The sequence below is a fragment of the Roseateles chitinivorans genome (assembly GCF_002761755.1).
In the GTDB taxonomy this organism is placed as follows: domain Bacteria; phylum Pseudomonadota; class Gammaproteobacteria; order Burkholderiales; family Burkholderiaceae_C; genus Roseateles; species Roseateles chitinivorans.
The window spans coordinates 1-56,158 of record NZ_PEOG01000033.1 but is presented as its reverse complement, the minus strand read 5'-3'; the positions used below and the strand labels follow the sequence as shown (position 1 = coordinate 56,158).

The 56,158-nt window shown below is 70.1% G+C and carries 50 protein-coding genes, 1 tRNA gene and 1 pseudogene; 16 read left to right on the top strand and 36 right to left on the bottom strand.

Annotated features, from left to right (window positions below; translation table 11 throughout):
* The first annotated feature begins 632 nt into the window (after positions 1-632).
* The gene (locus CS062_RS13675) at positions 633-2,186 is read left to right on the top strand and encodes a methyl-accepting chemotaxis protein (protein ID WP_199174240.1); all 1,554 of its coding nucleotides are present in this window, start codon (positions 633-635) and stop codon (positions 2,184-2,186) included.
* Between the two features lie 136 nt (positions 2,187-2,322).
* On the opposite strand, the gene CS062_RS13670 is transcribed toward CS062_RS13675, so the two are convergent.
* Positions 2,323-2,397 (bottom strand) — tRNA-Arg (locus CS062_RS13670).
* Between the two features lie 285 nt (positions 2,398-2,682).
* On the opposite strand from CS062_RS13670, the gene CS062_RS13665 reads away from it, so the two are divergent.
* Positions 2,683-3,282, top strand: coding sequence for a c-type cytochrome (locus CS062_RS13665; RefSeq protein ID WP_099862172.1), 600 nt, complete (start codon positions 2,683-2,685; stop codon positions 3,280-3,282).
* A gap of 63 nt (positions 3,283-3,345) precedes the next feature.
* Here the strand turns inward: CS062_RS13665 and CS062_RS13660 are convergent, their stop codons facing one another.
* The 10 genes from CS062_RS13660 to CS062_RS13615 form a co-directional block, all read right to left on the bottom strand.
* A complete protein-coding gene (locus CS062_RS13660) occupies positions 3,346-3,885 on the bottom strand; it encodes a DUF2946 family protein (RefSeq protein WP_099862171.1) in 540 nt (179 codons plus the stop codon).
* 30 nt (positions 3,886-3,915) lie between these two features.
* On the bottom strand, positions 3,916-4,932 hold the full coding sequence (locus tag CS062_RS13655; protein ID WP_099862170.1) for a YheT family hydrolase: 1,017 nt from the start codon (positions 4,930-4,932) through the stop codon (positions 3,916-3,918).
* Positions 4,933-4,945: 13 nt separating this feature from the next.
* Positions 4,946-5,407, bottom strand: a complete 462-nt coding sequence (locus tag CS062_RS13650; RefSeq protein WP_091729141.1) for a YybH family protein — start codon at positions 5,405-5,407, stop codon at positions 4,946-4,948.
* Between the two features lie 67 nt (positions 5,408-5,474).
* The gene (locus CS062_RS13645) at positions 5,475-5,690 is read right to left on the bottom strand and encodes a zinc-finger domain-containing protein (protein WP_099862169.1); all 216 of its coding nucleotides are present in this window, start codon (positions 5,688-5,690) and stop codon (positions 5,475-5,477) included.
* Between the two features lie 54 nt (positions 5,691-5,744).
* Positions 5,745-6,668 carry a branched-chain amino acid transaminase gene (locus CS062_RS13640; RefSeq protein WP_099862168.1) on the bottom strand — a complete coding sequence of 308 codons (924 nt, stop codon included), beginning with the start codon at positions 6,666-6,668 and terminating at the stop codon, positions 5,745-5,747.
* 51 nt (positions 6,669-6,719) lie between these two features.
* On the bottom strand, positions 6,720-7,133 hold the full coding sequence (locus CS062_RS13635; RefSeq protein ID WP_099862167.1) for a hypothetical protein: 414 nt from the start codon (positions 7,131-7,133) through the stop codon (positions 6,720-6,722).
* Positions 7,134-7,200: 67 nt separating this feature from the next.
* Complete coding sequence (locus CS062_RS13630) at positions 7,201-7,593, bottom strand: antibiotic biosynthesis monooxygenase family protein (protein WP_099862166.1); 393 nt, start codon at positions 7,591-7,593, stop codon at positions 7,201-7,203.
* A gap of 127 nt (positions 7,594-7,720) precedes the next feature.
* The gene (radA, locus tag CS062_RS13625) at positions 7,721-9,079 is read right to left on the bottom strand and encodes a DNA repair protein RadA (protein ID WP_099862165.1); all 1,359 of its coding nucleotides are present in this window, start codon (positions 9,077-9,079) and stop codon (positions 7,721-7,723) included.
* 80 nt (positions 9,080-9,159) lie between these two features.
* On the bottom strand, positions 9,160-10,017 hold the full coding sequence (locus CS062_RS13620; RefSeq protein ID WP_099862164.1) for a hypothetical protein: 858 nt from the start codon (positions 10,015-10,017) through the stop codon (positions 9,160-9,162).
* A gap of 76 nt (positions 10,018-10,093) precedes the next feature.
* Entirely contained in the window at positions 10,094-11,569 is a 1,476-nt protein-coding gene (locus CS062_RS13615) for a sodium:solute symporter (RefSeq protein WP_099862163.1), read from the bottom strand.
* 149 nt (positions 11,570-11,718) lie between these two features.
* On the opposite strand from CS062_RS13615, the gene CS062_RS13610 reads away from it, so the two are divergent.
* On the top strand, positions 11,719-12,351 hold the full coding sequence (locus CS062_RS13610; protein ID WP_099862162.1) for a LysE family transporter: 633 nt from the start codon (positions 11,719-11,721) through the stop codon (positions 12,349-12,351).
* A 156-nt stretch (positions 12,352-12,507) separates the two neighbouring features.
* Positions 12,508-13,392: a DMT family transporter gene (locus CS062_RS13605; RefSeq protein WP_158238786.1), complete on the top strand. Its 885-nt coding sequence runs from the start codon at positions 12,508-12,510 to the stop codon at positions 13,390-13,392.
* A 31-nt stretch (positions 13,393-13,423) separates the two neighbouring features.
* Here the strand turns inward: CS062_RS13605 and CS062_RS26925 are convergent, their stop codons facing one another.
* The 5 genes and pseudogenes from CS062_RS26925 to alr all read right to left on the bottom strand — a co-directional run bounded on the left by CS062_RS26925 (position 13,424) and on the right by alr (position 17,650).
* Positions 13,424-14,281, bottom strand: coding sequence for a PEP-CTERM sorting domain-containing protein (locus CS062_RS26925; protein ID WP_233218052.1), 858 nt, complete (start codon positions 14,279-14,281; stop codon positions 13,424-13,426).
* Between the two features lie 64 nt (positions 14,282-14,345).
* Positions 14,346-14,477 (bottom strand): annotated as a pseudogene (locus CS062_RS27430) (PEPxxWA-CTERM sorting domain-containing protein); the annotation flags it as partial.
* 841 nt (positions 14,478-15,318) lie between these two features.
* Positions 15,319-16,086 (bottom strand): hypothetical protein, encoded by a 768-nt coding sequence (locus tag CS062_RS13590; protein ID WP_099862160.1) that lies wholly within the window; start codon positions 16,084-16,086, stop codon positions 15,319-15,321.
* A gap of 21 nt (positions 16,087-16,107) precedes the next feature.
* Positions 16,108-16,515: an alternative ribosome rescue aminoacyl-tRNA hydrolase ArfB gene (gene arfB, locus CS062_RS13585; protein WP_099862159.1), complete on the bottom strand. Its 408-nt coding sequence runs from the start codon at positions 16,513-16,515 to the stop codon at positions 16,108-16,110.
* A 31-nt stretch (positions 16,516-16,546) separates the two neighbouring features.
* Positions 16,547-17,650: an alanine racemase gene (gene alr / locus CS062_RS13580; RefSeq protein ID WP_099862158.1), complete on the bottom strand. Its 1,104-nt coding sequence runs from the start codon at positions 17,648-17,650 to the stop codon at positions 16,547-16,549.
* A 219-nt stretch (positions 17,651-17,869) separates the two neighbouring features.
* Between alr and lplT the strand changes: the two genes are divergently transcribed.
* Positions 17,870-19,147, top strand: a complete 1,278-nt coding sequence (gene lplT / locus CS062_RS13575; RefSeq protein ID WP_091729106.1) for a lysophospholipid transporter LplT — start codon at positions 17,870-17,872, stop codon at positions 19,145-19,147.
* A 162-nt stretch (positions 19,148-19,309) separates the two neighbouring features.
* Here the strand turns inward: lplT and CS062_RS13570 are convergent, their stop codons facing one another.
* Entirely contained in the window at positions 19,310-20,251 is a 942-nt protein-coding gene (locus CS062_RS13570) for a hypothetical protein (RefSeq protein ID WP_099862157.1), read from the bottom strand.
* Between the two features lie 233 nt (positions 20,252-20,484).
* Here CS062_RS13570 and CS062_RS13565 point away from each other — a divergent pair, with 233 nt between their 5' ends.
* Positions 20,485-21,345, top strand: a complete 861-nt coding sequence (locus CS062_RS13565; RefSeq protein ID WP_099862156.1) for a DMT family transporter — start codon at positions 20,485-20,487, stop codon at positions 21,343-21,345.
* A 58-nt stretch (positions 21,346-21,403) separates the two neighbouring features.
* The gene (locus tag CS062_RS13560; RefSeq protein WP_099862155.1) at positions 21,404-21,901 is read left to right on the top strand and encodes a glutathione peroxidase; all 498 of its coding nucleotides are present in this window, start codon (positions 21,404-21,406) and stop codon (positions 21,899-21,901) included.
* A gap of 31 nt (positions 21,902-21,932) precedes the next feature.
* Here CS062_RS13560 and CS062_RS13555 read toward each other — a convergent pair whose 3' ends face one another.
* The gene (locus CS062_RS13555; RefSeq protein ID WP_099862154.1) at positions 21,933-22,598 is read right to left on the bottom strand and encodes a Crp/Fnr family transcriptional regulator; all 666 of its coding nucleotides are present in this window, start codon (positions 22,596-22,598) and stop codon (positions 21,933-21,935) included.
* Positions 22,599-22,693: 95 nt separating this feature from the next.
* Between CS062_RS13555 and CS062_RS13550 the strand changes: the two genes are divergently transcribed.
* The gene (locus tag CS062_RS13550) at positions 22,694-23,812 is read left to right on the top strand and encodes a DUF2332 domain-containing protein (protein ID WP_158238785.1); all 1,119 of its coding nucleotides are present in this window, start codon (positions 22,694-22,696) and stop codon (positions 23,810-23,812) included.
* Positions 23,813-23,935: 123 nt separating this feature from the next.
* On the opposite strand, the gene CS062_RS13545 is transcribed toward CS062_RS13550, so the two are convergent.
* Positions 23,936-24,250, bottom strand: a complete 315-nt coding sequence (locus CS062_RS13545; protein WP_233218050.1) for a putative quinol monooxygenase — start codon at positions 24,248-24,250, stop codon at positions 23,936-23,938.
* A gap of 170 nt (positions 24,251-24,420) precedes the next feature.
* Between CS062_RS13545 and CS062_RS13540 the strand changes: the two genes are divergently transcribed.
* Positions 24,421-25,743, top strand: coding sequence for a glutamate carboxypeptidase (locus CS062_RS13540; protein ID WP_233218049.1), 1,323 nt, complete (start codon positions 24,421-24,423; stop codon positions 25,741-25,743).
* 108 nt (positions 25,744-25,851) lie between these two features.
* Here CS062_RS13540 and CS062_RS13535 read toward each other — a convergent pair whose 3' ends face one another.
* Positions 25,852-26,253 (bottom strand): PaaI family thioesterase, encoded by a 402-nt coding sequence (locus tag CS062_RS13535; RefSeq protein WP_099862151.1) that lies wholly within the window; start codon positions 26,251-26,253, stop codon positions 25,852-25,854.
* A 141-nt stretch (positions 26,254-26,394) separates the two neighbouring features.
* Between CS062_RS13535 and CS062_RS13530 the strand changes: the two genes are divergently transcribed.
* From CS062_RS13530 to CS062_RS26205, 4 genes are all read left to right on the top strand, one after another.
* A complete protein-coding gene (locus tag CS062_RS13530; RefSeq protein WP_099862150.1) occupies positions 26,395-27,588 on the top strand; it encodes an amino acid aminotransferase in 1,194 nt (397 codons plus the stop codon).
* Between the two features lie 184 nt (positions 27,589-27,772).
* Positions 27,773-29,077 (top strand): D-amino acid dehydrogenase, encoded by a 1,305-nt coding sequence (locus CS062_RS13525; RefSeq protein WP_368372855.1) that lies wholly within the window; start codon positions 27,773-27,775, stop codon positions 29,075-29,077.
* A gap of 9 nt (positions 29,078-29,086) precedes the next feature.
* Positions 29,087-30,418, top strand: coding sequence for a serine hydrolase (locus CS062_RS26210; protein ID WP_158238784.1), 1,332 nt, complete (start codon positions 29,087-29,089; stop codon positions 30,416-30,418).
* Positions 30,419-30,540: 122 nt separating this feature from the next.
* Entirely contained in the window at positions 30,541-31,449 is a 909-nt protein-coding gene (locus CS062_RS26205) for a S66 peptidase family protein (protein WP_099862147.1), read from the top strand.
* Between the two features lie 130 nt (positions 31,450-31,579).
* Here the strand turns inward: CS062_RS26205 and CS062_RS13510 are convergent, their stop codons facing one another.
* Positions 31,580-34,489: a TonB-dependent receptor domain-containing protein gene (locus CS062_RS13510; protein WP_233218047.1), complete on the bottom strand. Its 2,910-nt coding sequence runs from the start codon at positions 34,487-34,489 to the stop codon at positions 31,580-31,582.
* 225 nt (positions 34,490-34,714) lie between these two features.
* Here CS062_RS13510 and dacB point away from each other — a divergent pair, with 225 nt between their 5' ends.
* Positions 34,715-36,148 (top strand): D-alanyl-D-alanine carboxypeptidase/D-alanyl-D-alanine endopeptidase, encoded by a 1,434-nt coding sequence (gene dacB, locus CS062_RS13505; protein WP_158238783.1) that lies wholly within the window; start codon positions 34,715-34,717, stop codon positions 36,146-36,148.
* Between the two features lie 55 nt (positions 36,149-36,203).
* Here the strand turns inward: dacB and CS062_RS13500 are convergent, their stop codons facing one another.
* The 4 genes from CS062_RS13500 to CS062_RS13485 all read right to left on the bottom strand — a co-directional run bounded on the left by CS062_RS13500 (position 36,204) and on the right by CS062_RS13485 (position 40,496).
* Positions 36,204-37,277, bottom strand: coding sequence for a S66 peptidase family protein (locus tag CS062_RS13500; RefSeq protein ID WP_099862144.1), 1,074 nt, complete (start codon positions 37,275-37,277; stop codon positions 36,204-36,206).
* A 110-nt stretch (positions 37,278-37,387) separates the two neighbouring features.
* Entirely contained in the window at positions 37,388-37,996 is a 609-nt protein-coding gene (locus CS062_RS13495) for a M15 family metallopeptidase (RefSeq protein ID WP_099862143.1), read from the bottom strand.
* The gene (locus CS062_RS13490) at positions 37,996-38,895 is read right to left on the bottom strand and encodes a LysR family transcriptional regulator (protein ID WP_099862142.1); all 900 of its coding nucleotides are present in this window, start codon (positions 38,893-38,895) and stop codon (positions 37,996-37,998) included. The genes CS062_RS13495 and CS062_RS13490 overlap by 1 nt, the downstream gene beginning before the upstream one ends.
* 2 nt (positions 38,896-38,897) lie before the next feature.
* The gene (locus CS062_RS13485) at positions 38,898-40,496 is read right to left on the bottom strand and encodes an ABC transporter substrate-binding protein (protein WP_099862141.1); all 1,599 of its coding nucleotides are present in this window, start codon (positions 40,494-40,496) and stop codon (positions 38,898-38,900) included.
* A 268-nt stretch (positions 40,497-40,764) separates the two neighbouring features.
* Here CS062_RS13485 and CS062_RS13480 point away from each other — a divergent pair, with 268 nt between their 5' ends.
* Both CS062_RS13480 and CS062_RS13475 read left to right on the top strand, forming a co-directional pair.
* Positions 40,765-41,055, top strand: a complete 291-nt coding sequence (locus CS062_RS13480) for a type II toxin-antitoxin system RelB/DinJ family antitoxin (protein ID WP_099862140.1) — start codon at positions 40,765-40,767, stop codon at positions 41,053-41,055.
* Positions 41,015-41,338, top strand: a complete 324-nt coding sequence (locus CS062_RS13475; RefSeq protein ID WP_099862139.1) for a type II toxin-antitoxin system YafQ family toxin — start codon at positions 41,015-41,017, stop codon at positions 41,336-41,338. The genes CS062_RS13480 and CS062_RS13475 overlap by 41 nt, the downstream gene beginning before the upstream one ends.
* Positions 41,339-41,350: 12 nt before the next feature.
* Here CS062_RS13475 and CS062_RS13470 read toward each other — a convergent pair whose 3' ends face one another.
* The 11 genes from CS062_RS13470 to CS062_RS13420 all read right to left on the bottom strand — a co-directional run.
* Entirely contained in the window at positions 41,351-42,328 is a 978-nt protein-coding gene (locus CS062_RS13470; protein ID WP_143742345.1) for a dipeptide ABC transporter ATP-binding protein, read from the bottom strand.
* Between the two features lie 35 nt (positions 42,329-42,363).
* Positions 42,364-43,308, bottom strand: coding sequence for an ABC transporter ATP-binding protein (locus CS062_RS13465; protein WP_099862137.1), 945 nt, complete (start codon positions 43,306-43,308; stop codon positions 42,364-42,366).
* A complete protein-coding gene (locus CS062_RS13460; protein WP_099862136.1) occupies positions 43,308-44,192 on the bottom strand; it encodes an ABC transporter permease subunit in 885 nt (294 codons plus the stop codon). The genes CS062_RS13465 and CS062_RS13460 overlap by 1 nt, the downstream gene beginning before the upstream one ends.
* 85 nt (positions 44,193-44,277) lie before the next feature.
* Positions 44,278-45,288, bottom strand: a complete 1,011-nt coding sequence (locus CS062_RS13455; RefSeq protein WP_099862135.1) for an ABC transporter permease subunit — start codon at positions 45,286-45,288, stop codon at positions 44,278-44,280.
* A 1-nt stretch (position 45,289) separates the two neighbouring features.
* Positions 45,290-46,132, bottom strand: a complete 843-nt coding sequence (locus tag CS062_RS13450) for an N-acetylmuramoyl-L-alanine amidase (protein ID WP_099862134.1) — start codon at positions 46,130-46,132, stop codon at positions 45,290-45,292.
* Entirely contained in the window at positions 46,129-47,127 is a 999-nt protein-coding gene (locus tag CS062_RS13445; protein WP_099862133.1) for a BadF/BadG/BcrA/BcrD ATPase family protein, read from the bottom strand. Before CS062_RS13445 ends, CS062_RS13450 begins: the two co-directional genes overlap by 4 nt.
* Positions 47,128-47,380: 253 nt before the next feature.
* Positions 47,381-50,812, bottom strand: coding sequence for a TonB-dependent receptor (locus CS062_RS13440; protein ID WP_099862132.1), 3,432 nt, complete (start codon positions 50,810-50,812; stop codon positions 47,381-47,383).
* Between the two features lie 533 nt (positions 50,813-51,345).
* A complete protein-coding gene (locus CS062_RS13435) occupies positions 51,346-52,872 on the bottom strand; it encodes a glycoside hydrolase family 10-like protein (protein ID WP_099862131.1) in 1,527 nt (508 codons plus the stop codon).
* A gap of 32 nt (positions 52,873-52,904) precedes the next feature.
* A complete protein-coding gene (locus CS062_RS13430) occupies positions 52,905-54,071 on the bottom strand; it encodes an acyltransferase family protein (RefSeq protein ID WP_233218046.1) in 1,167 nt (388 codons plus the stop codon).
* Positions 54,068-55,366: an MFS transporter gene (locus CS062_RS13425; RefSeq protein WP_099862130.1), complete on the bottom strand. Its 1,299-nt coding sequence runs from the start codon at positions 55,364-55,366 to the stop codon at positions 54,068-54,070. The genes CS062_RS13430 and CS062_RS13425 overlap by 4 nt, the downstream gene beginning before the upstream one ends.
* A gap of 77 nt (positions 55,367-55,443) precedes the next feature.
* Positions 55,444-56,158 (bottom strand): N-acetylmuramic acid 6-phosphate etherase (locus CS062_RS13420; protein ID WP_099862129.1); only part of this gene is annotated, 715 nt, incomplete at its 5' end.

Genomic DNA, 56,158 nt, shown 5'->3' with positions numbered 1-56,158 from the left:
GATGCAGAACTGGCGCGACGAGATCCTGTTCCCGACGCCCGGCTTCCGCGACCGCATCGTGCAGATCAGCCAGAAGCCCGACGAGGGCGGGCTCAACCTGACGATGGCGTCCAGCACGATCGCGACCCTGGCAGACGCGGGCGGCCTGGCGGCGCAACGCCTGATCGCGCGTTTCCATCCGCTGGGGGCGGAAGGCGGCGCGGGCTGGGACGACCATCGCCGCGCGCGACTCACGACCTTCCTCGGCGTGATGCAGCCGGCGACGCTGGAGGTGGTGGCGGCGGCTGGCGTGCCGGCGGACTGGCTGGTGCTGCTGGAAGACGATTCGCGCTATCGGCGCTCGTCGGCCATGCGGGCGGAGGCGGCCCGCTTCCTCACCGGTCTGCAGGCGCTGGGCGCCGCCGTGCCGCTGAAGCAGTCGGGACTGCCGCGCACGCTGGACGTCGGAGCGCTCAAGCCGGTGCCGCAGGTGCGCCTCGTGCCACGCGTCTGAGTGACAGCCGCCCCGGCCCACCGGAGCGAAGGGTCGGGCCGCCTTAACGCCGGCCGGAGATCGGTGTACGGTTGCAGGTGCCACATCGTGCCGCGTCGAGGTCCGATCTCCCTTCGGGCCGGCGTCCGAGGAGAACCACATGATGTCCAACACGAACGCCCGGGGGTCCATCGGTCGTCGTCTGGGAATGGTCCAGACCGGCGTCCTGGTGATTGCGCTGATCGGATCGGCGCTGGGGTATTGGGGCCTGAGCCGCGTCGCGGAGCAGACGGCCTCGATGTACACCGATGCGCTCGTCACCGAGCGCGCCGCGTCGGACTGGTACCGCAACGTGTTCAACGGCACGACACGCACCACGGCGATCGCCGTCAGCGCCGACCCGGCCCTGGCGACCTTCTTCACCCAGGCGGCCGCCGAGGCGACCAAGGTCTCGACCGAGCTGCAGCAGCGGCTCGACAAGCTGCTGACGACCCCCGAGGAACGCGCCAGCTTCGACAAGGTGGCCGAGCTGCGCAAGACCTACCTCACGGTGAGGGACGCCATCACCGCGGCGAAGAAGCAGGGCGACATGGCGCAGGCGAGGCAGATCTTCGACGAGCAGTTCCAGAAGGCGTCGAGCGCCTACCTGGAGGGCATCCGCGTCGTGGCGCAGCAGCAGCGCGACCAGCTCGACGAGGCGATCAAGGCGCTGGCCGCGACCAACGAGCGCGCCCGGATCGCGCTGGTGGTGTTCGGGCTGGTGGCGCTCGCGGCGGGCGGCGCGCTCGCGGTGTGGCTGACGCGGTCGATCACCCGGCCGCTGGGCCAGGCGGCGGAAGTGGCCGACGCGATCGCGCGCTTCGACCTGACCGGGCGCATCCAGACCGCCGGCAGCGACGAGACCGCGCAGCTGCTGCGCGCGCTGGACGCGATGCAGGGATCGTTGCTGCGGCTGATCGGCGAGGTGCGCGGCTCGACCGACAGCATCGGCACGGCGAGCGCCGAGATCGCCAGCGGCAACATGGACCTGTCGGCACGCACCGAGCAGACCGCGTCGAACCTGCAGCAGGCGGCGGCCTCGCTGACGCAGCTGACGGGAACCGTGCGTCACACCGCGGATGCGGCCCTGACGGCCAACCAGCTGGCGAGTTCGGCCGCGGAGACGGCGCAACGCGGCGGGTCGGTGATGGGGCAGGTGGTGGCGACGATGGGCGAGATCAGCGACAGCTCGCGGCGCATCGCCGACATCATCGGGGTGATCGACGGGATCGCGTTCCAGACCAACATCCTGGCGCTGAACGCGGCGGTGGAGGCGGCGCGCGCCGGCGAGCAGGGCCGCGGATTCGCGGTGGTGGCCGGCGAGGTGCGCTCGCTCGCGCAGCGCAGCGCGGAGGCGGCCAAGGAGATCAAGTCGCTGATCGCCACGAGCGTGGATCGCGTGGAGTCGGGCGCGCGCCTGGTGACCGACGCGGGGACGACGATGACCGACATCGTGACCAGCGTGCAGCGGGTGACCGACATCATTGCCGAGATCCGCGCGGCCTCGCAGGAGCAGAGCGACGGCATCAACCAGGTGAACGCCGCGGTGGGCCACCTGGATCAGATGACGCAGCAGAACGCGGCGCTGGTGGAGGAGGCCGCCTCGGCGGCGGAAAGCCTCAAGGACCAGTCGCGGCGCCTGTCGGCCGCGATCTCGGTGTTCAGGCTGGCGTGACCGGGCGGGCGCCGAGGGGTGTCGAGCGCGGCGGGACTGCGCTCGACCTGCGCGAGGGAGGACGGCGCAGTCGTCGGGACGGACAGCAATGAAGAAGCCGGTTGCCACGCGTGTGACAACCGGCTTCTCGGTGTTCTGGTGCGACCGGCAAGAATCGAACTTGCGACTAGGCCTTCGGAGGGCCCAATGATATCCACTTCACCACGGTCGCCATGGGAAGCGCGCATTCTAGCCTTGTTCTGGCCCGACTCGCCCCAAGCCGCTTCAACTCGTCGAAACGGAACGATCGCGAACCTGCCGCGCGATCCTCGCGCAACACCTGGCCCGCCCTCGTACCGACCTTGACGAAAGCCCCAGGGTGGGGCGCCGGGGGGCTGGCTATACTGCGCCGATTTGCTGTTCCCCCGTCCGGTTTCCCGAGGGCCGATCAAGCCGCGAAACCCCTGCGAAACACGGACGCGCTTCTGCCGTAGTCGATTCGATTCACGAGGAATTCATGAGCGGAACCCAGGACCACGCCAACGCCCAGGACACGCACGCCGACGGTCACGACGCCCACGAAGGGCCCATCAAGACACCCAAGCAGTTGATCGTCGCGGTCTTCTTCGCGTTCGTGATCCCGATCGTGATCATCGTGATGCTGGCGAACTATGTCTCCAGCGAGGTCAAGCCTGGTGCCGGCGGCACCGGACTCGAGGAGCAGGCGGTCGCCGCCCGCATCCAGCCGGTCGGCTCGATCGAACTCAAGGACCTTGCCAATCCCGCCGCGATGAAGTCCGGCGAGCAGGTCTTCCAGGCGCAGTGCGCCGCCTGCCACGCCACCGGCGCCGCCGGCGCGCCCAAGCTCGGCGACCACGACGCCTGGGGCCCGCGCGTGAAGAGCGGGTTCGACACCCTGGTGCACTCCGCCTTGAAGGGCAAGGGCAACATGGGCCCGCAAGGCGGCGGCGACTTCAGCGACTTCGAGATCTCCCGCGCGGTCGTCTACATGGCCAACCAGGGCGGCGCCAAGTTCGACGAACCCAAGTTGCCCGCTGCGGCCGCTTCCGGCGCCGATGCAGGCGCTTCGGCACCGGCGAACGCGGCCTCGCAATAAGAGCTCCGCACGGCAACAAGAAAGCCGACCCGCGGGTCGGCTTTTTCACGGCCGGCGTCGGCTTCACCCGTGGGTGACAGCCCCCTTCGGGTCCAGGGGCGACAGCACCACCCCATGACGGGCGACGAGCTCGGCGTGCGTCGCGTTCGTCATCGCCCATCGGCCGGATTCGATCGCGTCGGCCGCCGGTCCCATGTCCTGCGTGTGGACCAGGCCCAGGCCGAGGTCGGTCTCGAGGAACAGCCGATCGGCCTCGTCCAGCACCGCGCCGGTGACCTGCGCCTCGCGGCCGGTGTGGCTCAGCACCCGGCCGTCGGGCTGCAGGCGCCAGATCCAGGGCGCCGCCTCCAGTTGCACGTAGACCCGCTGCGGCCCGTTCTGGAAGAACCACGCGCCCGCGTCGTCGACACCGTAGTTGCGGTCGATGAAGCCGATCAGCTTGTCATGCACGATGCGGCTGCCCTTGACGGCCGGGAACGGGCCCGCCGCCTGGATGCGCTCGTCACGCATGTACCAGTCGCCGCGCGCATCCAATGCCAGCCAGCCGTAGCAGTGCGGCACGTTGGGCCACTTCTTCAGCGCGGCCTCGACGATCGCATCCATGGACGCTCCTTCGGTCGTTGTGCGGGCGGCTCAGAGCCGCATCGCCAGCCAGTCGGTGACCCGCTCGGGCATCGTGCGCACATGGCCCGGCGGGCGGCCTGACGGGAATCCGACATGGCCCCCCTCCCGCGGTTGCCACAGCGTCACATGCGCGCCGACATGGCTCTGCGCCGGCAGGCTGTGGGCCGGCACGAACGGGTCATTGCGCGCGTTCAGCACCAGCGCCGGCACGCGGATGCGCGCCAGGTGCGGCTTGGCCGAGGCGCGCAGCCAGTAATCGTCGACATCGCGGAAGCCGTGCAGCGGGCCGGTGAAGAGGTTGTCGAACTCGTAGAGGTTGCGCACCCGCCGCATCCGCTCGGCGTCGAACAGCCCCGGGTGCTGCTTCAGCTTGCTCATCGCCTTGGGCATCATCGTGCGCAGGAACATGCGGGTGTAGACCAGCTTGTTGAAGCCCTTGCCGATCGCATGGCCGGCGGCGGTCAGGTCCAGCGGCGAGCAGATCGAGCTGACCGCCTTGACGGTGTCCGCAGCCGTCTCGCCCGCTTCCTGCGCCCAGCGCAGCAACGCGTTGCCGCCCAGCGAGACGCCGGCCGCCACCATCGGCCCGCGGTGGGCCGCGCGGAACTGGGCCAGCATCCAGCCGATCTCGACGTAGTCCCCCGAGTGGTAGGCCCGTGGCGCGAGGTTGATCTCCCCCGAGCACCCTCGGAAGTAGGGCATCGCGAAGGCCCAGCCGCGCCGTTGTGCGACGGCGGCGAAGGCCTGCACGTACTGGCTGTCGACCGAGCCCTCCAGCCCGTGGAAGAGCACCAGCAAGGGCCGTTCCGGCCCGGCGGCACTCGGCCCAGCCGCGCCGGCGGGAGGCGGATCGGCCGGACCCGTGGGGTCGATCAGCCACTCGACGTCGATGAAGTCGCCATCCGGCGTGTGCCACCGCTCGCGTCGGAAGCGCGGGGCCATTCCGTCGTAGCGCCGCGCGAACAGCACGGGCCAGATCGTCTGGGCGTGGCCTCCGGGCAACCAGGGAGGCGCCTGGTACTGCATCAGCGGACCTCTCTCAATGCAGGGTGGTCGGCGCGCCCACGGACACGATCGACAGTTCCTGCTTCACGTCCTGCGAGGTGCCGGGGCTGGCGTGGTGCGCCACCAGGCGCCAGCCCAGCGCCGTCTTCAGGTAGACATTCGTCGCGACGACCCAGGCGCTCTGCGTGCCGTCCTCGTCGGTGATCTCGACCCGCTCCAGCACCTGGTGGATCGCCGTGTCGCCGTTGACCAGCCGACGCTGGCACTCGGGATGCACCGGGATCGCGCCGCGGGCGAAGATCTGCTCGAAGCTCGCCCGGATCGCCGCCGCGCCGACGACGCGCGGTCCGCCGGGATGCACGCAGCAGACCTCGTCCTCATCGCCCCAGACGGCCATCAGCCGTTCCAGGTCGCCGGCCTGCAAGGCCTCGTAGAACTGCGCTTCGGTGTCCTCGGGAGAGGCCAGCAGCAGGGCGGTCTGAGGCTTGCGCACCATGGATCTCGTTCCTTGTTCAAGGGAGCGGGCAACGACCGGTTCCCCAAGCGGGGAACGGTCGGGGGGATCAGTGGCCGGAGGGCAGGTGCTCGCCGGCCTTGAGCTTGTACAGCGTGCCGCAATAGGCGCAGGTGCCTTCGCCGCCGTGGCTCAGGTCGATGTAGACGCGCGGGTGGTTGCTCCACAGCGGCATCTTGGGATTCGGGCAGAAGACGACGCCCGGACCTTGCAGGTCCTGCGCGGTGACTTCGACGGTGGCCTTGGGCGTGGTGGTGGTGCTCATGATCTTGTTCTTGCAGGCTGGCGATGGCGGGTGCGTCCGGACCGGGGATCCCGATCAGACCAGCGTCAGCCAGTGGGCGTACTTGGGATTGCGGCCGTTGACGATGTCGAAGAAGGCCGCCTGGATCTTCTCGGTGATCGGGCCGCGGCTGCCGATGCCGATCTCGATGCGGTCGAGCTCGCGGATCGGCGTCACTTCCGCGGCGGTGCCGGTGAAGAAGGCCTCGTCGCAGATGTAGACCTCGTCGCGGGTGATGCGCTTCTCCACGAGCTTCAGGCCCAGGTCCTGGCAGATCGCGAAGATGGTGTTGCGGGTGATGCCGTTGAGCGCGCCGGCCGACAGGTCCGGCGTGTAGACGACGCCGTTCTTGATGATGAAGAGGTTCTCGCCGGCGCCCTCGGACACGAAGCCGGACGCGTCCAGCAGCAGCGCCTCGTCGTAGCCGTCCTCGGTCGCTTCCATGTTGGCCAGGATCGAGTTGGTGTAGTTGGACACCGTCTTGGCCTGCGTCATCGTGATGTTGACGTGGTGGCGGGTGTAGCTGCTGGTCTTGACGCGGATGCCACGCTTGAGGCCTTCCTCGCCCAGGTAGGCCCCCCAGGCCCAGGCCGCGACCATCAGGTGGATCTTGTTGCCCTTGGGGCTGACGCCCAGCTTCTGGCTGCCGATCCAGGTCAGCGGACGCAGGTAGCAGCTGGCCAGGTTGTTCTCACGGACGACCGCCTTCTGCGCTTCCTCGACCTGCTCGATCGAGAACGGGAGCTTCATGCGCAGGATCTTGGCGCTGTTGAACAGGCGTTCGGTGTGCTCGCGCAGCCGGAAGATCGCGGTGCCCTTGTCGGTCTGGTAAGCCCGCACGCCCTCGAAGGCGCCGCAGCCGTAGTGCAGCGTGTGCGTCAGCACATGGATCTTGGCGTCGCGCCAGTCCACCAGCTCGCCGTCCATCCAGATCTTGCCGTCGCGATCGTCCAGAGACATGGGTCTTCCTTTTCGGCCGCGAATCGGCCGGGTGCTGCAAAGTCGTGGATTTTATGCGGCCGGGGTGTCGGACGGGTCTGCCGTGTGCGCCTGGGCGTCCGCGGCGCGGATCAGCGTCCAGTGGGTGACCAGGCTCCGGTCCAGCACCACATCCACCGCGTCGCCGCCGGCGTCGGTCCAGCGGTAGGTGTTCGGGTCGACCTTGACGCCCAGTGAGCCGCACATGCGGATCAGGTCCAGCAGCTTCATGCCGGCATGCAACTTCGAATGGAGCATCACGGCGCTGGCGACATGGCCCAGCGGCGCATTCTGGGCGGTGCGCATGACGCGCATCAGCTGCGAGAACTGCAGCAGCAGGAAGAAGACGACGCAGGACAGGCCCAGGATCGCGCCCTTCCAGCCGAAGAAGACGCTGCCCGCGACGATGGCGGCGAGGGCGAGGAGGATGCCGGCGAGGCGGTTCATGGGAGGGAACTCCGAAGGGGGAAGAAGGTGGGAGGCGGGGGGGAGGGCGAGGCGGCGGCGGGGCGTCTCAGCGTTCGGCGACGGGCACCGGGTCGGCCGGGCCGGCGGATTCGTCCCAGCGGTAATGGCGTTCGACCCTGGCGATGCGCAGCTCGTAATGGCGGTACCAGTCCCGCCGGCCCTGGTCGCGGGCGGCGGTGTGCTCGCTGACCGCGCGCCAGGCGCGGATGTCCTCCAGGCTGCGCCAGTAGGAGACGGTGATGCCCAGGCCATCGGCGCCGCGGCTGCTCTCCACGCCCAGGTAGCCGGGCTGGGCGGCGGCCAGCGCCGCCATGCGTTCGGCCATCGCGCCGTAGCCGTCGTCCGGCGTGGCCTCGGTGCGCTGACTGCAGAAGATCACCGCGTAGTACGGCGGCTGGATCGAGGGCGAGGCAGGCGGCGGGAGTTCGGTGGCGCTCATGGCGGTGGTCCGTGGCGGTGGACGTCGGGCGGAGCGCGCATTGTCGTCGTCCCGTCGCGTCGGCGCCTGCGGCGATTGCGGATGCCGACGCCGGTCCGGCGGGACCGGCGTGGCGTGGCGCGGGCCGTCACATCCCCCGCAGGATCTCGATCGCGTCCTCGATGCGCGCGACCGCGTGCACGGTTAACCCGTCGATCGGCTTCTTGGGGGCGTTGGCCTGCGGCACGACGGCGATCGAGAAGCCCAGCTTGGCCGCCTCCTTCAGCCGCTCCTGGCCGCGCGGCGCGGGGCGCACTTCGCCAGCGAGGCCGACCTCGCCGAAGGCGATGAAGCCCTTGGGCAGCGGCTTTCCGCGCAGCGAGCTCTGGATCGCCAGCAGCACCGCCAGGTCGGCCGCGGGTTCGCTGATGCGCACGCCGCCGACGGCGTTGACGAAGACATCCTGGTCCATCGTCGCCACGCCGGCATGGCGGTGCAGCACGGCCAGCAGCATTGCCAGCCGGTCGCGCTCCAGGCCCACCGAGAGCCGCCGCGGATTGGGTCCGCCGCCGTCCACCAGCGCCTGCAGTTCCACCAGCATCGGCCGGGTGCCTTCCAGCGTGACCAGCACGCAGGAGCCCGGCACCGGGTCGCCATGGGTCGACAGGAAGATGGCGCTCGGGTTGGTCACGCCCTTCAAGCCCTTCTCGGTCATCGCGAAGACGCCGATCTCGTTGACCGCGCCGAAGCGGTTCTTGATCGCGCGCACCAGGCGATAGCTGCTGTGGGTGTCGCCTTCGAAGTACAGGACGGTGTCGACGATGTGCTCCAGCACACGGGGGCCGGCCAGCGCGCCCTCCTTGGTGACATGGCCGACCAGCACCATCGCGCAGCCGCTGGCCTTGGCGGTGCGCGTCAGCTGCGCGGCGCATTCGCGCACCTGCGCCACCGAGCCCGGCGCCGAGGCGAGTTGCTCGGAATAGAGCGTCTGGATCGAATCGATGACGCAGAAGTCGGGGCGCTCGGCCTCCAGGGTCGCGAGGATCTTCTCCAGGCCGATCTCGGCCAGCACCCGGACCTGCGAGCCGTCCAGCCCCAGCCGGCGGGCGCGCATGGCGACCTGCGCGCCGGACTCCTCGCCGGTGACGTACAGCACCTTCATCTGGCGGGACAGCGCCTCGACCGCCTGCAGCAGCAGCGTGGACTTGCCGATGCCCGGGTCGCCGCCGATCAGGACGACGCCGCCGGTGACGATGCCGCCCCCGAGCACCCGGTCGAGTTCCTCGAGCGAGGTCGGCGTGCGGTCGAAGTCGCGGGCCTCGATCTCGGACAGGGTGGCCACCGGCTGGCTGCGGGCGAGCGCCTGGTAGCGGTTCTTGCCGCCGGTGGGCTCGGCGGCGGTCTCGACCAGGGTGTTCCAGGCGCTGCAGGACGGGCAACGGCCCAGCCACTTGGCGCTGGTGGCCCCGCATTCGGAGCAGACGTAATGGGATTTCGGAGCAGCCATGGGGCGTGATTGTCGCCGCCGCTCCGAGGCGCCCTGGTCGACCGTCGTCCGCTCCTGGCAGGAGGGAGTGGGCCGGGCCGTCACCCGACCCGGATCAGCTGCCAGGCGTGGAGCAGCGAACGCGCGTCCGGGATCCAGTGGTCGATGCCGGCACCCACCAGCACGCCCACGACCAGCAGCGCCAGGGCCGGGCCCCAGGTGCGGCGCAGCGCGCATCGCCACCAGCCCTCCTCGCTCATGCGCCGCCAGGCCATGCCGCCGGCGACGCTGGCCAGCGCGACCTCGACGGCCACGGCCAGCAGCACCTCCACGCCGAAGAGCCCGAAGACGCAGACCCCCAGCGCGGTGGCGATGCCCAGGATCAGCATCAGCGGGATCGCGACGACGAGGCCGTCGTCGAGGTCGCCCAGGGCGTCCCCGGCCGAGCCCACTGCGTTCCCGGCGGCCTCGGAGACTGGGGACAAGTCCGAGGGACAAGCTGTGGACAAGGGTGTTGGCAAGTCGGTGGAAAAGGCTGTGGGCGCTTCTATGGAGAAGTCGCCGGAGGCCCCGCCGCCAGCGAAATCGCCGCCTTGTCCGGAATGGAAGGGCGCCGAGGTGGCGCGACGGGCCAGGCCGTCGGTCGCGCGGACGCCGGCGTCGAGCACATCTGGCGTGCCGTCGATCGGCGACTCGCCGCGCAGCAGCGCGGCGGCCCACAGCCGCAGCAGGCCCAGATAAAGCAGATAGCTGCCCGACAGCAGCAGTGCGTAGCGCGCGGCCAGCGACTCGACGCCCAGCACCCGCAGGGCCGCGCCGCCCAGCATCAGCGCGACCAGCATCAATGCCGCGATGAGGAAGACGTGCATCCGCAGCCAGAAGCGCTCGCGCAGGTGGTCCTGCAGCCGTTCGACGTGGCGCCAGCGCGACTGCGGTCGGTGGCCCGTCGAGGCCTTCATTGCGTCGTCCGGGGACCGGGGCGGGAACTGGGGGGCGCGCGGCGTGGGCATGAGGCCGCAGGATAGCGGGCGATGTTTAGCCGGCGACTGCGGATCTCCCGACGCCCCCCATCGAAGGACGCGATCCTGCCCACAATCCCCCGAAGGTCAGCGCGGCGTTGACCAGCAGCAACTCCAGGCCCATCCGGTAGTCGCCGAAGAGGGCGGCCTGATGGGCGTCGACGATCCAGCAGAGCGCCGGGGCCGCCAGGGCGATCCAGGGCAGGACGCCGGCGCGCAGGGTGCGCGATGTCAGGATGCCGAAGGCGAACAGGCCCAGCAGCGGACCGTAGGTGTAGCCGGCCAGCTTCAGGATCAGGTTGACCATGCTGGGGTCGTCCAGCCAGCGGAAGCCCAGCGTCAGCAGCAGGAAGACGGCGGCGTAGCCCAGGTGGACGGCCTTGCGGGTTCGGCGCTTGCGAGCCTCGTCCCAGTCGCGTCGTTCCTGCAGGCCGAGCAGGTCGATGCAGGTGCTGGAGGTCAGCGCGGTGATGGCGCCGTCGGCGCTGGGGAACAGCGCGGAGATCAGCGCGACGACGAAGATCAGCTGCACCCAGGCCGGCAGGTGGTCCATCACGACCGCGGGGAACAGGCGGTCGCCCTGGGCGGCGATGCCCTGCTGGCGCGCGTACAGGCTCAGCAGGCCGCCGAGGAACAGGAACAGCAGCACGACGCCGGTCATGATGGTCGCCATCACCATCATGTTCTTCTGGGCGTCGGCCAGCCGCTTGACGGAGATGTTCTTCTGCATCATTTCCTGGTCCAGGCCGGTCATCGCCACCGCGATCGCCGCGCCGGCCAGCAGCTGCTTGGCCCAGTGGGCGGCGCTCATCGGGTCGGAGACGAAGACCTCGGCCAGCCCGGCGGCACGCATCGCCCGCCAGCCGCCGGCCAGGTCCAGGCCCAGCGCGTGGAGCAGGAAAACCACGCAGATCACCAGGCCGGCGAGCATGCCGGTGGTCTGCAGCGTGTCGGTCCAGACGATGGTCTTGACGCCGCCTTCCAGGGTGTAGAGCAGGATCATCACGAGCACCAGCACGGCGCTGAGCCAGAACGGCATGCCGAACTGGGCCAGCACCAGGTCCTGCAGGATGCGCACGACCAGGTAGAGCCGGGCGGTGGCGCCGAGCGTGCGCGACAGGATGAAGAAGCCCGCGCCAGTGCGATGCGCCGCCACGCCCAGCCGGCTGCCGAGGTAGCGGTAGATCGAGCTCAGCTGGAGCCGGTAGTACAGCGGCAGCAGCACGAAGGCGACCACCGCGTAGCCGGCGAACTGACCCAGCATGATCTGGAAGTAGCCGAACGCACCGGTGCCGACCGAGCCGGGCACGCTGATGAAGGTCACCCCGGAGAGCGAGGTGCCGATCATGCCGAAGGCGACCAGGCCCCAATGGCTGCTGCGGTTGCCGATGAAGAAGCTGTCGTTGTCGGCCCGGCGCGAGGTCCACCACGCCACCGCCAGCAGCAGTGAGAAGTAGGCGGCGATGACGGCGAGCAGGACGGCGGCGGACATGGCGCGGGATTATTGGAGCGTCGCCACCGCGGCCGCATTCCGAATCGGACGGGGGACATAACCGCCCCGCGACCTCCTCGCGTTAACCCTGACCTTCGTCCGCAAGGGGGTGGCGTGCTACAACCTCGGCTCCTTCGAAGGAGTCGATCATGGAGTTGTCAGTCTGGCTGGGGTTCTTCGCGGCCTCCTGGGCCATCAGCCTGTCCCCGGGCGCCGGTGCCATCGCGGCGATGAGCGCCGGACTGAATCACGGCTTCCAGCGCGGCTACTTCATGACCATCGGGCTGATCCTGGGCATCCTGACCCAGATCGTGGTGGTCGGCGCCGGTCTCGGTGCGCTGATCGCGGCCTCCGAGCAGGCCTTCGCCGTGGTGAAGTGGGCGGGCGTGGCCTACCTCGTGTACCTGGGCATCCAGCAATGGCGTTCGCCGGCCCGGCCGCTGGTGGCCGAGCAGGCCGAGGCCAAGCAGGTCTCGCGCCGCGACCTGGTTCTGCGCGGCTGGGCGATCAACGCCGTGAACCCCAAGGGCACGGTCTTCCTGCTGGCCGTGGTGCCGCAATTCCTGAACCTGCACCACAGCCTGACGCAGCAGTACACGGTGATCGGCGCGACGCTGGCCTTCACCGACGCCGTCGTGATGGCCGGCTACACGCTGCTGGCGGCACGGGTGCTGCGGGCGCTGCGCTCGGAGTCGCACCTGAAGGCGATGAACCGGATCTTCGGCTCGCTGTTCGTCGGCGCCGGCGCGCTGCTGGCGACCTTCAAGAAGGCTGCCGACTGAGGGTCGACCGGCCCCGGTTTCCGACGTTCCCCCAGGCGGCCCGAGAAAGGGCCGCCTCCCACCGAAGGCCGCCCCCAAAGGGCGGCCTTGTCGTTTTCCCCGGCCCGCTGAATGCGTCCTCGCGCGGGCGGCCGGTACAGATCGCTGCCGCACATCATGTCCACCGTTTCCGATCGCTGGTTGTTCTGGGGCCCGACGCTGATCTGGGCCAGCACCTGGCACGTGATCCTCTACCAGCTGGGCTCGGGCGTGCCGATCCTGAATTCGGTCGCCTGGCGCTTCGGGCTGGCGGCGCTGATGCTGGCCGGGTTCGCGCGCTGGCAGAAGTGGTCGCTGAAGCTGCCGCTGTCGGCGCACGGGCTGATGCTGGCGACCGGCATCGTGCAGTACAGCGGCAACTACTTCTCCGTCTATGAGGCGGAGCGCCACATCCCCAGCGGACTGGTCGCGGTGCTGTTCTGCCTGATGGTGTTCGGCAATGCCCTGTCCGGGCGGATCTTCTTCGGCCAGCGGGTGACGGGGCGCTTCCTCGCGGCCTCGGCGGGTGCGGTCGCGGGCGTGGTGATGATCTTCTGGCCGGAGATCGCCTCGACCGGCGCCCGCCCGACGGCGGCCTACGGCCTGGCGATCGGCCTGGCGGCGGTGCTGGCCGCCTGCATCGGCAACGTGCTGACGCTGACCTTGACCCGGCGCGGACTGCCGCTGGTGCCGGTGCTCGCCTGGAGCATGGGGTACGGCGCGGTCTTCCTGCTGGCGGCCTCGGTGGCGACGGGCCAGGGCCTGAATTTCGCCTGGACCGCGTCCTACCTGCTGAGCCTGCTCTACCTGGCGGTGTTCGGCTCGGTGATCGCCTTCGTCCTGTACTTCAAGCTGGCGCAGCGCCAGGGCACGGCACGCGCGGCGCTGACCGGGGTGGTGATCCCGGTGATCGCGCTGGGGATCTCCGCGATCTTCGAAGGCTGGCGGCCGACACTGCTGGCGCTGGTCGGCATGGTGCTGTGCCTGGGCAGCATCTACGCGGCGACGCGGCCGCAGCGCTGAATTCGACCGCCGTCGGGCCCGCTGGAGGACCTCAGGACTTGAGCGCGGCGCCAGCCCCGCGCCGGCGCGCCACCGCGCCGATCGCGGCGACGCCGGCCAGTATCAGCGCGTAGGTCGACGGTTCCGGCACGGCGGCGGCGACCTCCGTGATCGACACGAGGCGGCCCACGCCATCGACCCGGACACCGCTGGACAGTCCGTTCCGCGACAAGGTCGAGTCGAACCACTGCAGCTGGACGCACTGCTGGCACCGGGTGCCCTGCTGGAGCATGTCCAGGAAGTAGGCGAGCGGCTCACGATCGTCGTAGCGGTCGGCCGAGGCCGCGGAAAAGGGGCTCCGCCCGCTCAGCGCGACGAAATTCTGGAACCCCGCACCGGAGGCGTCCTGCCAGATCTCGGTGCTGAGCAAGCTCCATCCTTCGGAAGCGCCAAGCACCTGCTGGTTGTCGGTCCAGGAGCGGACATTGCGACTTCGCGTTGCCGAGGTGTAGACCGTGTGCGTGACCCCCGCGGCGCCGTCGAAAGTGTTTGGCGAGGCGGAGGGCAGCGCGGGGATCTGGGCTGCCGCGGCGTCGTTCGTCGCCCAGTCGGCATAACGCTCCGTCGCCCAACGTGAGTCGTAGCTGCGGCCGGAGTTCGGGTCGGTCGATACATGGTGGACGGTGGAGAAGCCCGGTCGCCCGGGTGTCGCGCCGATCTCGAAGGTGAGGCTCATCGAAAAGGACTGGCCCTGGAGAGGCAGGTCCTGCATGAAGCCGGCGCAGTCGACGGACTCCGGCGGGCAATCCACCCTCTGGGTGCCAGAACGCAGCGTGCCCTCGAAGTCGACCTTGTAGGTCGCGGCCATCGCCGCCGTCTGGCCCAAGCCGGCGCAGAGCGCGAAGGCCATCCAATGCTTCTTCATGAGTTCGTTCCTGTCGTCTTGATCGATGTCGGCGCGCAGAAGGTGGTTGTCAGTTCGACGTGCGCCGCCGCCGGGCGGCCCAGCCGATCGCGGCGAGGCCCGTCAGCATCAGCGCATAGGTCGACGGCTCGGGCACCGCCGAGGCGTCGAGCTGACGCAGGCTGAAGGCGCCCACGGTCCCGTGGTAGAGGTAGTCGTCGTAGGGGCCATAGAGCCCCGCCACGTCGCGCACCGTCGCGAGCACGGTCTGCGTGCAGCCTTGGCACCAGAAGTCCTGGTTCATGCGCGAGATGAACTGGCTCACCGAGATCGGCTGGCTCAGGTTCTGGTGCGTCAGCGCGGCCGGCATGTCCTGCATGAGCTGGAACATCAACCCGAGGTCGTGGCCCTCCGCCGTCCGCCAGGTGAGGTATTCGGAGATCCCCCACATGTCGGAGCGGCGCTCCGTGCCGGGGGTGTCCAGGTAGCTGGCGATCTCGCGGGTGAAGAAGCTGCTGACGAACGGGGCAGCCACAGCGCCCGGCGTGGCCAGGCCCGCCTGCGTCAGGATCGCGGCCGGGAGATCGGATCCGTGCAGGCTCGGCGAGAGCGTGGAATCGCCCATGAACTGGTTGAACACCTCATACCGCATCGGGCGTCCGTCCCAGTCGGTCGCGGCGTCCGTCACATAGCTGTAGCTCCGTCCGAATGCCGGGCCGCCGATCTCGAACACGACCGACCGGGTGAAGCTGATCGGCGCTACCGGTGACAGCGCCTGCCCGCCATCGCAGACGATCGTGCCGAGATCCTGGCAGCCGAGCGACGACTGCATCCGCGTCAGCGTGCCGGTGTACGTGAGCTCGAAGCGCTCCGCCTGCGCGGGCGCGGCGATCAAGGCGGCCAGCGCCGCCGCGGCGAGCATCCGCCCGCCCATCTTCTTGTGCATGAGGTCCCTCCCGAACCGGGGGGATTCTCTTCGTGTCAGATTTGCAAAGCCGCCGATCACCCCCCGCATCTGGAGGGGCTGTTCGCGCGTCGTTTTGTTACTTCACCCAGCCGATCTCCGCCGCCGTGGCCGGCCCGACGACCGTCTCGCCGAGGTTCGCGGGAATCCGCGCCTCACCCTCCCGTACCGGGATGCGACCGGCCATCAGTTCCGCGGCGGACTGCGGATAGCGCGGCTCCTGCCGCGGCGCCGCGTAGCCGTCCGGGAACACCGGTGCCAGCGTCGAGCGGTCGTACTTGTCGGTCGCGCCGAAGGTGTGCAGCGCCTCATGCGCGATCACCACTTCGTTCTGCGCCTGCTGGCCGCGGGCGGCGAAGAGATGCACCAGGCCCAGCCGCCCCTTCTCCAGCCCGATCGAGTGCGGCAGCGCGCCGGCGTAGTCCGGCGGGTGATACATCAGGAACAGCTTCACGTCAGGCACCGGCGAGCTCGCCGGCGTCTGGCGCCACGCCCACCAGCGCATTTGCAGGCTCCAGGCGATCGCCGACAGCGGATTGGCGCTGGTCGGTGCCGGCGGCGGGGCGATCCGCACGCGCTTGCCCAGCACCACCCGCACCGGCTGCGACAGCGGCAGGCCGTAGCGGCGCGCCTCGTCCTGGAAGTAGGGCGCCAGCCGCGCGAAGGCCGACTCGTCCAAGCGGCCCAGGTAGGCCTCGGTCTCGGCGTCGCCGTCGGCGCTGATCGGATACAGCGTCACCACCTGCGGCCGCTTCCATGACTGCGCCTGCCAGCGGCCGACCAGTGTCGTGCCCGCCACCGTCACCAGGATCCCCAGCAGGACCAGGATGCGGAGTGCCTTGAACATGTCTTCTCCCTCGTGATCGGCTCAGTCGACGCGCACCTTGCCGCGCCCGGCCTTGATGTCGCCGCGCTGGGACTTGGCCTCCAGCCGGCGCTTCTGCGAGCCGTGGGTCGGCCGCGTCGGTCGTCGCATCTTGGGCGTGTGCGCCACGCTCTGCGCCAGGGCGATCAGCCGCGCGATCGCGTCGGCCCGGTTCTGCTCCTGGCTGCGGGACTCCTGCGCCTTGATGACGACGACGCCCTCGGCGGTGATGCGCTGGTCGCTCAGCGCCAGCAGCCGTTCCTTGATCACCGCCGGCAGCGTCGAGCGCCGGATGTCGAAGCGCAGGTGGACCGCGCTGCTGACCTTGTTGACGTTCTGCCCGCCCGGGCCACTGGCGCGGATCGCGGAGATCTCCAGCTCCCAGTCGGCCGGCGTCCAGTCCAGGTGCATGGCGCCGACGCGGCCGGACGCTGGCCGGGCTTCAGCCCAGCGTCTCCACATGCACCGGCACGCGCCGGGCCAGCGCGCACATCAGCTCGTAGCCGATGGTGCCGGCGGCGCGCGCCACCTCGTCGATCGGCAGCACCGCGCCCTGCGGGCCCTGGCCCCACAGCGTGACCTCGCTGCCGATGCCCTCGGCCGGCAGGTCCGTCAGGTCGACCGCCAGCATGTCCATCGACACGCGCCCGATCGTCGTGCTGCGCTGGCCGCCGACCAGCACCGGCGTGCCGTGCGGCGCGTGGCGCGGGTAGCCGTCGGCGTAGCCGCAGGCCACGGTGCCGATGCGCATCGCGCGCTGCGCCACGAAGCTGCTGCCGTAGCCGACGCTGTCACCCTCGCGCAGATGCTGCACCGCCAGCACCTTGGCGCGCAGCGTCATCGTGGGCTTCAGGTCCCAGTGCGCGATGTCGTGCTCGGGAAAGTCCGGCGCGCTGCCGTAGGTCATGATCCCCGAGCGCACCCAGTCGGCGCGCACCGCCGGGTCCTGGCTGTGGCGCAGGATCGCGGCGCTGTTGCTCAGGGAGCGGGCGCCCGGCAGATCGGCCGTCGCCTCCTTGAAGACCGCCGTCTGGTGCGCGATGCCGCGCGGGCCGTCGGCGTCCGAGAAATGCGTCATCAGCGAGATCTCGTCGACCTGCGGCAGCGCATTCAGTCGCGTCCAGGCGCCGCGGAAGGCGCTCGGCGTGAAGCCCAGCCGGTTCATGCCGCTGTTGAGCTTGAGGAACACCCGGTGCGGCTCGTGCGTCTTGTGCATCGCCAGCCAGTCCACCTGCTGCTCATGGTGGACGGCATGCCAGAGCTTGAGCCGCGAACACAGTTCCAGGTCGCGCGTCTCGAAGCAGCCTTCCAGCAACAGGATCGGGCCGCGCCAGCCGAGATCGCGCACCCGCTGGGCCTCGTCCAGGTCCAGCAGCGCGAAGCCGTCGGCGGCGCGCAGCGCGTCGAACACGCGCTCGATCCCGTGGCCGTAGGCGTTGGCCTTGACGACGGCGAAGACCTGCGCATCCGGCGCGCAGGCTCGGGCACGGGCAATGTTGTGGGCCAGCGCGGGCTGGTGGACGATGGCTTCGATCGGACGCGGCATGGGTCGGCATTGTGCCGCGCATGAACGGTTTCACGCTCCGGGGCGGTGCGAGGGGGGAGACGCCGGAAGGGTCGGAAAAGCGGTGCGAAATAGCACAGAGCCGCTGTCCCGGGAAGGTCTGTTACGAAAACGAGCGCGTGCTATAAACCCGCCGCAGCGCTGCCTTTCCCCACCCCGTGGACCCAGCGTGATCACCGCAGTTCCAGGTATGCCGGGTCGATGAAAAAAGGCTTCTACACCATCATGTCAGCGCAGTTCTTCAGCTCGCTGGCTGATAACGCGCTGTTCGTCGCCGCCGTGGAACTGCTCCGCACCAGTGGGGCCGCCGAATGGCAACGCGCCGCGCTGGTGCCGATGTTCGCGCTGTTCTACGTGGTGCTCGCGCCCTTCGTCGGTGCCTTCGCCGACGCGGTCCCCAAGGGCAAGGTCATGTTCATCTCCAACACCATCAAGGTGCTGGGCTGCCTGAGCATGCTGGTGGGCGTCCATCCGCTGATCGCCTACGCGATCGTGGGCCTGGGTGCCGCCGCCTATTCGCCGGCCAAGTACGGCATCCTGACCGAGCTCCTGCCGCCGTCCCAGCTGGTCAAGGCCAATGGCTGGATCGAGGGCCTGACCATCGCCTCCATCATCCTGGGCGCCGTCTTCGGCGGGCAACTGATCGGCGCCAAGGCCTCGGCAGTGCTGCTGGCGATCGACGTCCCCTTCATCGACACCGGCATCGACACGCCGCCGGAGGCCGCCATCGCCTTCATGGTGGTGCTGTACTTCATCGCGGCGCTCTTCAACCTGCGCATCCCCCGCACGGAGGCCCCCCTCCAGCCGATCGCCCACAGCGCGACCGACCTGGTGCGCGAATTCGCCGCCTGCAACTCGCGGCTGTGGCAGGACAAGCTGGGCCAGATCTCGCTGGGCATGACGACGCTGTTCTGGGGCGTGTCGGGCAACATGCGCTACATCGTCTTCGCCTGGGCCGCCGCGGCGCTGGGCTACGGCACGACGCAGGCGTCGGCGCTGGCCGGCGTGGTGGCGATCGGCACGGCCGTCGGCGCAGTGGTCGCCTCGGTGGCGGTGCGGCTGGACAAGGCCACCAGCGTCATCCCGCTGGGCATCGGCATGGGCCTCCTGATGCTGGTGCTGAACTTCATCGACAACCTCTACCTGGCCATCCCGTTCCTGATCCTGCTGGGCGGCATCGGCGGCTACCTGGTGGTGCCGATGAACGCGCTGCTGCAGCACCGCGGGCACAACCTGATGGGCGCCGGACGTTCGATCGCCGTGCAGAACTTCAATGAGCAGGCCTGCATCCTCGGCCTGGGCGCGCTGTACACGATGCTGACCCGCTTCGGCACCTCGGCCTTCGGCTCGATCACGATCTTCGGCCTGCTGGTCGCCGGGATCATGTGGGTGGTCGGGCGCTGGCATGCGCACAACAAGCGCGAGCACACCGAAGAGCTCGAGCGTCTGCTCGCCATCGCCCGCAGCGACAAGCATTGAGGCCGGACGGGCCGCTCTCCCCGAGCGGCTCTGGAAATCTTCTTACTGCCGCCGCCCCTGGCCTCACCCCCCCGCTCTCCCGCAAGCGGGCGAGGGGGAAGAAGGCATCGAACGGGGGCGCCCTCCCGCTTGCCGGAGAGGGCGGAGGCGAGGGCCGTGGCCTCAGCGCCGCGCGCGGCCGCGGCCGCTGGGCGGCGTCTCGACGACCAGGCCGCCGGTGGTCAGCACCTGCTCGATGTGCTCGGACCAGGCGCGGCCGATCTTCAGGCAGCCGCTGTGGTTGAGGTGGATCTCGTTGTGCCAGTCGCCGCTGATGCCGCTGGCGCCAGGCGCGGCCGCGGCCAGCGGCACGGCGGTCGAATCGAACACGAACAGTCCCGGGAACTGCTCCTTGTCCGCCATCAGCGTCTTCAGCAGCTGCGCCAGGTGCATCACCATCAGGCGGCTGACGGCCGCCCAGTCGGCGGCCGGGATCGCATAGGCCTTCAGCGCCGGATAGAGCCACGGTCCGTGGCCCGCGTCTTCAGCGCCGGCCGGCCGTGGCATCGGCACCGCGTAGCAATGCATGAAGACCGGCTTGCCGGCGGACGGCCCCTGGTCGCGCAGCGTCAGCAGATGACGGAGGTTGGCCTTCAGGTAGTCCGCGTAGGTCGCCCAGCCCGGCTCCGAGAAGTAGCGGCCGACGCCCGCGGACGGCGGCCCCCATTCGGTCTGGCGGCGCAGCAGGCGCAGGTGCAGCGGCACCTCGGCGCCGTCGATCTGGGTGGGGGTCTGCGCGGCCTTGATCAGGTCGTTGCCGCCGACGGACAGCAGGATGCCGTCCCAGACCGGCGCGTCCGGCGCCGTCAGCAGGCGCACGAAGTCGGGGGCGGATTGCAGCTCGACCACCTTGGACAGGCTTTCGCGCTGGCCGGCGCAATTGATCGCGACGGCGGGTTTGGTCAGCACCAGTTCCTGGAGCAGGTTCGCATGCGCGCTGAGCTTGGCCTGGGCGGTGGAGAACCAGGAGTCCCCTTGGGCCAGCAGGCGCCAGTGGTAGCCCTGCAGGTCGGGCCCGGCGGTGGACTGCAGATCCTCGGGGGCGAAACAGGCCAGGTGATCCAAGAGAAGCTCTCCCTAGTTTGGTGGACGGGTCACACGCGACAGGGTAGGCCGCGTGCATGACAGGCGCACGGCGCCCCGATTGGAGGGCAGGGTCAGTCCTTGCGCCATGCTACAAACCCTGGGCATTGTTGGCCGCGCCGCGAGCCGGTTCCAAGTCCCGCCGCCGGGACTGTTGCGCAAGCCCCACCCCTGTCCCTTCCCTCTGTCCCCTGGGCTCCCCGCCCCGTTCCTGCATGCCGATCCTCGCCCTGATGCTCAACGCCACCATCTGGGGGCTGTCCTGGTGGCCGTTCCGCCAATTCGAGGGAGCGGGCATGCACCCGCTGTGGACCACGGTGATCATGTACGCGCTGTCCTGGGCCGTCGTGCTGCTGAGCCAGCGCGGGGCGGTGTCCGAGTGGCTGCGCTCCCCCGGCCTGTGGGTGGTGACGCTGGCGGCCGGGATGACCAACACCGCCTTCAACTGGGGCGTGTCGACCGGCGACGTGGTGCGGGTCGTGCTGCTCTTCTACCTGATGCCGCTGTGGGCGGTGCTGCTGGCGCGGGTGGTCCTGCATGAGCCGCTGACGGCGATGGCCGGTCTGCGGATCGCCCTGGCGCTGGGCGGGGCGCTGGCCGTGCTGGCGCCCGCGGACGGCGGCTGGCCGGTGCCGTCGAGCCTGGCGGATGTGCTGGGGCTGGTCGGCGGCATGACCTTCGCGTTCAACAACGTGATGCTGCGGCGCGAGGCCGCCCGCAGCCCGGGGGCACGGGCGCTGGCGATGTTCACCGGCGGCGTGCTGGTGGCGGGACTGTCGGCCATCGCCATGGCCGGCCACGGCCTGGCGCCCTGGCCTTCGCTGCCCGGCGCCGTCTGGCTGCTGCCGCTGGCGGGCATGGCGCTGCTGTTCTTCGTGTCCAACCTGTCGCTGCAGTACGGCGCGGCGCGGCTGCCCGCGAACGTCACGGCGGTCGTCATGCTGACCGAGGTGCCGGTGGCGGCGATCTCGGCGCTGCTGCTGGGCGGCGGCACGCTGGACGGCAAGACGGCGCTGGGCGGCGCGGCGATCCTGGGGGCGGCGATGCTGGCTGCCCTGGAGCGCCACCGCGCCTGATCCCTGACGCCGCGCTAGGATGCACCCCGGCCCACCCGGCCCAACGAGGAGGTCCCCCATGAGCGCCAATGGCAAGACTGCCTTCGACTTCGACGCCGTCAGCATCGCTGGCGAGCCGGTCGCGTTATCGCAGTACCGCGGCCGCGTGCTGCTGATCGTCAACACCGCCAGCGAGTGCGGCTTCACGCCGCAGTTCAAGGGCCTCGAGGACCTGTGGCGCGACTACCAGGCCCGCGGGCTGGTGATCGTCGGGTTCCCGAGCAACGAGTTCGGCGGCCAGGACCCCGGCAGCAACGAGGAGATCGCCTCGTTCTGCCAACTGAACTACGGCGTGAGCTTCCCGATGATGGCCAAGGTCAAGGTCAACGGCGGGGACGCGCATCCGCTGTGGCAATGGCTCAAGGGCGAGAAGCCCGGGATCCTGGGCACGCAGGGCATCAAGTGGAACTTCACCAAGTTCCTCGTCGGGCGCGACGGCCAGGTGCTCAAGCGCTTCGCGCCGAACGACGCGCCGGCGGCGATCCGCGGCGAGATCGAGGCGGCACTGGCCGACTGATCGGCCGTCCCTGTCCGCTCGCGGTGGCGGGTCAGACCCGGAGGGCGATCCGGCCGTAGCGCAGGCGCAGACCGCCCTCGGCCTGTCCAGCGCGTAGCAGCTGGTTGACCGTCTGGCGCGACAGGTGGGCCAACCGCGCCAGCTCCGCCTGCGTCGCCTTCAATTCGCGCCATCCTTCGGCGTCCGGTGGACCGGCGCGCTCGGTGGCGAGCTGCCGCAGCGCCACCGCGAAACGCTCCGGCGCGCTCAGGTGCCGGGCGGCTTCCAGCAGACGCAGGTTCCCCTCGAAACGCTCGGCGAATTCCCGCATCAGCGCCCGGGCGAAGCCGGGCCAGTCGTCCATCAGCACCCGGTAGGCCGGCGCGCCGATGACCCACACGCGACTGTCGGCGACCGCCGCCGCCTCGTAGCGCGACGGCTTGCCGGTGACGAAGGCCGCCAGGCCGAACAGCCGGGGCGCACGCACATGCTCCAGCACCGACATCCGGCCGTCGAGCGCGGCGAAACGCGCTTCGATCTCGCCAGCCTCGACCATGTAGCACGCGTTCGGCGCCTGGCCCTGGGCGAACAGCACCTGACCGGCAGCGAGGCGGCGGCAGGGCAGCAGGGCGTCGAGCCGCGAGGCCAGGGCGACTGGCGGCGTCAGGCCCGGGAAGTTGGCGCACAGGGCCTGAACGGCGGTGGTGTCAGCGGTCATCGGGCGGTGAGGGCCGGCGGGCCGCGAGTCGGAGACCGCGGATTTGTCGGATGGCCGACATTCTGGCCGCTCACGACGACCTAGAGTCACCGGTCATGGAAGACGCACTCGGGCGCATCGCCCACCACTTCACCCGCTTCGCCGAGGTCGACGGCCAGGACGACCCGCTCTACTGCGCGCTCGCGGCCACGATCGCCGAGGACCGCGCGCTGATGGCGCTGCTGCTGGAAGCGCCGGCGACGCAGCGCAAGCCGGTGCTGTTCTTCGCGGCGCTGCACGACCGGGTCCTGGCCGGCTCAACGGAGGGCGGCTCGCATCCGCTGGCCGCCTATTACGCGAGCGTCGGCGGGACGCGGGCGCCGGACGCCGAATTGCCTGGCGCGCTGCGCGACTTCGTGCGGCGCGAGGAGTCGACGCTGCGCGCGCTGATCCGCGAGCGCACGACCCAGACCAACGAGACCGGCCGCTGTGCGGTGCTGCGTCCCGCGCTGCAGGCGCTGGCGACACGGCTGGGCGGCACGGAGCAAGCACCGGTCGAGCTGGCGCTGTTCGACTTCGGCTGCAGCGCCGGCCTGAACCTGGGCGTCGACCGCTATGCCTATGACGATGGCGTCGCGTTCACGCCGGGGCTGGACGACGCAGCACCGCTGATTTCCACGGTGTGGCGAGGGGAGCGGCCGTCGGCGCTGCTCGGCGCACCGCGTTGGCAGGCGGCGCAGCGGATGGGCGTGGACCTGCAGCCGATCGATCCGGCGGACGAAGGCGCCGCGCGCTGGCTGCGCGCCTGCCTGTGGCCCGGCGATGGCGCACGGCGCGAACGGCTGGACCGGGCGCTCGGCGATGCGCGACGCCATCCGGTGCCGCTGCGGCGCACCGAGGACGGCCTGGGCGAGCTCGAGCGCTGGATGGACACGCTGCCGGCGGGCGTCACGCCGGTGATCGTCAATGTCTGGGTGCTGTTCTATTTCGATCCGCCGGCGCTGCGCGCCTACACCGAGCGCATCCGGCAGCTGGTCCGCGAGCGCGGGCTGGCCTGGATCAGCGGGGAGCTCGCCAAGCGCTCACCGCTGGCCTCGCCACCGAGCGCTCCGCCGGGTGAGCCCGCCGATACCGGCACGCTGTGGACGCTGCAATGGCGCCAGGGCGACGAGGTGCGGACCGAGGCGCTGGCGTGGTCTCACGCGCACGGTCGGTGGATCGAGTGGCTGGCCTGACACCCTCGCCCGCGCAGCGGGGGAGGGTGGGGGTGAGGGCTCGTCGAAGGGCACTGTGCGCCACCACGAGCCCTCGCCCCAACCCCTCTCCGCTTCGCGGGCGAGGGGCTATCGAGGGCGCTTTCAGGCCACCGCGGTCAGCTTGACCAGGCGCAGCGGCGCGCCCAGCAGCTCATGGGCGCGGGCCTCGAACGCACGGAAGTGCGGGGTCGCCCGGTGCGCTTCGAGGGCCGCCTCGTCGTCGAAGGCCTCGTGCATCTGGAAGGTGCCGGGCTCATCGGCCAGTTCGAAGAGGCGGTAGTCGCGGCAGCCCGGCTCCTGGCGCGTCGGCGCGACCAGCCCGGCGAGGGCCGCGCGCAGGTCGTCGCGGCGGCCGGGCGGGGCGATCAGCACCGCGATCATCGTCAGCGGGCGAGGGGAAGGGGTGGAGGCATTCATCGGACAGTCCTTGGATCGGCACGGGAAGGTCCGGATGCTAGGCAGTGCGCTGTCGTGAGGACAGCCACTCGCACACGAAACACTTTCAACCCGGACGGCGAACCGGTCTGCCGATAGGATCGGCGCTTCCTTCGCTCCCGAGGGGGGCGACGACGACAAGTACACCACCCATGGAGACCTCGACGATGCTGGCTTCCTTCCCCGTCTGGCGCCGCGCGGCGCTCGCCCTGGCCGCGACGGCCGCCTTCGGCGTCCAGGCGCAGACCGTGCCCGAGCTGCAGGCCTTGGCCGCCAAGGAGCAGCCCCAGTTGATGAAGACGCTGCAGCAGCTGGTCGAGATCGAGTCCGGCAGCTCCGACCGCCAGGGCCTGGACCGCATCGCCGGCCTGATCGCCCAGCGGCTGCGCGAACTCGGCGGGCAGGTGCAGCTGATCGATCCGGACACGACCATCGCGTCGCCGACCTCCGATGCCGGCGACGGCCCGGCCAAGGTCGGCCAGATCGTGCGTGCGTCGTTCAAGGGCGGCAGCGCCAACGGCAAGCGGGTGATGCTGATCGCGCACATGGACACCGTCTACCAGCGCGGCGGCTTGAAGCAGCAGCCCTTCCGGATCGACGGCAACCACGCCTACGGCCTGGGCATCGCCGACGACAAGCAGGGCGTCGCGACCATCCTCCATGTGCTGGCGATGCTCAAGGCGGTCGGCTTCAAGGACTACGCCGAGATCACCGTGCTCATCAACGGCGACGAGGAGATCGGCTCGCCGGGATCGAACGCGCTGATCACCCGGCTGGGCGGCGAGCATGATGCGGTGCTGTCCTTCGAGGGCGGCGGCGGGCCGACGACGCCGGACACGGTGCGGCTGGCCACCAGCGGCATCGCATCGGTGGACCTGAAGGTCAAGGGCCGCTCCTCGCATGCGGGCGCGGCACCGGAGAAGGGCGTCAACGCGCTGTACGAGATGGCCCACCAGATCATGCAGACCCGCGACCTGTCCGATCCGAAGAACGGGAAGCACCTGAACTGGACGATGGCCAAGGCCGGCTCGGTCCGCAACGCGATCCCCGACCGTGCCGAGGCCAATGGCGACGCGCGGGCGGACCGCGTCGCCGATTTCGACGGCATGGAGGCGGAGCTGCGCAAGCGCATCCAGAACAAGTTGCTGCCGGAGTCCGAGGTCACGCTGAGCTTCGACCGCCGCCGGCCGCCGCTGCAGGCGACCGAGGCTTCGCGCGCCTTGGCGGCCAAGGCCAAGGCGCTGGCCGATGAGCAGAAGCTGGAGCTGGTCGTGCGTGACCGCCCGACCGGCGGCGGCACCGACGCCGCCTACGCCGCGCTGGCCACGAAGGCGCCGGTGATCGAGGGCCTGGGCGTGCGCGGCTACGGCGCGCACAGCAGCGACAGCGAGTTTGTCGTCATCGACGCGATCGCGCCCAAGCTGGTGCTCGTCACGCGGCTGCTGATGGCGATCGGAAGCGGCAAGGCGCCCTGAAGCGACCGGCTCGGTGACTCAGGGACGGCATGGCGTGGGGTTTCGGCGCTTGCCGCCGGGGCCCCATGCCATGGCGGCCCAGCGCGCCCACGATGGCAGGCCGCGCCCTCAGGCCTTCGGATACAGGACCATCTGCGTGCAGCGGAACAGCGCGATCGTCTTGCCGTCGTGGGTGACGGTCGCATCCCAGACCTGCGTCGTGCGGCCCATGTGGACGGCCACGGCGGTGCATTCGATGACGCCGTCGCGGGCGGTGCCCAGGTGGTTGGACTTGAGCTCCACGGTGGTGAAGTTGCTCGCGCCCTCCGGCAGCGAAGCGATGCAGCCATAGCCGCAGCAGGTGTCGGCCAGCGTGACGACGCTGCCGGCGTGCAGGTAGCCGTTGGGGGCCATGACCTGCTGGCGCACCGGCAGCCGAGCCTGGACGCGGCCCTTCTCGACCTCGAGGATCTCGATGCCCAGGCGGCCCGGCAGGCAGGCGGCGCCACGCGTGTTGAAGTCGGTGATCATGTGATTCTCTGGGGCAGGTGATGCGAAGCCGGCATTGTCGTCGGGGCTGTACCGGTGCTCCGGCCGCGGGGCTGTTGCGGTCCCGGCCGGTCGGGCTGGGGATAATGGCCGCCGCCGTTTGTCCAACCTGGAGTTCCCAGCATGTTCCAGCACGTCGACGCCTACGCGGGCGATCCCATCCTCAGCCTGAACGAGGCCTTCCAGAAGGACCCGCGCACGCAGAAGATCAACCTGTCCATCGGCATCTACTTCGACGACGACGGCCGCATCCCGATGCTCGACTCGGTGCGCCGGGCCGAGCTGGCCGTGGTGGAGCAGGCCGGCGCCCGGCCCTACCTGCCGATGGAAGGCGCCGCCAACTTCCGCACCGAGGTGCAGAAGCTGCTGTTCGGCGCCGACAGCGAGCCGCTCAGGAGCAACCGGGTGGCGACGATCCAGGGCGTGGGCTCGTCGGGCGGGCTGAAGGTCGGCGCGGATTTCATCAAGCGCTACTTCCCCGACAGCGCCCTCTACCTGAGCGACCCGACCTGGGACAACCACCGCGCCGTCTTCGAGGGCTCCGGGCTGGAGTGCCGCAGCTACCCGTACTACGACGCCAGGACCGGCGGCCTGCGCTTCGACGCGATGCTGCAGGCGCTGTCGGAGGCGCCGGCGCGCAGCATCGTGCTGCTGCACGCGTGCTGCCACAACCCGACCGGCGTGGACCTGTCGCAGTCGCAATGGGACGCGCTGATCCCGGTGCTGAAGGAGCGCGAGCTGATCGCCTTCCTGGACCTGGCCTACCAGGGCTACGGCGACGGACTGGAGCAGGACACCTTCGCGATCCGCGCGCTGGCGGCCGAGGGCCTGAGCTTCTTCGTCGCCAACAGCTTCTCCAAGAACATGAGCCTCTACGGCGAGCGCTGCGGCGCGCTGTCGGTGGTGTGTCCCGACGCGGCGCAGGCGGCCAACGTGCTGGGCCAGCTGAAGTTCACCATCCGCCGCAACTACTCCAATCCGCCGATGCATGGCGGCCAAGTCGTCGCCAAGGTGCTGGGCGATCCGGCGCTGCGCGCGCTGTGGGAGGGCGAGGTCGAGGAAATGCGCGAGCGGATCCTGGCGATGCGCAATGCGCTGTTCGAGGTCATCACGGCCAAGATCCCCGGCCGCAACTTCGATTACTTCCTGACGCAGCGCGGCATGTTCAGCTACACCGGCCTGACGCCGGAGCAGGTGGACCGCCTGCGCGAGGAATTCGGCGTCTACATCCTGCGCTCGGGCCGGATGTGCATCGCGGGCCTGAACACCCGCAACGTCGAAGCCACCGCGAATGCGATGGCCGCCGTGCTGGCCTGACCGGCCTCCCTGTCTCCTCCCTTCGCCGCATTCCCCTCTCCTGTCAGACCGCCCCGCCGCGGCCTCATTCCTCTCCCTCCGGGGAGAGGGAGGGTGAGGGGGCCCGCCGCAGCGCGGACACCTCGCTGGCACCGCATTTGCGCGCATTCAACAGGGTTATGGGTAGCGGCGCCGCTTTCATTGGCTGAGGGCGTACCGAATCCGTACCCTCCCGGACCATTCAAGAATGAATTCGTCCGGGATGAAGCAACTCGTGGTGATCGGTGGAGGCGTCGTCGGCGTCACCACCGCCTGGGCCCTGGCGGAGGCGGGGCACCGGGTGACGCTCGTGGAGCGCGAGGCCGCGCTCGCGACCGGCGCCAGCCGGGCGAACGGCGGGCAGCTCAGCTATCGCTACGTGTCGCCGCTGGCCGATGCGGGCGTGCCGCTGAAGGCGCTGCGCTGGCTGCTGGATCCGGATGGCCCGCTGCGGTTCAAGCCCGATGGCACGGCGGCGCAATGGCGCTGGCTGGCCGCCTTCCTCGCCCATTGCCGGGGACCGATCAACCAGCGCACCACCGAGCGCCTGCTCGAACTGGGCGCCTTCAGCCAGCAATGCTTCGGTGAACTGCAACGCCAGGCGGCGCTCGACGCCATCGAGCTGCGCACGCCCGGCAAGCTGGTCGTCTATCGCAAGGCCCAGGAATTCGCACGCGTGGCGGCGCGCACGCAGGGCGGTCCGGAACGCGCGCTGACCCGCGAGGAATGCCTCGCCATCGAACCCGCGCTCGGGGATGGCAGTGCCGACTGGCTCGCGGGCGGCATCTTCACCTCGGGCGAGGCGGTGGCCGATTGCCATGCGCTCAGCGTCCAGCTGGGCGAGCGCCTGGCGCGGCATCCGAATTTCCAGGGCCGGCTGCAGGCGCACGCGACCGGCTTCGTCGTCGAGGGCGAGCGGGTCGTCGCGCTGCGCACCGATCAGGGCGAACTGCCGGCCGGCGGGGTCGTGCTGGCGGCCGGGCTGCAGAGCGCGGCGCTGGCGGAACTTGTCGGCCTGCGCCTGCCGCTGTATCCGCTCAAGGGCTACAGCCTGTCCGCGCCGATCAACGGCGTGCATCGCCCGCCGACGGTCAGCGTGACCGACTTCGAGCGCAAGACGCTCTACGCCCGCATCGGCCATCAGCTGCGCGTGGCGGCGATGGTCGACCTGGTCGGCGAGGACACCCGCATCGATCCCAAGCGCCTGGCGGCGTTGCAGCGCAATGTGCGCGAGACCTTCCCGAAGGCGGCCGACTACGACCGCGCAGTGCCCTGGGCCGGCCTGCGTCCGGCCACCCCGTCCGGCGCGCCGATGCTCGGCGAGACCCCGCTGCGCGGGCTGTGGCTGAATGTCGGCCATGGCGCCCTGGGCTTCACCTTTTCCTTCGGCTCGGCCCGCATCGTGGCCGACCTGGTGTCCGGCAAGCCCAGCCCGATCGCGCTGGACGGCCTGCAGCTGCGCGCTGCCTGAGGGCTCGCGGTGACGGACGGACGCACCGCGCCATCGCCCACCGCGTCGTCGCCCGCCGCGCTGGCGGACGGTCGCGCGCCGCTTCGTCCAGGCGGCCGTGCCGAACGGCCGTTGACCCACGCCGCGCTGGCCGAGGCCTTGCGCGAGGCGGTGCTGGCGCAGGACTTCGGCGCGACGCCGGACCCGCAGGACCAGGGGCGGCCGATCCGGCACTTCCCCAGCATCGACCTGGCCGTCGTGGCCTTTCCCGATCGGCGTCCGCCGGTGTGGGCGAACGTCGCGTTCTCGCGCGAGCATCCGCAGGGCCTGATCGCCGAGCTGCCGGCCGACGGTGGACCGGTCCGCAACCTGCGCTTCCTGGCCGACCAGCGGGATGCCGAAGGGCACTCCATCGCATGGCGTCCGGCCGCGGACTGGTCCGCGATGGACTGGGTGCCGCTCGCGGGGGAGGTGGGCGCGGGCGGCGGTCGCGTGGTGGCGCCTTATCCGGCGTCGCTGCTGAAGCTGATGCTGCTGGTCGGCGTCGGCCGGCTGGTCGACCAGGGGCGCGCCGGCTGGTGGCAGGCGCTGGCCTACGGCGGCCGGGAGCGCGCGGTGGCCGACTGGGCCTACGACATGGTCACCTGGAGCAGCAACGAGGCCACCTCGGCGCTGGTGACGCTGATGCATGCGGCCGGCGCGATCCGTCGCGACGGTGGGCGCGAGGTGCGCAACGAACTGCATGGGCTGTTCGGGTCGCTCGGGCTGACGACGCTGCGCTTCGCCAACACGACGGCCGAGGGCGGCTGGGGCAATGCATCGGGGTCTGGCGTCGGGCAGATCCAGATGACTGCCTGGGACACGGTGCGGCTGCTCTGGTGGCTGGACCCGGTGGCGCCGCGCGCGCCCTGGCTGGCCGCCGACGCGCCGAGGCTGTCGCCCGAGAGCCGCAACCAGGCGATGCATGCGCTGCAGGACCAGGCGCTGCATCAGGTGCTGTCGAGCGGCGCGCTGGCGGGTGTGCCGGGCTGGGTGCCCGGCCTGCCCGCGCGGCTGCCGGCACGCTGGCTGCAGCCGGACGGCGCGCTGCAGGCCGGCGAGGTGTCGCTGCCCGGCGACCTGCGCCGGCAGGCCGCGGGCGGCGAGGTCTGGTTCGCGCACAAGACCGGCAACACCGAGAACTACAGCGCCGATGCGGGCATCGTGCGCGGCATCCTGCCGCGACGCCGGCACTACCTGATCGCGCTGCTGTCCAACCTCGGATCGCGCTACGCTCCGCATCCGGCCTGCTCGACGATCTGGCGGCTCCCGGCGCTGGGCGCCGCGATCGACGCGCGACTGGCGGGCTGGCTGGAGGCCTGACGCTCGGCGACGCTCGACGACGCCCGGTGCCGCGCGTGTCGCCACCACCAGGGCCGCCGACGCGCGCAGCTTTCGCCGCTTTGCTGGCTTTCACCGCTTTCACCGCCGTTTGGCGTTATCCGATGGCTGACGACACCTTCCTGCTGCCCCCGTTGCCCGAGCGCGCCTGCCTCGGCGTGATCGCGCCCGCCGGCCCGCCGCGCGAGGGGACGCTCGAACTCGTGGTGCCGCTGATCGAGCGGCTCGGCTTTCGCGCAAAGGTCTTTCCGGGTTGCGCGGGGCCGGCCTTCCTCGGACACCTGGCGGCGGACGACGGCCGCCGGCTGGCCGACCTGCAGGACGCCCTGGCCGATCCGCAGGTGGACGCGGTGATCGGACTGCGTGGCGGCTATGGCTGCATGCGGCTGCTGGACCGCATCGATCGCGCGGCGCTGCGGCGCCACCCCAAGCCGCTGATCGGCTACAGCGACCTGACGGCGCTGCATGCGCTGCGCCAGCAACTCGGCATGGCCGGCTGGCATGCGCCGATGCCGGCCTCCGATTGGCACAAGGGCGAGGCGGCCTGGGCGGACGCGCAGGCGCTGGCCGACCGGCTGCGGGCCGGTCTGCGCGCTGGCGATGTGCTCGGGCCGGCCCTGGCGCCGCATGCGTTGAACCGCGGCGCCGCGCCGGTGCGCGGGGTGCTCTCGGGCGGGAACCTGGCGGTGCTGGTCGCGCTGCTCGGCACGCCGTTCATGCCCGACCTGCGGGGATCGATCCTGTTCCTGGAGGATGTCGCCGAGGACCCTTACAAGATCGACCGCCTGCTGTGCCAGCTGCGGCTGGGCGGCGCGCTCGAGGACCTGGCCGGCGTGCTGCTGGGCAGCTTCACCGATGCGGACGCGCCCGATGAGGTGCTAACCGACTACTTCGGCGATCTCGGAGTGCCGGTGCTGGCCGGCTGGCCCAGCGGGCATGCGACGCCGAATCTGCCGCTGCCGATCGGACTGGCGGTGACGATGGATCCCGTGGGGCGGACGCTCAGCGTGTAGACGGCCGATCGCGCCTGAACCCCCTCTGCCGCTTGTGGCGGAGAGGGCGGTCAGGGGAGCGACCGCGGCGCACGATCGAAAGCGCTTGACCCGGTTGCTCTCCCAGGTCGTGGGAGAGGGGCCAGGGGCATCAGAAGAACTTGTAGTCCAGGCCCAGCGTGAACGAGCGGCCACGCGGGTCGGCGACGCGCGGTTCCCACGAGCTGCCCGAGCCGGTGTTGCTGTCGTAGCTGTTCGCGAACGGCGGGTCCTGGTCGAGGATGTTCTTGATGCCGGCCGTGATCGTCAGGTTCTTGATGCCGGTATAGGCCACGCTCACGTGGTGCAGGTAGTACGGCTTGACCCACGGATCGAAGGCGGGCGCCGTCGCATTGCCGTTGGCGACGCCCGGCGGCACGTAGCCGTAGTAGCCGGTCGAGTACTGCTGGCGCAGCGACCAGGCCCAGTCGCCGTACGCGTAGGTGATGTAGGCGCTGTGCTTCCAGCGCAGGCCCAGCTCGCTCGAGCGCGTGAAGCGGCCGACCTCGCTCGGCCCGAAGGGCACGTTGTCCAGCAGCTTGGACTTCTTCTCCAGCAGGTAGGTCCCGTCCAGGCCGGCCGTCAGGCGTCCGCCGTTCAGGGGCGTGCTGCCGCGCATCGACAGCTCCAGCCCGCGCGTGCGCGTCTCGCCGGTGTTGATCCAGCGCGTGTCGACGATCTTCAGCGCGCCGCTGCCGTCACGCAGGAAGGCCTCGGGGAACAACTGGTAGTTGTTCAGGATCTGCGACAGCGTCAGGCTCTGGATCTGGCCGTCCCGCTTGATGTCCCACAGGTCGACGCTCATGTTGAAGGCCGGCGACGGCTGCCACACGAAGCCGATGTTGGACATCTTCGACTCCTCCGGCCGCAGGTCGGACTTGCCGCCGAAGAGGGTGTTGAAGGTGATCGCCTGGCAGCCCGGTGCGTTGCTCACCACATTGCCGGGGCAGGTCGCCGGATCCGGCACCCCGGCGCCGGTGTAGGGCGACTCGGTCACGCCGTTGAACAGCTGGTTGAAGGTGGGCACCCGGAAGCCGGTGCTGTACGACGCGCGGAACACCAGGCTCTCCAGCGGCTGGTAGCGGACCGAGGCCTTCGGGTTGGTCGTGCTGCCGAAGCCGGTGTACTTGTCGTAGCGCACCGACAGGTTCAGGTCGAGGTTCTTGACGACCGGGATGATGGTCTCGCCGAAGATCGCGCCCACCTTGCGCTTCACGCCGCTCAGCGCGTTGATGTTGTCGAACGGCGCGTTGTAGACCCAGGTGTTGATGTCGTTGGTGTTGACCGAGGTGTTGCCGTCGAAGCGGTACTTCTCGATGCGGTAGTCCACGCCCAGCGCCGCCATCACGTCGCCCGCCGGCAGCTTGAAGACCGGACCCGACACGGTGGCATCGAACTCGTCCGTCGTGTACTTGCCGCCGTACAGCCGGGTGCCGGCGGCCGAGATCGCATTGAGCGCCGCCAGCGCCGCCGGAGTCTGCGACTCGCCCGCCAGCAGGAAGGGATTCAGCACGCCGGTGTTGATCAGGTTGGCCAGGCCGACGTAGTTGTGATAACCGCTCTCCAGCGTCGACGTGCTCTTGCTGTAGGCGTGCGAGGCGCCGGCCTTGTAGTCCCAGTCCTTGAGGAAGGGCAGCGGGCCGTCCAGGCTGACGAGGTAGCGGCCGGTGTCGGTGTCGGTGCCGATCGCGCGCTCGCCGCATTCCATGCAGCGCCAGCGGAAGGTCATCGGCAGGCCCTGGTTGGCGGCCAGCGACGGGAACTGCGCCACCAGCGCGTCGAACACCCGCTGGTAGCCGGCACCGCTGGACGGATAGGCCAGGTCGGCGAACGGGTTGCGCGTGGTCGTGCCGTTGGGCAGGCCCAGCGTCGAGGTCGACGCGGCGCTGCTGATCTGGTTGGGAGAGAAGTACTTGGTCGACTCCGACTTGCCCAGCAGCACCTCGCCGGTCAGCATGTGCTCGCCCAGCTTGAGCTGGCCGCGGGTGACCAGGTTGGTGTTCCTGACCGGCTGCTGGATGACCGCGGCGCGTCCGGTGTCCCAGGCGCAGCCGAACTGGTTGGCCGGCGACGCCGAGGCGGAGTTCCACAGCTTCTCCGCATAGGGCCCCATGCCCGGCTGGGAGGCGCAACCGGCCTGGCCGGGCAGGTCGAGGATGTTGACGCTGTTGATCGCGGCGCCGTTGTACAGCGGGCCGGTGTTGGCGTTGGAGCCGGGGCGGCTCAGCACGTTGCGGATCGTCGTGCCGGTCGTCGTGGGCAGGAACAGCGTCGCGAACGGCGTGCCGCGCGTGTCCGGCGACAGGCCGCGTTCGGGCTGGAAGCTGTTGACGAAGTCGCGCTGCGAGCCATCCAGGCGCTTGTTGTCGGTCACCGACAGCACCGCCAGCAGGTTGAAGCCGTCCTTGTCGATGTTGCCGGCGCCGCCGGTCAGCGATGCGCGGTAGATGTTGCCGCCGCCGTGCTCGGTCACGTCGGTGAAGGCGCTGGCCTGCAGCCCCTGGTAGTCCTTGCGCAGGATGAAGTTGATGACGCCGCCCACGGCATCGGTGCCGTAGGTCGAGGAGGCGCCGTCCTTGAGCACCTCGACGCGCTCGATCGCGGCCATCGGGATCTGGTTCAGGTCGACGACGCCGCCATTGAGACCGTGAGCGGCGATGCGACGTCCGTTCAGCAGGATCAGCGTCGCGTTGGCGCCCTGCAGGCGCAGGTTGGCGGAGGTCGCGCCGTTGTTGCCGCGCGCCTGGCCCGACACCACGTCGGCATTGGAGGCCAGGTTGTCCAGGCCGTTGCCGTTGGCCGAGAGCGTGGCGATCAGCTGCTCGGCCGACACGATGCCCTGGCGGTCCAGGTCCTTGCGGGAGATCGTCTGCACCGGCAGCGCGCCTTCGTCCTGGATGCGCTTGATGCTCGAGCCGGTGATCTCCACCCGCTCGATCTTCTGGACGTCCTGCGACCAGGCGGCCGCATGGGCGCCAAGCCCCACCACCATGAGACAGCGGGCGAGTTGATTCAGTTTCACGACCTTCTCCTTGTTAACCGGACTCGGCGTCCTGGAACGCCGCCAACGACGGAGGCGCGACCGCTGGCGATCGACCTGTTGCGAGCTGTGAACGATCTTCAAGCACGAGACGATTTCGAGGTCTTAGGAACCTCACCCATTTGTTGCATCCGTCCCGATGAATGCTTGTCGCGCGCGTATAACCTGTGGGAATGCAAAGGGGCCGGGACTATACAGTCGCCCCTCATGCGATCGATCACCGCTCTCGCCCTCCTGGCCGCCGCGCTGGCCACGACCGGCTGCGCCACCTTCATCGACACGCCGCCCGCGCCGGTCCAGACCGCCTTGCGCGAAGCCGGCGTGCCGGCCACGTCGCTGGCGGTGGTGGCCTATCCGCTGGAGGCGCCCGGCACCGGCCTGCGGTTGAATGCGGACCGGCCGATGGCGCCGGCCTCGACGATGAAGACGATCACCGCGGTGGTCGCGCTGGACCGGTTGGGTCCCAACAGCCGTGGACAGACGCAGCTGCTGGCGGCGGGCGAGGTCCGCGACGGCCGCCTGGACGGGCCGCTGGTGCTCAAGGGCGGGGCCGACGCGGACCTGGACTGGCCCGCGCTGTGGGCGATGCTGCGGGAGGTGCGTGAGCGCCACGGCGTGCGCGACCTGGCGGGCGGCATCGTCGTCGATCGCGGCCTGTTCAACCCGGCGCGGCTGGACATCGACGCGCCGCGCTTCGACGAGCAGGCCGAATTTCCCTACAACGTCATTCCCGACGCGCTGCATCTCAACGGCAGCCTGCTGCAGTACGACCTTGCCGCCGATGACCGGGGGCTGAGCGTGCGTCCCTTCCCGCAGTTCGGCGGGCTGGCGATCGACACGAGCGCGGTGACGCTCAACGACAGGCCCTGCAAGGACTGGGACGACGGCTGGATGCCGTCCCGCTTCGAGCCCTTGCCGGGCGGCGGGGCGCGGCTGGTGCTGGCGGGCGAGTTCCCGCGCGGCTGCCAGGTCACCCAGTCGCTGAACGTCCTGGACCGGCAGTGGGAGACGGCGCAGGCCTTGCGGCAGCTGTGGGGCGCGCTCGGCGGGACCTTGTCGGGCGAGATCCGCGAAGGCGCGACGCCCGAGAGCGCCCGCGTGCTGGCCCAGCACCGCGATCGTCCGCTGGCGGAGCTGCTGCGACCGGTGATGAAAGCCTCGGACAACGCGCTGGCGCGCCTGCTGTTCCTGCGACTGGGCGCTGCCGCGGCGCAGCCGGGCGAGGACACGCGGCAGGCCGCCGCGCGCGTCGTGCGCGACTGGTTCGCGGCGCAGCAGATCGACACGACGGGCATGACGCTGGAGAACGGCTCGGGCCTCTCGCGCGCGGAACGGGCGACCGCCGCGCAGCTGGCGGCGATGCTGCGCGCTTCGGCGCGCGGACCGCACGGACCGGAGTTGCTGGCGACGCTGCCGGTGGCCGGTGTGGACGGCACGCTGGCCCGGCGCCTGAAGGGCACGGCGGCCGAGGGCCGGGCCCGCATGAAGACCGGCACGCTGCGCGACGTCGTGGCGCTGGCGGGCTACGTGCCCGACTCGACCGGCCGGACCTGGATCGTGGTGGCGATCGTCAACGACGATCAGGCGATGAAGGCGCGTCCGGCGATCGATGCGCTGGTCGACTGGGTCGCGCGCCGCTGACCGCGGCCCTCGTGCTCCCTCGCCCGCTTGCAGGAGAGGGCAGGGGTGAGGGTCTTCAGACCACCGCCGGCGACAGCAGCCGCACCGTCCCCGCGCGGGCGTCCATCTCGGCCGGCTGGCCGACCGGCACGGTGAACTTGCGCTTGATGTGGCCGATCATCGCGCCGCGGTACACCGGGATGTTGAGCGGCAGGAAGTAGTCGTCGAAGACCTCGTCCAGCGTCAGCGTGCCGTAGCTGCCGTCGCCGGGGCCGCAGTTGGTGAACTTGCCCAGCACCACGCCCGCCAGCTGGTCGAGGGCGCCGCACAGCCGCAGCGTCGACAGCATGCGGTCGACGCGGTAGATGTACTCGTTGATCTCCTCGAGGAAGAGGATCGCGCCCCGCGTGTCGGGGAAATACGGCGAGCCGGCCAGCGAGCTCAGCACCGCCAGGTTGCCGCCGACCAGGGGCCCGCGCGCCAGGCCGGGGCGCAAGGTGCTGATGCGGTCCTCCCGCTGGACGACGTGGGCGCCGCGCTCCCCCTGCGGGTTCTGCAGCAGGTCGGCCTGCGCATCCATCGCCACGGCGCGGAAGTGCTGGAGGGAAAACTCGTTCCACTCCGAGCCCGCGACCGGGCAATGGAAGGTGATCAGGCCCGTCTGCTTGTGGATCGCGTTGACCAGGCTGGTCAGGTCCGAGAAGCCGCCGAAGAACTTCGGCTTGCGGCGGATCAGCGCGTAGTTCAGCTTGTCGACGATGCGGTTGCAACCCGATCCACCGGTCAGCGCCAGGATCCCGGCCACCTCGTCGTCCGCGAAGGCCTCGTTGATGTCGGCCGCCCGCTGCACGTCGGTGCCGCCGAACTGGCCGTATCGGCCGCGCACATTGGCCCCGAGCTTGACCTTGAAGCCCAGCGCTTCGAGCGACTCGACGGCGATCTCCAGCGGCTCGCGCTCATAGGTCGCGTTGGCCGGGCTGACCAGCGCGAGGGTGTCGCCCGGGCGCAGGCGGCGTGCGCGCAGCAAGTCGGGCGCGGCATTCGGTCGCGCGGCGCGGGCAGGCGCGGCGGTCTGCGCGTGTGCCGGCGACAGCGCGCCGAGCGCCGTGGCGGCTGCGCCGGTGAGGAGCTGGCGGCGGGAGGTGGTCATCAGGTTCTCCGGAAGAAGCGGTCCGACGGCGTCGTGGCCGGGGCGCGCCGGGCGGTGCGGGTCAGGGACTCAGCCGTCTGTCGCTGGGGGCAAGCGACGCCGGCCGCCGTTCACAGCACCAGCGGCAGCTCGCGGCGCACCCGCTCACGGTCGCCGAAGTCGAAGTGCCACCATTCGGTGTTGATCGTCTGGAAGCCGGCATGGCGCATCGCGGCGCGCAGCCAGCCGCGATGGCGCAACTGGTCCGCGGTGAGGCCGCCCGCAGCGAGTTGCTCGGCCTCGAATTCGGGGTGGGACGCCGGCGTCATCTCGTCGAAGCCGGTCCCCATGTCGAGTTCGCGGCCCTGGTCGTCCAGCAGGGTCACGTCGACGGCCATGCCGAACGAATGGATCGAACGCCGTGCCGGGTGCGCCAGATACTGGGTGAGCGGCGTGCCTGCCAGTTCCGCCCACAGCGCCTCCTGCACCCGCTGCGGCCGCAGCGCATCCAGCACCACCAGCGTCAGGCCCGGGCAGTGGCGGCCCAGCCAGGCGGCGGCCTCGGCGACCGCGTCGGCGGCCTCGCGGCGCAGGAACGCGCAGTCCAGGCCGCCGTAGACGTTGCGGCCGACGAAGTTGTCCGGCGTCGCGTAGCGCAGGTCCACCGCGATGCCGGGGATCGTCAGCAGCGAGCGGAACTCGGCATGCGAGGCGATCTCTTCGCAGGGGATTTCATTCATCAGGCGAGGCTGTCCAGGTTGGCGCGGGCCGCATCCCGCAGGTAGGTGACCAGCCGGCGCGCGGCCTGGGCCAGCGGCGCGCTGGCGGAGGTCAGCAGGTACAGGTGGATGGCCATCGGCGGCGCCAGCGGGCGCACCTTGACCCGGGTGGGGTCGGCCGACGCGGCGGTGAACGGATCGACGACGGTCATGCCCACGCCCGCTTCCACCAGCGCGCGGGCGAGCTGGTAGGTCTGGACGGTGATGCGGCTGTCGAGGTGGCGGCCCTCGGCCTCGCTGGCGTTGTGCAGCATGTGGCCCAGCGGGTCGTCCTCGGCCATCGCGATCAGTTCCGACTGGATCTCCTCCAGCGGCAGCGGGCCGCTGCCCTGCGCCTCGGGGCCGTGCATCGGGCACAGGGCCATCATCGTGCCGCTGGCCAGCACTTCGGTCTTGATGCCGGGGTGGCGCGGGTCCTGCAGGCTGAGCGCCAGGTCGGCCTCGCCCAGCAGCAGCGCCGAGACGATCTCGCGGGTGTGGTTGGTGCTGAGCTGGCAGCGGCTGCGCGGGAAGGCCTGCGCCCAATGCGTCATCGCCGCCGGGATCACCGCGGCGCCCAGCGTCGGCGTGGCCATCAGGCGCAGCGATTCGGACTCGCCGCCGCGCAGGTTGGCTGCCAGGCGCCGGATCGCGACGAGGTCCCGGTTGAGCTTGTCGATCTCGACGAACAGCCGCTGCGCCTCCGGCGTCGGATAGAGCTTGCCGCGCACCCGGTCGAACAGCGGCATGCCGAGTTGCAGTTCGCAGTGCTGCAGCACCTTCGTCACGGCCGGCTGCGAGATGTGCAGCAGCTGGGCAGCGCCGCTGATCGTGCCGGCCTGCATGATCGCGTGGAAGACTTCAATGTGACGGAGACGCATGGTCACTCGCGGTAGACGTTCTCGAAGACCACCCCCCCGTTCGGCTGCATCCGGAAGCCGCGCAGGTCCTTGCTGGTGGGGATGTAGACCGTCGAGTGTGCCATCGTGATCCACGGCCGCTCGCGCTTGAAGATCACCTGCGCCTGCTCGTAGAGCGCGATGCGCCTGCGCGGGTCGGGCGTGGCGCGGGCGGCGTCGATGAGTCGTTCGAATTCGGCGTTGCAGAACTTGACGCCCGACTTGTTGGTGGCGCAGCTGAGGTTGGGCGTCAGGAAGTCATCGGCGTCGCCGCTCTCGCCGGACCAGCCGCTCATGTAGACCGAGTGCTCGCCGGCGTTGGCCCGCTTGAGGTACTCGCCCCATTCATAGGTGCGGATCTGCGCGCGCACGCCGATCCGGGCCCAGTCCTGCTGGATCAGTTGCGCCATCAGCTGGCCGTTGGGGTTGGTGGGCCGCGTGACCGGCAGCGCCCACAGGTCGATGTCCAGGCCGTTCGGGAAGCCGGCCTGCCGGAGCAGCGCCTTGGCGCGCTCGGGGTTGTATTCGTTCCTCAGCGCCCGGTTGTAGCCAGGGATGGCCGGTGGGAAGGGGTTGACCGCCTGCATCGCGTCGCCGCGCGGGAACAGCGCGCGGAAGATCGCGTCGCGGTCGACGGCGATGTCCAGCGCCTCGCGCACCAGTCGGTTGTCGGTCGGGGGCTTGCGCAGGTTGAAGGAGAGGTAGGAGATGTTGAGCGCCTGGATCTTCTCCAGCCGGATGCGCTGGGGATGGCGGTCGATGGCGGCGACGTCGATGTCGCGCAGCGGCGAGGTGATCTGGCATTCACCGGCGAGCAGCTTCTGCACCCGCACCGCGGCCTCGCGGCTGATGGTGAAGATCAGCTTCTGCGTCTTCTGCGGCTCGCCCCAGTAGTCGGGGTTGGCTTCCATGCGGACGACGTCGTCCTTGGCATAGCTGCGGAAGCGGTAGGGGCCGGTGCCGATGGGCAGGCGGTTGATCTGCGAGGCCTTGCCCTCGCGCAGCAGCTGGGCGCCGTACTCGGCCGACTGGATGCCGGCGAAGGCCATCGCGAACCAGGTGACGAAGGTGACGTTGGGCTGCGCGAGCGTGAAGCGGACGGTGCGGTCGTCGAGCTTCTCCATCTTCGTGATCGCCTTGGCCAGGCCCAGGTTCTGCGGATAGATGAAGTTGGCGGGGAAGGCCTTGTTGAAGGGGTGCTCGCGGTCGAGGAAGCGGCCGAAGGTGAACAGCACGTCGTCGGCATTCATCGGCCGCGTGGGCGTGAACCACGGGCGGGTGTGGAAGCGGACCTGCTCGCGCAGCGTGAAGGTGAAGACGCGCGCGTCGGGGCTGATGGTCCAGCTCGTGGCGAGGGCGGGCTGCAGCGCGGTGCCGCCGCGCTCGAAGCGGACCAGCCCCTGGAACATCTGGTTGTTGACGTTGTTGGTGCTGGCCGAATCCCACAGGCCGGGGTCGAAGCCCTCCGGGCTGGCGTCGGTGCAGTAGACGAGCGGCTTGGGCGCGGCGGCGCCAGCCGCATGGACAACCGGCAAGGCCGCGAGCAGCCACACGGCCAGCGAAAGGGAAAGGGCAGGGCGCATCGGGAGGAGGGCGAGCCGGCGCATTGTCGAAATGCGGGCGCCACGGTCACAACTGAAATGGGCGGGTTGGACCATAACACCGGGTTATGCGGGCGCTGGCTTCACCCTGCCTCTCCGGTTTCGCACCTCGAAGGCGTCAAGCGCGCGAGCGCTCAGGGCGACGAATGCCGGATCCTCGCGGAGGATGCGCGGTTCCCCCCGGGCGCATGCTGGCGTAGACTCCACATTTGTAGCCACAATGTCGCTACGTCTGAGCGAGAGACCCATCATGAGCCTGGCCATCAAATCCACCGAACTGCGATCCCGCGTCGAGCCCGAACTCAAGGATTCCGCTGCGGAGGTACTGGCCCAGTGCGGCCTGACCCTGAGCGATGCGATCCGTCTCTTTCTCACGCAGGTCGTACTCCACAACGGCTTGCCCTTCGAGGTGAAGGTGCCCAACGCGGAGACGCGCGCGGCGATGGAGGAAGCCCGTGCCGTCACTCGAGCTCGGTTCGGTTCCGGAAAGGAACTGATCGATGATCTTGAAAAAAAGGCCCGCCCGCGAAAAGCGCGCTGAACCCCCGCGCGTCACCGACTATGCCGCGAAGTTCCTGCGGGACTGGGAACGGCTTTCGCATTCAGGTCGGTACGACATGGGCCGCCTCAAGGCGGCCATGCTCCTGTTGATCGCCAACGATGGCCCATTGCCTCCCGAGTACAAGGACCACGCGCTCGTGGGCGACATGGGGGATCACCGTGAGTGCCACATTGGGGGCGACTTCCTGCTGATCTATCACCTGCGCGGCGACACCATCGTCTTCGTGCGCGCGGGGACCCATGCGGAGCTCTTCGGGCGCTGACCGCGGGGGCGTTCAGATCACGTCACACGCCACCCACCGCCCGTCCAGTTCGCGCAGTTCGGGCCGGATCTCCGCGCAGCGCGGGATCGCCATCGGGCAGCGCTGGTGGAACGCGCAGCCGGTCGGAGGCTTCAGCGGGCTGGGAAGCTCGCCATGGATGCGGATGCGCTGGCGGCGGTCGGCCGGACGCAGCGCTGGCGTCGCGCTCATCAGCGCCTGCGTGTAGGGATGCAGCGGCCGCGCGAAGACGCGGCGCTTGTCGCCCTGCTCCACCACCCGGCCGAGGTACATCACCATCACCTCGTCCGCCACATGCTCCACCACCGCCAGGTTGTGCGAGATGAACACGTAGCCGGTACCGAACTCTTCCTGCAAGTCCATGAACAGGTTGAGGATCTGCGCCTGGATCGACAGGTCCAGCGCCGAGGTCGGCTCGTCCGCCACCACGATGCCGGGCTGCATCACCATCGCCCGAGCGATCGCGATGCGCTGGCGCTGGCCGCCCGAGAACATGTGCGGATAGCGCTGCAGATGCTCGCGCCGCAGGCCCACCTTGGCCGCCAGCGCCTCGATCCGCTCCTGCCGCTCGGCGCGGCCCAGCGTCGTGTTGATCACCAGCGGCTCCGCCAGCGTCGATGCGATCGTCTTGCGCGGGTTCAGCGCCGCATAGGGGTTCTGGAACACCATCTGCACCTCGCGCCGCAGCGCCCTGCGCGCGGCTGCGTCGGCGGCGTCACGGCCATGGATGCGCAGCTCGCCGGCGGTCGGCGTCTCGATCAGCGTCAGCGCGCGCGCCAGCGTGGACTTGCCGCAGCCGGACTCGCCCACCACCGCCAGGGTCCGGCCCGACGCCAGCTCGAAGCTCACCCCGTCCAGCGCGCGCACCGTCGCCTTCGGCGCGAACCAGCCGCGGCTCACGCGATAGTGGCGAGCCAGGTCACGCGCCAGCAGCACCGGCGCGCCGTCCGCGCGTGCGCCCTCGGCGGACATCGAGGACGCCGGCACCGGCGCGTCGTCAGCGGCGCTCATGCGGCGGTCTCCTCGATCAGCGGATAGAAGCAGCGCACGCCGGCGTCCAGCGCCGGCCGCTCCGCGAGGCAGCGGTCCTGCATGCGTGGGCAGCGCGGCGAGAACAGGCAACCCGACGGCCGATCGAGCGCCCCCGGCACGATGCCCGGCAGCGCCTGCAGGCGCCGCGCGCCGCGGTTGTGCTCGGGAATCGCGGCCATCAGCGCCGCCGTGTACGGATGCTTCGGCGACGCGAAGACCTCGGGCAGCCGGCCCGTCTCGACCACCTGGCCGGCGTACATCACCGCCACCCGCTGCGCCATCTCCGCCACCACCGCGAGGTCGTGCGTGATCATCACCAGCGCCATGCCGCGCTCGCGCTGCAGGCGCAGCAGCAGGTCCATGATCTGGGCCTGGATCGTCACGTCCAGCGCGGTCGTCGGTTCGTCGGCGATCAACAGCTTGGGCGAGCAGGCGATCGCCAGCGCGATCATCACGCGCTGGTTCATGCCGCCCGAGAGTTCATGCGGATAGGCCTTGAGCCGGCTCGCCGCATCGGGGATCTCGACCTGCTGGAGCAGTTCCAGCGCGCGCTGGCGCGCGGCCGCGCCGCGCAGGCCGAGGTGGGCCTGCAGCACCTCCTCGATCTGGTGGCCGACGGTGTAGCTCGGGTTGAGCGAGGCCAGCGCATCCTGGAACACCATCGCGATGTCCTTGCCCACCAGCCGGCGACGCGCGGCCGCCGGCATCGCCAGCAGATCCTGGTCCTCGAAGCGCAGGGACGCGGCGCTGGTCACGCCGGGTGGATCGATCAGGCCCATCAGCGCCATCATGCTGACCGACTTGCCGGAGCCCGATTCGCCGACGATGCCCAGCACCTCGCCGGGCGCGACATCCAGGTCGACGCCGTCCACCGCCGGGAAGGCGCCGAAGCGCACGCGCAGGTCACGGATCCGCAGCATCACGACACCCGCTTCAGCCGTGGATCGAGCGCGTCGCGCAGGCCGTCGCCCATCAGGTTGACGCTCAGCACCGACACCAGGATCGCCAGCCCGGGCAGCGTCACCACCCACGGCGCGCGCACGATGTAGTCGCGCGCGGAGGACAGCATCGTGCCCCACTCCGCCATCGGCGCCTGCACGCCCAGGCCCAGGAAGCCGAGGCCGGCGGCCTCGAGGATCGCGGCCGAGAAGCTCAGCGAGGCGTTGACGATCAGCGGCGCCAGGCAGTTGGGCAGCACCGTCGAGAACATCAGCCGCCAGGTCGACGCGCCGGCCACGCGGCTGGCGGTGACGTAGTCCTTGCCCAGTTCGGCAAGCGCCGCGGCGCGGGTGAGCCGGACGTACTCCGGCAGGCTGCCGACCGCGATCGCGATCACCGTGTTCATCAGGCCGGGACCGAGCACGGTGATCACGCAGATCGCCAGCAGCAGGCCGGGCAGCGCGAGCATCACGTCCATCAGCCGCATGACGACCGGCGCCAGCAGCCGTTGATGAAAGGCGGCCAGCAGGCCCAACAGCACGCCGGGGATCAACGACAGCACCACCGAGGCGAGCCCGATGCCCAGCGACACCCGCGCGCCGTGCAGCAGCCGGGACAGCAGATCGCGGCCGAGCTCGTCGGTGCCGAGCAGGAAGCGGGCCTGGCCGCCGTCCATCCACAGCGGCGGCGTGAGCATCGCCTCCCGGTACTGCCGGACCGGGTCGTGCGGCGCGATCCACGGCGCGAGCAGCGCCGCCAGCGCCAGCAGCGTGAACACGATCAGTGCCACCAATGCGCCGCGGTTGGCCGAGAAGCCGCGCCAGAACTCGGCGAGCGGGCCGGGCGGCATCACCGGCGGCACCATCGGTGGAATCGTCGGCGGGACCACGGGGGGGACCGCGGCGGAAGCGGTCGGCGCGGCCACGCGGGAGGGATCGTGCATGGTCATGTCAGCCCTGCTTCCGGATGCGCGGGTTGACCACGCCGTAGAGCAGGTCCACCAGCAGGTTGACGGCGATGAAGGTGCAGGCCGAGATCAGGATGCCGGCCTGCACGACCGGATAGTCGCGGCGCGCGATGGCGTCGATCAGCCACTTGCCGATGCCGGGCCAGCTGAAGATGGTCTCGGTCAGCACCGCGCCGGCCAGCAGGCTGCCGACCTTCAGTCCGATCACCGTGATGACGGGGATCAGCGCATTGCGCAGGCCATGCACGAGCACCACGCGCGACGGCGACAGGCCGCGCGCGCGGGCGCTGCGCATGTAGTCCTCGCGCAGCACCTCCAGCAGGCTGGAACGCGTCATCCGCGCGATCACCGCCGTCGTGCTGGTGCCCAGCACCAGCGCCGGCAGCAGCAGGTGGCGCAGCGCCGAGCGCCAGGCGCCGGCCTCGTCGTGCAGGGCTGCGTCGATCAGCATGAAGCCGGTGACGCGCTGCACGTCGTATTCCACCGCGATGCGCCCCGACACCGGCGTCCAGCCCAGCCCGACCGAGAACAGCATGATGAGGATCAGCCCCCACCAGAAGACCGGCATCGAGTAACCCACCGTCGCCACGCCCATCACCCCCTGGTCCAGCAGCGAGCCGCGGCGCAGCGCCGCGGCAATGCCCAGCGCCATGCCCAGCACGACCGCCAGCAGCAGCGCGGACAGGGCCAGCTCCGCCGTTGCCGGGAACAGGGCGAGGAACTCGTGCGAGACCGGCTCGTGCGAGACCAGCGAGCGCCCCAGGTCGCCGTGCAGCAGGCCGCCGACATAGTCCGCGTACTGGCGCCACAGCGGCTGGTCCAGGCCGAGCTCGTGCATCAGCCGCGCGTGCGTGGCTTCGTCCAGCGCGCGCTCGCCCATCATGATCGCGATCGGATCGCCCGGCACCAGCCGGATCAGGCCGAAGGCAACCAGCGTCACGCCGATCAGCGTCGGCAGCAAGGCGGCGAGGCGGCGAAGGAAGAAGTTCAGCAAGTCAGTAGTCCGAGCGCACCTGCGAATCCGCGGCGCGCGGCTGCTTCATCACCATCCCGCCGGGCGTGGTGACGACCTCCAGCAGCGCGGCGGTTTCAGCATCCATGTCGCCGGCGAAGTTGGACGGACGGTACTTCATCTGGAAGGTGCTGATCACCTCGCGGGTGGCGACGTCGAACTCGCCGGTGCGCGGCGTCTGGTAGCCCACCTGCGCCAGGCGCTGCTGGAACCAGTGGATGTCGGGCACCGGGCCGACCTCGTAGATCGCCCGCTTGATCTGCACCTGCTCAGGATCGGGCCAGGCGATCAGGCCGGCGTCGGCGAGCCGCTTCCACGGGAATTCCGGACCCGGATCCTGCTTGCGGCCCGGCGCGATGTCGTTGTGGCCGAGGATGCGGTCGGAGCGGATGCCGTGGCGCGTGACGATCTCGCGGGTCAGCTGGATGACGTCGTCGATCTGCTTCTGCGGATAGGGCGCGTAGACACGGCCCAGCGGCGTGTCGGTGAAACCGGCGTTGACGATCTCGATGCCGATCGAGGCCGAGTTCAGGTTGGTCGCGCCGGCCCAGTAGCTGACGCCGGCATGCCAGGCGCGGCGGTTCTCGTCGACCAGCTGGAAGACCTTGGACGGGTTGTCCTGCACCAGGTAGTGCGCGGAGACCTTGCCGCCGGTGGTCAGCACCTTCATCGACCTGTCGAAGTCGAGCACCGTGTAGTGGAGGATCAGGAACTGCGCGCGGCTGTCCTGGTTCTCGGACACATGCGACTTGTCGATCTGCAGCGTGGGCGAGGCGCAGGCCGCGAGCAGCGCGGCGGCGGCGAGGGTCAGGAGCTTGGTCTTCATGGAGCGAGTGCCGCGCGCCGCGCGGCGGCCAGGGCGGTGTCGGGTTGTTGAACGGTGAGGGACAGGCCGTGCGGCAACACGGTGCGCAGGCCCGCTTCGATCGCGGGATGCAATTGCAGCACACGTCCGGCGGCAGTGACGGGACGCAGGCCCAGGCGGCGCACGAGCGCCAGCGGCAGCCGGGCGAGTTCGCGGCCGGCGCGGTGCAGCAGCGCGAGCGCGTCGGGATCGTCCGCCGCCGCCGCACGGGCGACGGCCAGCGCGAGCCGGCCGATCGAGCCGCGCCGCGCCGCGTTGTCGCCGCCGTACATGAAGGCGCGGGTGGTCGGCCAGTCCGGGCCGCCGAGTTCGTCGAACAGATGCCGTGCCAGGGCCGAATCCGTCCAGGCGCCGGGCGCTTCGTCCTCGCGGCGCCAGACCAGCGCCAGCGCCTCTCGGGCAATCCACTGGCCGCCGCCTTCGTCGCCGAGCAGCGGCCCCCGGCCGCCGGCGCGGTGCAGCGTGCCGTCGGTGTCGATGAAGGCCGCGATCGCGCCGGTGCCGGCGTAGATCAGGTAGCCCTCGCCGGGGCGGTACAGCGCATGCCAGGCCTGGGCGATGTCGCTGTCGCAGTGGATCTGCGCCGGCGCCAGGCCCAACTGCTGCGCCAGCAGCGCGCGCAGCTGCCGACCGGCGGGGCCGTCCGGTTCGCCGAGCCCGGTGATGCCGGCCTGCAGGCCGCGCAGGGTTCCTGGTGCCGCGTGCGCGATCACCGCGGCGGCGAGCGATTGCAGTGTCTGCGCCAACGCGACGCGGCCGGCGCTGCTGTCCAGCAGCAGCGCGCTGAAGCCGCCGATCTCGCCGCGCGCGACCAGCGTGCCGTCGGGCCGGGACAGGGCCCAGCGCGTTTGCGTGCCGCCGGCGTCCAGCCCCAGGCCGAGGCCGGTGCGAGCGCTGCCCGTCCTGTCGGGTGCGTGGGCGGTGGCGGTGGCGGTGGCGTCGGGCGTGAGGCTCATGGAGGAGGGCGTGGCGCGCGGAGCTTAAGAGGCGCGTTGCAGGCCCGCCATTGTCAATGCGCGGGGCGGGTATGACCTGGGCTCATGGCTGCCGGACGAAGCGTCGGCGCGGACCGGCACTCTTCGGGCGGGGCGGCCGACGAGCGCGGCAGCCCCGGAATGAAAAACGGGCTCCCGAAGGAGCCCGTGGTGTCCGCGAGGACCGGCCGCTGGGCCGGTCGCTCACGGCGATCGTGGTCGATCGCGTCGTCGATCAGAACTCGTAGGCGGCCGTCACCTGGATGGCCCACTGCGATTCGCCCTTGACCTGGCGGATGGCCTGGTTGTCGTTGATCGCGTTGGCGTTGGTGCGGTAGACGTAGTTGCCCTGGGCATCGATGCCGGCGAAGTTCACGAAGCTGCGACGGTTGCCGCCGGCGGACTGGAAGGTGACTTCGTCGATGCGGCCCCACTTCTTGTTGAGCAGGTTGCCGATGTTCAGGATGTCGAAGGTGACCTTGCCCTTGTGCTGCGGGAAGAAGCCCGGCACTTCCTGGCTGAGGCGCAGGTCGAAGCTGTTCACGAACTGCGAGAACGAGCTGTTGCGCGGCACCACGGCACCCTTGTACTTCGCCAGGTCGGGGTTGTTGTCGACGATGTTCCAGAACGCCGCCTCGTCCGCCGGGGTGGCGAACTTGACGCCCGCCGCGCCGCGCGACGCGGGGATGTACAGCAGGTCGTTGCCAGCAACGCCGTCGCCGTTCATGTCGTTCAGGTAGGTCCAGCTGTAGGGCTTGCCGCGGCGGCCTTCCCAGAACAGGCCCACCGTCGTCTTCAGGTTGCTGACGAAGGCCTTCTGCCACGTCACGTTGGCGGTGAAGCGGTCGCGGATCATGTACGCCGAGTTGGCGGCCACGTTCTCGTTCGGGTTGAAGACGGCGCGCGAGTTGAAGTTGGAGTTCGCGACCGACGAGGTCAGCGGGCTCACTTCCGACGCTTCCGTGTAGGTGTAGGCGACGCCGAAGCCGAAGCCGTCACGCGCCGGACGCTGGAACGACAGGGTGATGGCATTGCCGTCGCCCTTCTTGGTCTTGGTGGCCAGCGTGACGTTGCCGAACGAGGCGTTGGACAGCGCGCGCGAGCGGCCGTTGGCGCAGGCGCCGGTGGTGCTCAGGCTGCCGTTCGTGTTGGTCCAGCAGGCCGGGCTGTAGCTCTGCGGCGTGTAGTACAGCGAGCGGCCGTCCGGGCCGGTGGCGGTCGGGTCGCCCAGGTTCAGGTGCTGGTAGTAGATGCCGGTGTTGACCTTGGTGTAGACCCACTCGACGCCGAAGTTCATGCCGAAGAACGGCAGTTCCGCGTCATAGGCGAGGTTCATCTTCCAGACGGACGGCTGGCCCAGGCCCTTCTGGATGAAGTCGACGTTGGCTGCCGGCGTCGCGCCCGCCAGGATGGGCTGGTTGTTCGGGTCGGCGCTGAACACGCCCGAGGCGGTGCCCGAGCAGGCCGTCAGGCCGGCCGTGCCGCAACCGACCAGGCGCGTGGCCATGCCGGTGTTGGAGTACGGGTTGGTCAGCCAGACCGATGCCGCGGCGCCTTGGAACAGGCCCGCGCCGCCGCGGATCTGCTTCTTGTGGCCGGTGCGGCTGTCCAGCGCGTAGTTGAAGCCGAAGCGCGGCTGGAACAGGTTCTCGCCGTCGACGGTGGTCGAGTTGTCCAGGCCGAAACCGCCGGTGGCGCGCGTCACCGTGCTGGCGCCGGTCACCGCGCCCGGCACGACCGCTGCTGCTGCGGCGGCGTTGTAGGTCGGCTTGTCGTTGGTGCTGAGCTGGTCGACGCGGAAGCCGGCGGTGATGTTCAGGTCCTTGGAGACATTCCAGGTGTCCTGCACGAACACGCCGGTCTGTCCCAGCGTCCACTTGGCGATGCCGTCATCCAGCGTGCCGCCGGCCACGGGGACCTGGACCTGATAGCTCGAGGGCCGGCCGCGGGTGAAGTTCTCCAGCACGGCCGCCTGCACCTGCGCCGCGGAGGCGGTGTTGCAGTTGATCGCGCCGAAGCTGTAGGTCCATGCGCTTTCGCAGCCGAACGTGTAGTTGCCGTTCACGTTCTGGAAGAACGCGTTGTAGATCTTGTTGCGCTGCAGGTCGCCGCCGAACTTGATCTCGTGGTCGTTCTTGATCCAGGTCGCGCCGAAGTAGGCGTCCAGCGTCTTGGTGTCCAGGACGTTGAACTGACGGCTCTGCTCGGTGCCGAAGTTGACGAAGCGGTTGCCGGTGCTCGCGCCGGCCGGGGCGCCGCCAGGAAGCGCGCCGTTGAAGCGGATGCCGATCGCGGGCAGGTTGCTGTTGTTCTGCGGAACGCTGTTGTAGTCGCGGTTCGAGATCTTCAGCTCGGTCGAGAAGTCCGGCGTCCAGTCGGCGAACCACTGGGCCACGACCGTGTCGATCTTCTTCTTCTGCTGCCACCACTGCGAGGTCATCTGCAGGCCAGTCGCGCTGTAGCCGCCGAAGGAACCGTTGTTGGTGTCCGACTGCTCGGTGCGCGCCACGCGGATGCTGGCGCGGTGGTTGTCGTTGATGTTCCAGTCGATCTTGGCCAGGTAGTCCTTGACCGACAGCTGCGACTGGCCGATCACCGAGCCGGTGTCGATGCCGTACGCGTCTTTGGCCGTCTTGGTGATCGCGTCGAGCTGGCCCTGCGAGATCGCGTTGTTGGTCAGCGAGCTGCCGATCGGGCCGAACTCCGGCTGGGCGCGGTTGCTCTTGAGCTCTTCATAGTTGACGAAGAAGAACAGCTTGTCCTTCAGGATCGGACCGCCGAGGGTGAAGCCCTTGGTGTCTTCCTTGAACGGCAGGAAGCTGGTGTACCGGTTGTTGCCGCGGTCGAAGCGCTTGCCCACCATGTCGTCATTGCGATAGACGTAGTAGACGCTGCCCTTGAACTCGTTGGTGCCCGACTTCGTGACGGCGTTGATGTTGGCGCCGGTGTAGCCCTTCTGGGTCACGTCGTAGTTGGACAGGTTGACCTGCACCGACTGGATCGCGTCCACCGAGATCGGCTGCTTGGCCGTCGGCAGGTTGTTGGCTTCCAGGCCGAAGCTGTCATTGATCGCGACGCCGTCGATCGTGATCGAGTTGTAGCGCGAGTTCTGGCCCATCGCCGAGATCTCGCCGCGTTCCTTGTCGGTCTGCGCCAGACGGGGATCGTTGCGGGCGTAGTCCTGCAGGTTGCGCGCGATCGACGCGTAGGCGTCCAGTTCGGCGCGGCTGATCTGCGTGCCCGAGCCCATCGTCGAGTTGTTGAACTTCGCGGCGGTGGCGCTGCCCGTGGTGACCACGGTCTCGAGCTGGGTGGAGCTCTTGCCCAGCTGCACGTCCAGGCTCAGCGTCTCGGCCAGGGCCAGGTAGACGTTCTCGCTGACCTCGCGGTCGCCGCCCTTGGTCACCGTGATGGTGTACGGGCCGCCGACGCGCAGGCCGCGCGCGTTGTAGCGGCCGTCGCCGTCGGTGGTCTGCGTGTTCGAGGAGCCGGACTCCTTGTGCAGGATCACCACCGTGGCGCCCGCGACGGGCTTGCCGTCAGCGCCGACCACGCGGCCGCCGATGGCCGAGGTGGTGTTCTGGGCCATCACCGGCGCGGCCGCCACGATGGCGACCGCGGCGGCCAGCGCCGTCCGCGAAAAACCCAACCAATCCTTCTGATTCATTCCTGTGCTCCTGTGCGACGTCAGACCGAAACCCGTTCCGAGGGGGCTGTGAACGTTCCGCAAACGTTTTCCACCGCTGACTCCAACGCGATGTGGTGCGCGTTGCGGCGATGCCCGCCCTCGTTTGTTGTTGCGTCGGGCGCGCTCTTGGGCACGCCATCTCCGCTTATGAAGCAAAAAGCCTACCAGTCGAAACCTGCCGCATCAATGCGGCAATATCGGGAGAGCTCTCCTTCACGGCACGCCGTCAATGCCTCGTTCGAGCCCTTTTTCGGGGCGCTCACGGCGGCCTCACCAACGCGTCAGCGGCGCAGTCTGGACAGCCAATGTTGAGGAGCTGTGACAAGTGTTCACTGGCGTTTGCAGGTGCTGCACCCGCGCCACATCGAAGCGCAACAGCGCCCTCGGACAGGGCGCGCACCGGCGCGGCGACCAGCCGATCGAGGTCAGTGATCGAGGGTTTCCCCTAGGCGTGGTGACCGCACGCCGTCGGGGTCGGTCGTTGCGCCGAATCGACAGTGAGGGCCCAACGTTCAGGCGACGAACGAAGCGCGAGGGCCTTCCTCGCCGATCGCATTGATCGCGGACAGCACCAGCGCTTCGCCCGGCGACGGTCCGGGGATGCGGCCGTCCGGCGGCAGGGTCTCGAATCGCCAGGCTTGGCCGGCCGCGCGGCGCCATAGCGCGAAGCCGCGTGCCGGCGAGCCAGTGGTCGAGGCGCGCAGCGTGCCGTCCGGCTCGCGCGCCAGCGAAACGGCGCCGCAGGCGGGTGCCGACAGCCAGGGCGTGGCGGGCGCGAGCGCCGCCTGTGCGTAGGCCCCATCGCGCAGCGCGTCGGCGATGCCGCGTCGGTTCTTCATCAGCGCGACCATGCTGAAGTGCAGATGACCGCCAGTGCCGGGCGCCGCACGCGTGAGCGCCACCTGCTCGGCGATCTCATCGAGCGGCCAGCCATCGGCTTCGTTGCCGGCGCGGCTGGTGAACAGCCCCGGCCAGACATGCCGTCCCAGCGGATTGAGGCCCTGCCAGGCCCGCATCAGCGGCTCGAAGGCCTGCGGCTTCTGCGCGCGCGGCCAGTAGAGCTGCGGCGCCAGGTAGTCCAGCCAGCCCATGGCCATCCAATGCTCGACGTGGGCGTAGAGCCTGTCGTACTGCGAGAACCCGGTGATGCCCGCCGGCCGCAGGTCCGGCCGCGGCAGGCCGAAGGGGCTGATGCCGACGCGCGCGGCCGGCCGCAGCTCGCGCACCAGTTCATACAACCGGCGCACCAGCTGGTCGACGTTGTCGCGGCGCCAGTCCGCGCGCGCCAGCGTTCCACCGCCACGCACGTAGCGCAGCCAGCTCGGGTCGTCGGGGAAGTCGATGTCCTGCTTGGCCGCATCCTGGACCGGGTAGGGGTAGAAGTAGTCGTCGATGTGCAGGCCATCGACGTCATAGCGGGTGAGCAGGTCGCGGCAGACGGCCAGCGTGTGGTCGGCCGCGCCGGGCTCACCGGGATCGATCCAGAGCTGGTCGCCGTACTTCTTCACCCAGTCCGGGCGCGTGCGGCTCAGGTGGGTGGCGGCGGGCACCGACTTGCCGCCGCTCTGCTTCGCGCGATACGGGTTCAGCCAGGCGTGCAGCTCGAGACCCCGCGCCCGGGCCTGCTCGATCCACACTGCCAGCGGGTCGTAGCCCGGTCCCTGGCCCTGGACGCCGGAGAGGTACTCGCTCCAGGGTTCCAGCGTGGAGCGGTACAGCGCGTCCGCGCTGGTGCGGACCTGCAGCACGATTGCATTCAGGCGCAGCGCCCGCGCGTGATCGAGGATCGCGTGGATCTCGGCGATCTGCGCGGCGTCGCTCAGGCCGCGGCGGCTGGGCCAGTCGATGTTGGCGACCGTCGCCACCCAGGCCGCCCGGAACTCTCGCGGCGCGGGCGGCGGTCCGTCCTCGCCGGTGGCGGCCTCGGTCCGGGCCGGCACGGCGCTCGACCGTCCCGTCGAGCAACCCGGCAGCGCCGTTCCCAGGCCGCCGAGCACCGGTGCGGCCAGGGCCGCGGTCATCCACTGTCGTCGTCGCATCAAGCTTCATCCGGCGGCGCCGTGCGGCCCGCTCACACTTTCACGATCCAGCCGCGCCGCCACATCGCCCACGCGATGCCGTAGAACACCGCCACGAAGCCGGCGGCGAACAGCAGCGACGCGAAGCGCGGATCCACCGGCAGCGCACGCAGCGGCGCGAAGAGCCAGGCCTTGAGCGAGACGCCCTCGGCGACGTGGATCAGCCCGAGCAGCCGAGCCACCAGCCCGGACAGCGCGAACAGGAACAGCGCGTTCATGCCGAACACCACCAGCGGACGCAGGCGCCGCGCCATCGCGTCGCGCATCCGCGGCAAGGGCGCGGCGTCGAGGAGCCAGTAGAACACGCCGAACACGAGGCACCCCCAGCCGGTGGTCAGGAAAACGAAGGCCGGCGTCCACAGATTCTTGTTGATCGGCAGCGTCCAGGCATCGAGCACCTGGGCGGCCCACAGGCAGGCCAGCCCCGCGACCATGAACCACATCGCCTTCTCGGCCGGATCGCGACCGCGTCGCGCGAGCCAGCGACCCGCCAGCAGTCCCGCGATCTGACTCGCGACGGCCGGCAGCGTGCTCAACAGGCCTTCGGGGTCCCAGGTCCTGCTCTTGGCCCAGAGGTGCCCGCCCAGCAGCGCCCGATCCAGCCAGGCGCCGACGTCCTCGCCGGGCTCCAGCGAGCCGCGATGCCAGACGCCCTGCGCATCGGGCACCGACACGCAGGACTGGATCAGCCCATAGACCAGCAGCAGGCCGATGAACACGGCCAGCTGAGCCCGCCAGCCGCACCAGAGCGCGATCGGTGCCGCCAGGATCGTGATCAGGCCGAGCCTTTGCAGCACGCCAGGCAGCCGCACCGTCTCGAAGTGGAAGAAGGGAAACAGGTTCAGCAGCAGGCCGATCAGGATGATCGTCGCGCCGCGCCGCCAGGCATGACGCAGCAGCGCACCGCGGTCGTCGACCCGGCCGCGACGAGCCAGGCTGAAGCTCATCGAGATGCCGCTGATGAAGACGAAGAACGGGAAGATCCAGTCGGTGAAGGTCGAGCCATGCCAGGCGGCGTGCGCGAGCGGCGCGTACAGCGCCGACCAGTCGCCGGGGTTGTTGACCAGCAGCATGGCCGCGATCGCGAAGCCACGGAACGCGTCCAGCGACAGCAGCCGCGCACCGGCCGTAACGCGCATGCCGTCCGCGGACGCGCTCATGCGGTGGGGTCCTTGCGGCCGAAGCCCTCGGGGATGCGGATCAGCGCCGTCATGACCAGCGACGGGATCGTGGCGACCAGGACCCAGCCGAAGAAGCGCAGATAGCCGAGCTGGTCCTGCAGCCAGCCGCTCCACATGCCGGGCAGCATCATGCCGAGTGCCATGAAGCCGGTGCAGATCGCGTAGTGCGCGGTCTTGTGGGCGCCTTCAGCGACCAGGACCATGTACATCAGGTAGGCGGTGAAGCCCAGGCCGTAGCCGAACTGCTCGACCGCCAGCGCCGCGCTGATGAGCGCGAGGCTGCCCGGATGCGCCCAGGCCATCGCCAGGAACACCACGTTGGGCAGGTGCATCGCCAGCACCAGCGGCCACAGCGCGCGCTTCAGTCCGACGCGCGAGATGATCCAGCCGCCCAGCAGGCCGCCCAGCGTCAGCGCGATCAGGCCGATCGTGCCGTAGGCCAGGCCCACTGCCTTGTTGCTCAGCGCCAGGCCGCCCTGGTCCAGCGGATCGAGCAGGAAGGGCGTGGCCAGCTTCAGCAACTGCGCCTCCGGGAAGCGATACAGCAGCAGGAAGCCCAGCGTGACCGCGAGCCCCGGCTTGCGGAAGAAGTCGCGGAAGATCTCGAAGAAGGTGGCCCAGCGACGCTCGGAGGCCGGCACCGGCGCGTCGACCGCGGGTCGCGGCAGTCGCCACAGGTGCCAGGCGGCCAGCAGCAGGAAGCCGCCGGCCAGCACCGCCATCACGCCCTGCCAGGCCAGCGCCCAGCTGCCGCCGCGGTCGTGCAGTTCGCCCGCGAGCCACACCAGCCCGCCCTGGCCACCGATGTTGGCGACGCGGTAGAAGGTCGAGCGCACACCGACGAAGGCGGCCTGCTGGTGCTTCTCGAGCGCCAGCAGATAGAAGCCGTCGGCGGCGATGTCGTGCGAGGCGGAGGCGAAGGCCATCAGCCAGAACACCGCCAGCGAGAGCTGGAAGAAGCGGTCCATCGGCAGCGTCAGCGCCACCATCGCCAGCGCGGCGCCGACCGCGAACTGCAGCGTCACGATCCACAGCCGCTTGGTGCCCAGCAGCTCGACCAGCGGCGACCACAGCGGCTTGATGACCCAGGGCAGGTAGAGCCAGCTGGTGTAGAGCGCGATGTCGGTGTTCGAGATCGCCAGGTTCTTGTACATGATGACCGACAGCGTCATCACGACCACGTACGGCATGCCCTGCGCGAAGTACAGCGTGGGCACCCAGGCCCAGGGCCCGCGGGTCGACGGGGAAGCGGAAGAGACGGGAGCGGCGGACATGGACCTCAGTGTCGGTGCAAACGCGGCGCCGTCCGCATCGGGGATTGCCGCGCTTGCGTGCGAGGGCCGCGCGCGGATCAGCGCTCGGCCAGCGCCTGGCGGAGGTCGTCCGCATGGCGCGCGAGCAGCGCGCGGGCCGCCTCCGCTTCGAGTGCGCGCAGCAGCATCACGACCGCCGTCTTGACATGAAAGCCGCAGCGGTCGAGCGCGGCGCGAGCCGCCGGTTCGTCGGCGCCGCTGGCGCGCATCGTCAGCGCGACCGCGCGGCGCACCAGCTTCGCGTTGGTCGCCTTCATGTCCACCATCAGGTTGCCGTAGACCTTGTGCAGGCGGACCATCAGCGCGCTCGAGAAACTGTTGAGCGCGATCTTCTGCGCCGTGCCGGCCTTCAGCCGCGTGCTGCCCGAGATCACCTCGGCGCCAGTGTCCAGCAGGATCGGATGATCGCTGGCGGCCAGCACCGCGGCGCCCGGGTTGTTGGCCAGCGCCACCGTCAGCGCGCCCGCCGCCCGACCGGCCGCCAGCGCGCCCAGCACATACGGCGTGTGGCCCGAGGCGGCGATGCCGATCACGACGTCGTCCGGCGTCGGCGCGAGCGCCTCCAGGTCGCGGCGGCCCTGCGGCTCGTCGTCCTCGGCCCCTTCGACGGCGACGAACATGGCGCCTTCGCCGCCGGCCAGCACCGCGACGGCGCGCTCGCGCGGCCACGAGAAGGTCGGCACCAGCTCGACACTGTCCAGCACCCCGAGCCGGCCCGAGGTGCCCGCGCCCGCGTACAGCAAGCGCCCGCCG

Coding starts and splice junctions, on each gene's coding strand:
- CS062_RS13550 (WP_158238785.1), top strand. CDS start 22,694: ATGGAAGACGCACTCGGGCGCATCGCCCACCACTTCACCCGCTTCGCC.
- CS062_RS13620 (WP_099862164.1), bottom strand. CDS start 10,017: ATGAAGGCCTCGACGGGCCACCGACCGCAGTCGCGCTGGCGCCACGTC.
- CS062_RS13445 (WP_099862133.1), bottom strand. CDS start 47,127: ATGAGCCTCACGCCCGACGCCACCGCCACCGCCACCGCCCACGCACCC.
- CS062_RS13460 (WP_099862136.1), bottom strand. CDS start 44,192: ATGGTGCCGCCGGTGATGCCGCCCGGCCCGCTCGCCGAGTTCTGGCGC.
- CS062_RS13500 (WP_099862144.1), bottom strand. CDS start 37,277: ATGACCACCTCCCGCCGCCAGCTCCTCACCGGCGCAGCCGCCACGGCG.
- CS062_RS13655 (WP_099862170.1), bottom strand. CDS start 4,932: ATGCAGTACCAGGCGCCTCCCTGGTTGCCCGGAGGCCACGCCCAGACG.
- CS062_RS13440 (WP_099862132.1), bottom strand. CDS start 50,812: ATGAATCAGAAGGATTGGTTGGGTTTTTCGCGGACGGCGCTGGCCGCC.
- CS062_RS13650 (WP_091729141.1), bottom strand. CDS start 5,407: ATGGTGCGCAAGCCTCAGACCGCCCTGCTGCTGGCCTCTCCCGAGGAC.
- CS062_RS26925 (WP_233218052.1), bottom strand. CDS start 14,281: ATGGCCTTCGCGCTCTGCGCCGGCTTGGGCCAGACGGCGGCGATGGCC.
- CS062_RS13535 (WP_099862151.1), bottom strand. CDS start 26,253: ATGATCACCGACTTCAACACGCGTGGCGCCGCCTGCCTGCCGGGCCGC.
- CS062_RS13495 (WP_099862143.1), bottom strand. CDS start 37,996: ATGAATGAAATCCCCTGCGAAGAGATCGCCTCGCATGCCGAGTTCCGC.
- CS062_RS13485 (WP_099862141.1), bottom strand. CDS start 40,496: ATGCGCCCTGCCCTTTCCCTTTCGCTGGCCGTGTGGCTGCTCGCGGCC.
- CS062_RS13615 (WP_099862163.1), bottom strand. CDS start 11,569: ATGTCCGCCGCCGTCCTGCTCGCCGTCATCGCCGCCTACTTCTCACTG.
- CS062_RS13425 (WP_099862130.1), bottom strand. CDS start 55,366: ATGTCCGCCGCTCCCGTCTCTTCCGCTTCCCCGTCGACCCGCGGGCCC.
- CS062_RS13640 (WP_099862168.1), bottom strand. CDS start 6,668: ATGTCTCTGGACGATCGCGACGGCAAGATCTGGATGGACGGCGAGCTG.
- CS062_RS13665 (WP_099862172.1), top strand. CDS start 2,683: ATGAGCGGAACCCAGGACCACGCCAACGCCCAGGACACGCACGCCGAC.
- dacB (WP_158238783.1), top strand. CDS start 34,715: ATGCGATCGATCACCGCTCTCGCCCTCCTGGCCGCCGCGCTGGCCACG.
- CS062_RS13465 (WP_099862137.1), bottom strand. CDS start 43,308: ATGCTGCGGATCCGTGACCTGCGCGTGCGCTTCGGCGCCTTCCCGGCG.
- CS062_RS13450 (WP_099862134.1), bottom strand. CDS start 46,132: ATGAAGACCAAGCTCCTGACCCTCGCCGCCGCCGCGCTGCTCGCGGCC.
- CS062_RS13660 (WP_099862171.1), bottom strand. CDS start 3,885: ATGGATGCGATCGTCGAGGCCGCGCTGAAGAAGTGGCCCAACGTGCCG.
- CS062_RS13475 (WP_099862139.1), top strand. CDS start 41,015: ATGATCTTGAAAAAAAGGCCCGCCCGCGAAAAGCGCGCTGAACCCCCG.
- CS062_RS13605 (WP_158238786.1), top strand. CDS start 12,508: ATGTCCACCGTTTCCGATCGCTGGTTGTTCTGGGGCCCGACGCTGATC.
- CS062_RS26205 (WP_099862147.1), top strand. CDS start 30,541: ATGGCTGACGACACCTTCCTGCTGCCCCCGTTGCCCGAGCGCGCCTGC.
- CS062_RS13675 (WP_199174240.1), top strand. CDS start 633: ATGATGTCCAACACGAACGCCCGGGGGTCCATCGGTCGTCGTCTGGGA.
- radA (WP_099862165.1), bottom strand. CDS start 9,079: ATGGCTGCTCCGAAATCCCATTACGTCTGCTCCGAATGCGGGGCCACC.
- CS062_RS13555 (WP_099862154.1), bottom strand. CDS start 22,598: ATGACCGCTGACACCACCGCCGTTCAGGCCCTGTGCGCCAACTTCCCG.
- CS062_RS13565 (WP_099862156.1), top strand. CDS start 20,485: ATGCCGATCCTCGCCCTGATGCTCAACGCCACCATCTGGGGGCTGTCC.
- CS062_RS13545 (WP_233218050.1), bottom strand. CDS start 24,250: ATGAATGCCTCCACCCCTTCCCCTCGCCCGCTGACGATGATCGCGGTG.
- CS062_RS13490 (WP_099862142.1), bottom strand. CDS start 38,895: ATGCGTCTCCGTCACATTGAAGTCTTCCACGCGATCATGCAGGCCGGC.
- CS062_RS13540 (WP_233218049.1), top strand. CDS start 24,421: ATGGAGACCTCGACGATGCTGGCTTCCTTCCCCGTCTGGCGCCGCGCG.
- CS062_RS13630 (WP_099862166.1), bottom strand. CDS start 7,593: ATGAGCGCCACCGAACTCCCGCCGCCTGCCTCGCCCTCGATCCAGCCG.
- CS062_RS13470 (WP_143742345.1), bottom strand. CDS start 42,328: ATGTCCGCCGAGGGCGCACGCGCGGACGGCGCGCCGGTGCTGCTGGCG.
- CS062_RS13435 (WP_099862131.1), bottom strand. CDS start 52,872: ATGCGACGACGACAGTGGATGACCGCGGCCCTGGCCGCACCGGTGCTC.
- CS062_RS13430 (WP_233218046.1), bottom strand. CDS start 54,071: ATGAGCGCGTCCGCGGACGGCATGCGCGTTACGGCCGGTGCGCGGCTG.
- lplT (WP_091729106.1), top strand. CDS start 17,870: ATGAAAAAAGGCTTCTACACCATCATGTCAGCGCAGTTCTTCAGCTCG.
- alr (WP_099862158.1), bottom strand. CDS start 17,650: ATGCCGCGTCCGATCGAAGCCATCGTCCACCAGCCCGCGCTGGCCCAC.
- CS062_RS13590 (WP_099862160.1), bottom strand. CDS start 16,086: ATGTTCAAGGCACTCCGCATCCTGGTCCTGCTGGGGATCCTGGTGACG.
- CS062_RS13480 (WP_099862140.1), top strand. CDS start 40,765: ATGAGCCTGGCCATCAAATCCACCGAACTGCGATCCCGCGTCGAGCCC.
- CS062_RS13560 (WP_099862155.1), top strand. CDS start 21,404: ATGAGCGCCAATGGCAAGACTGCCTTCGACTTCGACGCCGTCAGCATC.
- CS062_RS13610 (WP_099862162.1), top strand. CDS start 11,719: ATGGAGTTGTCAGTCTGGCTGGGGTTCTTCGCGGCCTCCTGGGCCATC.
- CS062_RS13645 (WP_099862169.1), bottom strand. CDS start 5,690: ATGAGCACCACCACCACGCCCAAGGCCACCGTCGAAGTCACCGCGCAG.
- CS062_RS13635 (WP_099862167.1), bottom strand. CDS start 7,133: ATGAACCGCCTCGCCGGCATCCTCCTCGCCCTCGCCGCCATCGTCGCG.
- CS062_RS13530 (WP_099862150.1), top strand. CDS start 26,395: ATGTTCCAGCACGTCGACGCCTACGCGGGCGATCCCATCCTCAGCCTG.
- arfB (WP_099862159.1), bottom strand. CDS start 16,515: ATGCACCTGGACTGGACGCCGGCCGACTGGGAGCTGGAGATCTCCGCG.